At 48.8% G+C, this 57,671-nt stretch carries 50 protein-coding genes and 1 other RNA gene (2 of these 51 running past the window's edge); 8 read left to right on the top strand and 43 right to left on the bottom strand.

Going from position 1 to position 57,671, the window contains the following annotated elements; all coding sequences use genetic code 11:
* Positions 1-601: the 3' portion of a Tim44 domain-containing protein gene (locus BN3910_RS00840; RefSeq protein ID WP_066923296.1), read on the top strand. It extends 335 nt beyond the left edge of the window; 601 of the gene's 936 nt are visible here — the last part of the coding sequence; the start codon falls outside the window, past its left edge; it ends in the stop codon at positions 599-601.
* A gap of 10 nt (positions 602-611) precedes the next feature.
* Here BN3910_RS00840 and BN3910_RS00835 read toward each other — a convergent pair whose 3' ends face one another.
* The 5 genes from BN3910_RS00835 to rplM form a co-directional block, all read right to left on the bottom strand.
* On the bottom strand, positions 612-1,898 hold the full coding sequence (locus BN3910_RS00835) for an MFS transporter (RefSeq protein WP_066923293.1): 1,287 nt from the start codon (positions 1,896-1,898) through the stop codon (positions 612-614).
* A 24-nt stretch (positions 1,899-1,922) separates the two neighbouring features.
* Positions 1,923-2,762 (bottom strand): zinc dependent phospholipase C family protein, encoded by an 840-nt coding sequence (locus tag BN3910_RS00830; protein ID WP_066923290.1) that lies wholly within the window; start codon positions 2,760-2,762, stop codon positions 1,923-1,925.
* Positions 2,763-2,833: 71 nt separating this feature from the next.
* Positions 2,834-3,475: a hypothetical protein gene (locus tag BN3910_RS00825; protein WP_066923287.1), complete on the bottom strand. Its 642-nt coding sequence runs from the start codon at positions 3,473-3,475 to the stop codon at positions 2,834-2,836.
* A gap of 217 nt (positions 3,476-3,692) precedes the next feature.
* Positions 3,693-4,082: a 30S ribosomal protein S9 gene (gene rpsI / locus BN3910_RS00820; RefSeq protein WP_066923285.1), complete on the bottom strand. Its 390-nt coding sequence runs from the start codon at positions 4,080-4,082 to the stop codon at positions 3,693-3,695.
* A 13-nt stretch (positions 4,083-4,095) separates the two neighbouring features.
* Positions 4,096-4,524, bottom strand: a complete 429-nt coding sequence (rplM, locus tag BN3910_RS00815) for a 50S ribosomal protein L13 (RefSeq protein ID WP_066923282.1) — start codon at positions 4,522-4,524, stop codon at positions 4,096-4,098.
* Positions 4,525-4,811: 287 nt separating this feature from the next.
* Here rplM and BN3910_RS00810 point away from each other — a divergent pair, with 287 nt between their 5' ends.
* A complete protein-coding gene (locus BN3910_RS00810; RefSeq protein WP_082790237.1) occupies positions 4,812-5,207 on the top strand; it encodes a helix-turn-helix domain-containing protein in 396 nt (131 codons plus the stop codon).
* Positions 5,208-5,209: 2 nt separating this feature from the next.
* On the opposite strand, the gene BN3910_RS00805 is transcribed toward BN3910_RS00810, so the two are convergent.
* The 15 genes from BN3910_RS00805 to BN3910_RS00735 all read right to left on the bottom strand — a co-directional run bounded on the left by BN3910_RS00805 (position 5,210) and on the right by BN3910_RS00735 (position 19,792).
* On the bottom strand, positions 5,210-7,291 hold the full coding sequence (locus BN3910_RS00805) for a heavy metal translocating P-type ATPase (RefSeq protein ID WP_066923276.1): 2,082 nt from the start codon (positions 7,289-7,291) through the stop codon (positions 5,210-5,212).
* Between the two features lies 1 nt (position 7,292).
* The gene (locus tag BN3910_RS00800) at positions 7,293-7,619 is read right to left on the bottom strand and encodes a DUF6110 family protein (protein WP_075967942.1); all 327 of its coding nucleotides are present in this window, start codon (positions 7,617-7,619) and stop codon (positions 7,293-7,295) included.
* A gap of 255 nt (positions 7,620-7,874) precedes the next feature.
* Entirely contained in the window at positions 7,875-8,594 is a 720-nt protein-coding gene (locus BN3910_RS00795) for a DUF554 domain-containing protein (RefSeq protein ID WP_066923273.1), read from the bottom strand.
* A 103-nt stretch (positions 8,595-8,697) separates the two neighbouring features.
* Positions 8,698-9,025: RNase P RNA component class A (gene rnpB, locus BN3910_RS00790), an RNA gene on the bottom strand.
* 196 nt (positions 9,026-9,221) lie between these two features.
* Positions 9,222-9,944: a hypothetical protein gene (locus tag BN3910_RS00785; RefSeq protein ID WP_066923270.1), complete on the bottom strand. Its 723-nt coding sequence runs from the start codon at positions 9,942-9,944 to the stop codon at positions 9,222-9,224.
* Positions 9,945-10,223: 279 nt separating this feature from the next.
* The gene (locus BN3910_RS00780) at positions 10,224-12,293 is read right to left on the bottom strand and encodes a ribonucleoside triphosphate reductase (protein ID WP_075967941.1); all 2,070 of its coding nucleotides are present in this window, start codon (positions 12,291-12,293) and stop codon (positions 10,224-10,226) included.
* 191 nt (positions 12,294-12,484) lie between these two features.
* The gene (locus tag BN3910_RS00775; protein WP_066923267.1) at positions 12,485-13,417 is read right to left on the bottom strand and encodes a DUF4097 family beta strand repeat-containing protein; all 933 of its coding nucleotides are present in this window, start codon (positions 13,415-13,417) and stop codon (positions 12,485-12,487) included.
* Positions 13,410-14,000, bottom strand: coding sequence for a DUF1700 domain-containing protein (locus BN3910_RS00770; protein WP_066923264.1), 591 nt, complete (start codon positions 13,998-14,000; stop codon positions 13,410-13,412). The genes BN3910_RS00775 and BN3910_RS00770 overlap by 8 nt, the downstream gene beginning before the upstream one ends.
* A complete protein-coding gene (locus BN3910_RS00765) occupies positions 13,993-14,325 on the bottom strand; it encodes a PadR family transcriptional regulator (RefSeq protein WP_066923260.1) in 333 nt (110 codons plus the stop codon). The genes BN3910_RS00770 and BN3910_RS00765 overlap by 8 nt, the downstream gene beginning before the upstream one ends.
* A 227-nt stretch (positions 14,326-14,552) precedes the next feature.
* Complete coding sequence (locus tag BN3910_RS00760; RefSeq protein ID WP_066923257.1) at positions 14,553-15,239, bottom strand: anaerobic ribonucleoside-triphosphate reductase activating protein; 687 nt, start codon at positions 15,237-15,239, stop codon at positions 14,553-14,555.
* Between the two features lie 82 nt (positions 15,240-15,321).
* Complete coding sequence (locus BN3910_RS00755) at positions 15,322-15,981, bottom strand: hypothetical protein (protein ID WP_066923254.1); 660 nt, start codon at positions 15,979-15,981, stop codon at positions 15,322-15,324.
* Positions 15,959-16,384, bottom strand: a complete 426-nt coding sequence (locus tag BN3910_RS00750) for a PPC domain-containing DNA-binding protein (protein WP_066923251.1) — start codon at positions 16,382-16,384, stop codon at positions 15,959-15,961. Before BN3910_RS00750 ends, BN3910_RS00755 begins: the two co-directional genes overlap by 23 nt.
* A 49-nt stretch (positions 16,385-16,433) precedes the next feature.
* On the bottom strand, positions 16,434-17,609 hold the full coding sequence (locus tag BN3910_RS00745; protein WP_066923248.1) for an ABC transporter permease: 1,176 nt from the start codon (positions 17,607-17,609) through the stop codon (positions 16,434-16,436).
* Positions 17,596-18,855 (bottom strand): ABC transporter permease, encoded by a 1,260-nt coding sequence (locus BN3910_RS00740; protein ID WP_066923245.1) that lies wholly within the window; start codon positions 18,853-18,855, stop codon positions 17,596-17,598. The genes BN3910_RS00745 and BN3910_RS00740 overlap by 14 nt, the downstream gene beginning before the upstream one ends.
* Positions 18,848-19,792 carry an ABC transporter ATP-binding protein gene (locus BN3910_RS00735; RefSeq protein WP_066923242.1) on the bottom strand — a complete coding sequence of 315 codons (945 nt, stop codon included), beginning with the start codon at positions 19,790-19,792 and terminating at the stop codon, positions 18,848-18,850. The genes BN3910_RS00740 and BN3910_RS00735 overlap by 8 nt, the downstream gene beginning before the upstream one ends.
* A gap of 236 nt (positions 19,793-20,028) precedes the next feature.
* Between BN3910_RS00735 and BN3910_RS07655 the strand changes: the two genes are divergently transcribed.
* Together BN3910_RS07655 and BN3910_RS00725 are read left to right on the top strand one after the other, a co-directional pair.
* The gene (locus BN3910_RS07655; RefSeq protein WP_066923239.1) at positions 20,029-21,132 is read left to right on the top strand and encodes a sensor histidine kinase; all 1,104 of its coding nucleotides are present in this window, start codon (positions 20,029-20,031) and stop codon (positions 21,130-21,132) included.
* On the top strand, positions 21,129-21,776 hold the full coding sequence (locus BN3910_RS00725; protein ID WP_066923237.1) for a response regulator transcription factor: 648 nt from the start codon (positions 21,129-21,131) through the stop codon (positions 21,774-21,776). The genes BN3910_RS07655 and BN3910_RS00725 overlap by 4 nt, the downstream gene beginning before the upstream one ends.
* Positions 21,777-21,863: 87 nt before the next feature.
* On the opposite strand, the gene thyX is transcribed toward BN3910_RS00725, so the two are convergent.
* From thyX to BN3910_RS00710, 3 genes are all read right to left on the bottom strand, one after another.
* Positions 21,864-22,490: an FAD-dependent thymidylate synthase gene (thyX, locus tag BN3910_RS00720; RefSeq protein WP_066923234.1), complete on the bottom strand. Its 627-nt coding sequence runs from the start codon at positions 22,488-22,490 to the stop codon at positions 21,864-21,866.
* 41 nt (positions 22,491-22,531) lie between these two features.
* The gene (locus BN3910_RS00715; protein WP_066923231.1) at positions 22,532-22,816 is read right to left on the bottom strand and encodes an OadG family transporter subunit; all 285 of its coding nucleotides are present in this window, start codon (positions 22,814-22,816) and stop codon (positions 22,532-22,534) included.
* Positions 22,817-22,932: 116 nt separating this feature from the next.
* A complete protein-coding gene (locus BN3910_RS00710) occupies positions 22,933-24,492 on the bottom strand; it encodes a pyruvate carboxylase subunit B (RefSeq protein WP_075967940.1) in 1,560 nt (519 codons plus the stop codon).
* A 133-nt stretch (positions 24,493-24,625) separates the two neighbouring features.
* Between BN3910_RS00710 and BN3910_RS00705 the strand changes: the two genes are divergently transcribed.
* On the top strand, positions 24,626-26,269 hold the full coding sequence (locus BN3910_RS00705; RefSeq protein WP_066923228.1) for a M20/M25/M40 family metallo-hydrolase: 1,644 nt from the start codon (positions 24,626-24,628) through the stop codon (positions 26,267-26,269).
* Between the two features lie 75 nt (positions 26,270-26,344).
* Here BN3910_RS00705 and BN3910_RS00700 read toward each other — a convergent pair whose 3' ends face one another.
* Both BN3910_RS00700 and BN3910_RS00695 read right to left on the bottom strand, forming a co-directional pair.
* Positions 26,345-27,595: an ATP-binding protein gene (locus tag BN3910_RS00700; protein WP_066923225.1), complete on the bottom strand. Its 1,251-nt coding sequence runs from the start codon at positions 27,593-27,595 to the stop codon at positions 26,345-26,347.
* 157 nt (positions 27,596-27,752) lie between these two features.
* A complete protein-coding gene (locus tag BN3910_RS00695; protein ID WP_066923222.1) occupies positions 27,753-28,583 on the bottom strand; it encodes a purine-nucleoside phosphorylase in 831 nt (276 codons plus the stop codon).
* A 175-nt stretch (positions 28,584-28,758) separates the two neighbouring features.
* Here BN3910_RS00695 and BN3910_RS00690 point away from each other — a divergent pair, with 175 nt between their 5' ends.
* Together BN3910_RS00690 and BN3910_RS00685 are read left to right on the top strand one after the other, a co-directional pair.
* The gene (locus BN3910_RS00690) at positions 28,759-30,840 is read left to right on the top strand and encodes an efflux RND transporter permease subunit (RefSeq protein WP_066923219.1); all 2,082 of its coding nucleotides are present in this window, start codon (positions 28,759-28,761) and stop codon (positions 30,838-30,840) included.
* Positions 30,837-33,425 carry a hypothetical protein gene (locus BN3910_RS00685; RefSeq protein WP_066923217.1) on the top strand — a complete coding sequence of 863 codons (2,589 nt, stop codon included), beginning with the start codon at positions 30,837-30,839 and terminating at the stop codon, positions 33,423-33,425. Before BN3910_RS00690 ends, BN3910_RS00685 begins: the two co-directional genes overlap by 4 nt.
* A gap of 23 nt (positions 33,426-33,448) precedes the next feature.
* Here BN3910_RS00685 and BN3910_RS00680 read toward each other — a convergent pair whose 3' ends face one another.
* Together BN3910_RS00680 and BN3910_RS00675 are read right to left on the bottom strand one after the other, a co-directional pair.
* Positions 33,449-34,201, bottom strand: coding sequence for an RsmE family RNA methyltransferase (locus BN3910_RS00680; RefSeq protein ID WP_066923214.1), 753 nt, complete (start codon positions 34,199-34,201; stop codon positions 33,449-33,451).
* 8 nt (positions 34,202-34,209) lie between these two features.
* The gene (locus BN3910_RS00675) at positions 34,210-34,587 is read right to left on the bottom strand and encodes a metal-dependent transcriptional regulator (RefSeq protein ID WP_066923211.1); all 378 of its coding nucleotides are present in this window, start codon (positions 34,585-34,587) and stop codon (positions 34,210-34,212) included.
* Positions 34,588-34,831: 244 nt separating this feature from the next.
* Here BN3910_RS00675 and BN3910_RS00670 point away from each other — a divergent pair, with 244 nt between their 5' ends.
* A complete protein-coding gene (locus tag BN3910_RS00670) occupies positions 34,832-35,260 on the top strand; it encodes an Hsp20/alpha crystallin family protein (RefSeq protein ID WP_066923208.1) in 429 nt (142 codons plus the stop codon).
* A gap of 102 nt (positions 35,261-35,362) precedes the next feature.
* Here BN3910_RS00670 and BN3910_RS00665 read toward each other — a convergent pair whose 3' ends face one another.
* From BN3910_RS00665 to holA, 16 genes are all read right to left on the bottom strand, one after another.
* On the bottom strand, positions 35,363-35,971 hold the full coding sequence (locus tag BN3910_RS00665; protein ID WP_066923206.1) for an energy-coupled thiamine transporter ThiT: 609 nt from the start codon (positions 35,969-35,971) through the stop codon (positions 35,363-35,365).
* 279 nt (positions 35,972-36,250) lie between these two features.
* Complete coding sequence (locus BN3910_RS00660; RefSeq protein ID WP_231862174.1) at positions 36,251-37,294, bottom strand: PTS transporter subunit IIC; 1,044 nt, start codon at positions 37,292-37,294, stop codon at positions 36,251-36,253.
* Positions 37,291-38,691: a tRNA (N(6)-L-threonylcarbamoyladenosine(37)-C(2))-methylthiotransferase MtaB gene (mtaB, locus tag BN3910_RS00655; RefSeq protein WP_075967939.1), complete on the bottom strand. Its 1,401-nt coding sequence runs from the start codon at positions 38,689-38,691 to the stop codon at positions 37,291-37,293. Before mtaB ends, BN3910_RS00660 begins: the two co-directional genes overlap by 4 nt.
* Positions 38,688-39,734 carry a 50S ribosomal protein L11 methyltransferase gene (gene prmA, locus BN3910_RS00650; protein WP_066923204.1) on the bottom strand — a complete coding sequence of 349 codons (1,047 nt, stop codon included), beginning with the start codon at positions 39,732-39,734 and terminating at the stop codon, positions 38,688-38,690. The genes mtaB and prmA overlap by 4 nt, the downstream gene beginning before the upstream one ends.
* On the bottom strand, positions 39,734-40,855 hold the full coding sequence (gene dnaJ / locus BN3910_RS00645) for a molecular chaperone DnaJ (RefSeq protein WP_066923201.1): 1,122 nt from the start codon (positions 40,853-40,855) through the stop codon (positions 39,734-39,736). Before dnaJ ends, prmA begins: the two co-directional genes overlap by 1 nt.
* Before the next feature lie 99 nt (positions 40,856-40,954).
* Positions 40,955-42,808 (bottom strand): molecular chaperone DnaK, encoded by a 1,854-nt coding sequence (gene dnaK, locus BN3910_RS00640; RefSeq protein ID WP_066923198.1) that lies wholly within the window; start codon positions 42,806-42,808, stop codon positions 40,955-40,957.
* 26 nt (positions 42,809-42,834) lie between these two features.
* Positions 42,835-43,512 (bottom strand): nucleotide exchange factor GrpE, encoded by a 678-nt coding sequence (gene grpE / locus BN3910_RS00635; protein ID WP_066923195.1) that lies wholly within the window; start codon positions 43,510-43,512, stop codon positions 42,835-42,837.
* 48 nt (positions 43,513-43,560) lie between these two features.
* Entirely contained in the window at positions 43,561-44,583 is a 1,023-nt protein-coding gene (gene hrcA / locus BN3910_RS00630) for a heat-inducible transcriptional repressor HrcA (protein WP_066923192.1), read from the bottom strand.
* Positions 44,584-44,784: 201 nt separating this feature from the next.
* Positions 44,785-45,999, bottom strand: coding sequence for a radical SAM family heme chaperone HemW (gene hemW, locus BN3910_RS00625; protein WP_066923188.1), 1,215 nt, complete (start codon positions 45,997-45,999; stop codon positions 44,785-44,787).
* Complete coding sequence (gene lepA, locus BN3910_RS00620) at positions 45,986-47,797, bottom strand: translation elongation factor 4 (RefSeq protein ID WP_066923185.1); 1,812 nt, start codon at positions 47,795-47,797, stop codon at positions 45,986-45,988. Before lepA ends, hemW begins: the two co-directional genes overlap by 14 nt.
* Before the next feature lie 8 nt (positions 47,798-47,805).
* Positions 47,806-48,363: a signal peptidase I gene (lepB, locus tag BN3910_RS00615; RefSeq protein ID WP_066923182.1), complete on the bottom strand. Its 558-nt coding sequence runs from the start codon at positions 48,361-48,363 to the stop codon at positions 47,806-47,808.
* Positions 48,364-48,379: 16 nt separating this feature from the next.
* Entirely contained in the window at positions 48,380-49,837 is a 1,458-nt protein-coding gene (lepB, locus tag BN3910_RS07650) for a signal peptidase I (protein WP_066923179.1), read from the bottom strand.
* 113 nt (positions 49,838-49,950) lie between these two features.
* Positions 49,951-50,220 (bottom strand): 30S ribosomal protein S20, encoded by a 270-nt coding sequence (gene rpsT / locus BN3910_RS00605; RefSeq protein ID WP_066923176.1) that lies wholly within the window; start codon positions 50,218-50,220, stop codon positions 49,951-49,953.
* 284 nt (positions 50,221-50,504) lie between these two features.
* Positions 50,505-50,735, bottom strand: a complete 231-nt coding sequence (locus tag BN3910_RS07715) for a hypothetical protein (protein ID WP_148417305.1) — start codon at positions 50,733-50,735, stop codon at positions 50,505-50,507.
* Between the two features lie 768 nt (positions 50,736-51,503).
* Positions 51,504-56,819, bottom strand: coding sequence for a Cna B-type domain-containing protein (locus tag BN3910_RS07645; protein WP_066923173.1), 5,316 nt, complete (start codon positions 56,817-56,819; stop codon positions 51,504-51,506).
* Between the two features lie 795 nt (positions 56,820-57,614).
* Positions 57,615-57,671, bottom strand: the 3' end of a protein-coding gene (gene holA / locus BN3910_RS00590) for a DNA polymerase III subunit delta (RefSeq protein ID WP_066923167.1). Its footprint extends 1,005 nt past the window's final position; 57 of the gene's 1,062 nt are visible here — the last part of the coding sequence; its start codon lies beyond the right edge, outside the window — the gene reads right to left on this strand; the stop codon is at positions 57,615-57,617.

The following is a 57,671-nucleotide window of genomic DNA, read 5'->3' as shown; positions in this document are numbered from 1 at the left end:
TTCTTCGACATGGGTAAAGCCGAAAGAAGAAGTCAATCTGGATGCGCTTTTCGAACGCGATCCGAATTTTTCCAAGCCGGAATTTTTACTCCGCGCGTCGGATGTCTTTATTGCGCTCCAGCAAGCATGGACAGCCAAAGACTGGCGCGGTATTCGGGCCTTTGAATCCAATAGTCTCTATGATCAGCATGCGCGTCAATTGCAAGTCTACATCGACAAAGGACAGACAAATGTTGTCGAGGACATTTCGATTCTTAACACCGTCTTGGAATCCTATGAAGAAGATCGGGAGAATTCGTATCTGTCCGTTATCCTGGAGGCGCGCTATCGCGATTATGTCATCGAGGATGAGAGCGGTCGCGTCATCAAGGGCGATAAAAAGAGCCGCTACATCATGACCTATCGCATGCAATTCATGCGCAGTTTGGAAGCAAAGACGGAGAAAAGTTCCGACACCAAGGTAACGCAATGTCCAAATTGCGGCGCGTCACTTTCTATCAGCCAAAACGGTATCTGCGAATATTGCGGCGCGGAGGTCACCACGGGAGCAAATCAGTGGGTACTCACCGCTTTGCAGCCCTTGCAGCAACGTCGTTCCTAATTTTCCTTCGTTACGGCTGAAGCGTGTTTTCCCGTTGATCGGGAACGCGATCCGCCATCCACATGAAGATAAAGCCCAGAATAAAGAAGATCGCAAGCGTCGCCACCGCGATGTTGATCGTGCCGCCCGCGTATTTTACCAGTGCGATGGCGAAGGAGCCGAGAAACGATGCGCCTTTGGCAAAAATATCATAGATGCCGAAGTATTCTCCGGCATGCTGCGGCGGAATAATCTTCGAATAGTAGGAACGCGAAAGCGCCTGAATTGCGCCCTGGAACATTCCCACACCGAAGGCCATAATGCCAAATTGCCACAAGGAATGCAAGGTTAGCGCATAGAGCGAGACAGCAAGATATCCTGCGATACAGACCATGATGAGGGTGGCGGTGCGATAGGTGCGTGACAGACGCGCGAAAAGAAGCGAAAAAGCGAAAGCCACAACCTGGGTCGCCAGAAGCACAATAACCTGTCCTACCGTATCCAGTCCCAGATCCGTTCCGATATTGATGGCGTTATTGATAATGGTTCCCACGCCGTCAATGTACATGAAAAAGGCAATCAAAAACAGAAACACTTTGCGTTCCTTGTGCACAATATCCATGAGCGTTTGACCGACGCGGGAAAAACTGTCGATCAGTGGTGGCGCTTCATGCTGTACGTAATGCTTTTGTTCATATGTTTTTAACAAAGGGATGGTCACGGCGAACCACCAGACGGCGGTTACCACGCAACCGATAAGCCGCGCCACGCCAGGATCCAGAATGTGCAACATTTCATCCATAACATAAGCAATAAGAGCAATCAAAAAGGGAATACAGGAACCGATATAGCCCCACGCATAACCGTGAGAAGAGACTTCGTCCATGCGCTCCGGCGTCGTCACGTCTACCAGCATGGAGTCATAGAATGTTAGCGATGCCGAATAGGCAATTTTCACAAAAATAAATAAAATCAGAAACAATAGCCAGCTTGTCGTCACCCCGAAGAGAATGCAGCCGATCGTACCGATCGCCAGCGTAGTCGTGAAAAACGGCTTCTTATAGCGACGATAGTCGGCAATGTTGCCGAAAATTGGGCCTAATAACGCCACAATGACCGTGACAATGGAAACACTCAACGCCCAATGGCCGGTCGCTTCATCTGAAGTCAATCCGCCCGGTTCACCGGTGATCGCCAGCACCTTGAACCAGATCGGAATGAGGGTGGTGGCCAACATGGTAAAGGCCGAATTGGCCACGTCATAGAGCACCCAGGATAATTCTGCCGGCGTAAATTTCTTTTTCAACCCTTTCAGCATCGCATTCCTCTCTTCCCTCGGTTGTTATGCGTAGTGTAAATCCAATTCACCGGACTCCGTTCGTACCGCTTCAAAATGGCGGTCAAAAAAGTCGTTCAATTGACCATCGTCATGCAAAAACTCGAGAAAGCCGGGCAAAACTGTTTTTGCCCGCATCAACGCTTCTTCCTGCAAGGCATCCAGACGTACATTAGATGCTTGACAGCGCGGATCCTCCTCGTTTTCCAGGAACAGATCCTCGAAATCCCCTTTAATGTGAAACAAATGCACCAAACCGCGAATCAATCCGCGTTTCATGCCAGACGGAGAATAAAATAAATGCAGTGCACGTGCCTGACCGGTTAACACCTCTTCCATAACTTCCGTCGTGAGGCCGAAAAATGGAGCAATGCTTTCTGCAGCCTTTCTACCCGGCGAAAGCAAAGTGGATCGATCCACATCGGTCGGCCGCTTTCCCGCCCGACGCAACAAATGCGCATCGTATTCGGATTCAATTCTATTGTGGGAAACGCCCGCATTCAACACGTGTGCCTCCACAAAGGTGTGACACATCGCGTCGAGCAAAAAATGTGTATAGAAGCCTAAAATATAGGCTAAACGCGCCCGTCTTTCCGACGGATCCTGTGTGCCCCGAAGAATCGTCTTCGCCTTCGTAAAGAACACGCTTCCCGGTTGTCCATGCATGGCCACGCCCAATCGGCTGACTTCATTCGCTTTTAGCGGATGATAATAAAACAGCAGATCCGGTCCATGCACACCGAAGTTAAACACGTCACGGTTCTCATCCACACAAGCCTTCAGTTCCTCCGGAAGCGCATCGCGCACCGCTGCTCCGAAGGCATAATGCGTATAGGTGGTCGGCATGATCCCTTCCTTCCTTCCTTCCTTCCTTTTTACCTTCCTCATTGTCCCTTACCGGTAACCGGCAAGCGTTTTTACTTTATTCTTGCCCCGCCCCACTCGACAACCGTAAAACCATGACGTTTCATCGAGGAGAGCGTTTGTTCTTTGATATCTATGGGTTTGGCGGAAGGATACCAGGTCATAAAGGCCCTGATCATCGTGTCTTCTTTGGGATCAATGGTGAGTTTGGCATCGTCTGTATACGAACGATCTTGGAAGGTAATGATGTTGTACGGATTATCTTCCATTTGAGGGAGCCAGTAAACGATAAATTCATTTATTTCTTTGTGGTTTAATCCCAATATCTCCAATTTTTCTTCAAGAAATTTTTCCGTATCCGATCCCCTTACACAAAACCCTTCATCCATTCTGTATGTTTTGTCTTTCACGCCCTCCCAAAACAACCCATAATACTCGCGATTTTTGTACAGTATGGTACCGTCCGGTTTTGCCATCACCTGCCATGTTCCCTCCGCAGAAAACCGCGGATACACATGCGTAAATTGTCCATTATAGTCCAGAGAGACCGTTACACGTTGTTCTTGTTCCGGATAGAGGTAGATCATCGGTTTGAAGTCTTCTGTGTCGTTGATATCTTCCCGACACGCCATGAGAACGCCCAGCAATACTAAGACAAGGATAATCACTATTGTCGCTTTCTTCGGTTTTTTCATCGTTGTTCCACTCCTTTCTCTCTCCTTTATTCTAACAGGAATCACGCAGAGAAGGACATAAGATGATGCGTTTTCACGTTCGGAAGAAACAGAATAAAAAAAACGGCATAGCCGGTAATTGCTTACCAAACTATGCCGCTGTTTTTCGGAGATAATCAATCTCGAATGGACACCCGCTAAGGGGATTTCTTTTCTTATGACAAGCCGTTCGCAGCGATTAACGCTTCGAGAACTGCGGGCTCTTACGGGCTTTCTTAAAGCCGTATTTGTAGCGCTCTTTCTTGCGCGCATCGCGCGTAAGGAAACCGGCCTTCTTCAGGCTCGGACGCAGATTGGGGTCAAATTCAAGCAAGGCACGAGCCACACCTAAACGAATGGCGCCGGCCTGGCCGGTAAATCCGCCGCCCTTGACGGTAACGGCGACATTAAAGCCCTCACGCTGTCCCACCAGCTCCAACGGCTGTGTGCAGATGTCACGCAGGGTCTGATAATCAAAATACTCTTCCAGACTATAGCCATTGACAAGCACCTGACCATTTCCCGGAAGGAGTCGAACTCGTGCTACGGCCGATTTGCGACGACCGGTTCCGCGATATTGCTGATCCATCGTATCCTCCTACTTAAAACGTTAACTCTTCCGGCATCTGGGCAGCATGATTATGCTCCGGTCCCACGACAACCTTCAGCTTACGATACATTTGGCGTCCCAAGGTGTTGTGCGGAAGCATGCCACGAATGGCGTGTTCCAAAATACGCTCAGGATGTTTTTCCATCATGTCCATGTAGGGGATGTCACGACGTCCACCGACAAATCCGGTGTGATGCTTGTACATCTTCTTGTGTTCTTTGTCATTCGTCAAACGTACCTTTTCCGCGTTGATGACGATGACATAGTCACCCGTGTCGACGTTCGGGGTGAAAGTGGGCTTGTGTTTTCCGCGAAGCACGGCAGCGATGTTGGCAGCGAGGCGTCCGACCACCTGGTCTTTCGCATCGACGACATACCACTTGCGCTCCACCTCCAACGGTTTTGCTAAAGTTGTTTTCATCTTTTGCTCCTTTTCTTCCTGCTCTGTCCATTTTGACTCCGCCGATCAGAGAAGCGGGTTTTGTTGATTCGACAATTTTTGTTTCGCACATCGACGCTGCGAAGGAATTACCGAAGATCCGGGGCATAAAGATGCCCAAACAGATACCTGAATATTATATAAGGCCAATGAATGGATGTCAAATCCTGTAGGTTTGTCTACTTTCAAGCTGCGATAAATGGATAAAACAAGTTCTCCATCCTCTTATTTATGCTAAACTATGTTAGTTTTAACTAACATAGGAGGAAATGATGTGTCCATCGGATAATGTAATCATGGAAGACTTAGCCACGAGAAAGCCGTTTATTTCGGCACAGTTGGCTTGCTCCATTCATGCCGCAATACGATACATAGAAAACAACCTGGATAAGTCCCTTACTCTCGCTGAAATTGCGTCTCACGTCTATCTCAGCCGTACATATCTCAGCACCAGTTTTAAACAGATAACGGGACAAAACATAACAAAGTTTATCTATGAGAAACGAATGCAGAAGGCAAAACACCTTCTGCTTTCGACACAGGACCAAGTGCAAAATATCGCCGTAAAATGCGGTTATCCTTCTCCCGCCTATTTCTCCGCTTCCTTTCGACGCTATTATCAAAAAAGTCCACGAGAATTACGTCGGGAAGCGGAGAAAGAATAGTTTCAGGTAAGAGCGGGATATCGCTTCGTGTTCGCCAAAGCCGTCCCCACCGTTGAAGCATTGTGCAGGAAAGCGGAACCGGTATTGGAAAGGATGCCGCTAAGGCCCAAACCGATTAATAAACTGTTGAAGGTAAGGATAAAATGATAGTCCTGACGCGTCCTCTTCTGTAGCGCTCGTGCCAGGAGAATCAACTCGACTAATGCGGAAAGATCATCTTTTCCGATGGCGATATCCGCAATTTCTCTGGCTAAATCAGCACCTTTATGCATGGAAATGCCGACATCCGCTTGCGAAAGCGCAACCGAATCATTGATTCCGTCCCCCACCATTACCACGGTGGAGCCCTTCTCTTTCAACACCTTGATAAAGTCCGCTTTATCTTCCGGTAGCACTTGAGAACGATAACCGGTAAGATGCAGTTGCTTGGCAATATGCGCTGCCGCATTCTCTGCATCTCCCGTAAGCATATAAATGTTTTCTACGCCTACGGAACGCAAGTCCCGGATGGTTTGTATCGCATCCGGACGAATGGGATCCGTAATGCACAGAACACAGACCAATCGGCCATCTACCGCCATATACAGCAACGATGACGATTCCTTCAACGCATTGATCAGGTCACGATTATCTTCGCTCAGCTCGACCGCTTCATCTTCCAGAACAAAATGTTCGGATCCGATGATTGCCCGTTTTCCGTTAATGGTAGAGGCGATACCGTGCGCCACAATGTATTCCGGTTCGGAATGCATCTCTTCATGTCGCAAACCGCGATCCTTAGCCGCCTGCACCACCGCGGCCGCAATAGAATGAGGAAAATGCTCTTCAAGACATGCCGCAATGCGCAAACTTTCGTCCTCGGAATAAGGGCCGAAAGCGATGACCTTCTCCACCGTCGGTAAAGCCTGCGTTAAGGTGCCCGTCTTGTCAAAGACAATGGTATCTGCCTTGGCTAAATTTTCCAGATACTTTCCACCCTTTACCAATATGCCCTGCTCGCCTGCCTGACTCATCGCCTTCATGACCGCGATGGGGATGGTCAAACGCAAAGCGCAGGAATAATCCACCATAAAGAATGCTTTCGCTCGCCAGATACTTCTTGTCAAAACAAAAGTAGCCAACGCGCCGATAAAGGAATACTTGACCAGCGAATCCGCAAGCGCTTCGGCTTCTTTCTGTTTTTCCGACTTGTTCTTTTCGCTGTCTTCAATGCGCTCAATGATTTGTTGCAACCGAGATTCGGTGGAAATCGCAGATGTGCGGATGCGCAAGCTTCCCTCTTCCAGAATCGTTCCGGCAAAAACGCCGGAGCCGATCGCTTTTGCGACAGGTAGACTTTCCCCCGTAAAAGAAGCCTGATTCGCCATGCCTTGGCCTTCTACGACCACACCGTCCACCGGTATACGGCTTCCCATGCCGACGTCCACGATATCGCCCGGCACCACCTGGCTCAACGGCTTGGAAACCAGTTCCTCGCCTTCCACCACATACACGCGATCTACACCGACCGCCAGACTTCGGGTTAAGTCCGCTCTGGTTTTCTTTAACGTCCAATCTTCCAACTCTTCACCGAGATTCAGCAGGAACATGGTGGAAGAAGCCGCTTGAAAATCGCCGGTCAACAGCGATATGCTGATGGCGGAAGCGTCCAATACGGCAACATTCAATTTTCCTTGCCGTAACGCTCGCCAACCGTTAAGCAAGTAATCCTTGGCGCGATATAAGGTTAATGCAACGCGAATGGGCATGGGTACAAAAAACTTGTATAGAAGGCGCATCTGTACCGCATCGCGCAGCAGATGAAAAAAATCCCGCTCCGCTACGGGCTCAAAATACACATCGTCAATCGTCACAGCCGGTAAGCTCTCGCGATCCAACGTGAGAAATAATCGGGCAATATTCTTGATCGCGCTCTCCTCGTATTCCACAACGGCATTGCCGGTCAATGTGGAAATGGAACAACGCTTGACACCGTCCACGCCTTCCGTAAGGTATTTAATTGCATTCGCCTCTTCGTAGGTGAGCCCCTCCGCAAGATGAAAGCGGGCTCTTCCGGGAAGGCGATGAATGATTGAAACTTTCACCTTACTCCGCGCTTTCCTCATCACAATGTGCTTCACTGGTTTCATCCACGGTTTCGGCAATTTTTACGATGTCACTATTCGCTTCTTCGGCTTCTTTCTCTGCCTGCGCTTTGGCTTCCTCTTCCGCTTTCTTTACTTTTGCTTCGGCAACGATGTCGCCGGTTTCTTCCCGCACTTTTTCGATCGTCTTATCTAAGCTTTCTTTTGCTTTTAATCCGCCGGCAACAGCACTGACCGCAAAAGAACGCGCCTTTTTGGTTTTCCAAAGCTTATCCGACACCAAACCGAGCACCACGCCTACACCCGTATACAGTAATTTCTTTTTCATTTTCTCCTCTTTTCTAACCGATGCGCTTCGACAATAGCATTTTCCTTCGCCGACAATCGTGCATCATGATGTTTGAAGAAATAGTACCGTAGCTTTTTTCGGGGAACAAGGGAGAAACTATCAAATTCTTTCTAACTTACGATGAAACGGTTCGTGTTTCCGGGAATGTAAAAACTTGTGCACGACAATGCTATTCCTTCCGAAGAGGAATAGGCCATGATAGGAAAAAAAGATGTTCAAAAAAACGCATTCCGATCAAAACGGCAGATACGAAACCAGCACCGCGAACAGTAAAGCAGGTAACATATTCGCGACACGAAGCATTTTTCCCCAAACAAGGTTAATGCCGATACAAAAAATGAGGATGGCGCCCATGAGTGAAAGATTGATGAGTGCCGATTCCGTTAAAACCGGTGCAATCCAGGTCGCAAGAAGCGTTAGTGATCCCTCGAAGAGAAAGACAATGACGGCAGAAAAGATCGCTCCCGGACCAAGAGAGGCGGTCATGGCTAAAACAAGGAGAAAGTCCAATACAGACTTAACGACAAGTGTGGAAATATCGTGGTTCGCGCCATCCTGCAATGCACCGACTACGGCCATGGCGCCAATGCACACAGAGAGTGAGGTTGTCACGAAAGCCTCGACAAAACGTGAGTCCTTTTCGTTTCCGGAACGTTTCTTCAACCATTCGCCGAAGGAAATAAGTTGCTGTTCCAAATTCAGTATTTCGCCGACGACCGTCCCGATGGCCAGGACAATCACAACGAAGAGCGTTCGTCCGGCAAGAAGGTGACCGTTTTCAAGGCGTAACATCCCCTGCATGGCACTGGCCATGGCCATAAATAGAACGCTCACGCCGCAGCTTTTAATGACCGCTTCCTGTTGCTGTTGCTTAAATATACTTCTCGTAACCATTCCCACCAGACCACCGACAATGACGGCGGCCGTATTGATGAGCGTTCCCAATCCGACCATACATCCTCCTAAACAAATCGCGTGCAAAACTCCTTCTTACCAAGCACCGTTGCACGTCACACACAAAAATCGCGGGACCCGAAGGCCCCGCATCATTTTATTTCCGAAAAGCAAATCCATAAGCCGTGTTCTGTTTCTGAACATCATCTGTCTCGTCGTCCTGTTACCAGAACGCTCTAGCGATTCGTCGAGCCGCAGCGAGCAACTGCATCTCGGCTCTGATCTTGCACCGAATGGGGTTTACAGGGCCAACCTGTCTCCAGGTTGCCGGTGAGCTCTTACCTCGCCTTTCCATCCTTACCATTTCTGGCGGTTTCTTTCTGTTGCACTATCCTTAGAGTCGCCTCCACCGGACGTTATCCGGCATTCTGCTCTGTGGTGCACGGACTTTCCTCGAATACGATACTCTTCGCGATGTTCCGACTTACTTTTCAGGGCTTCATCTTACTTGAAATAGCGAAATCTTGCAAGAAGCCACGACCACTATGCAGAAGGGATCACTTGTTCAAATGTTTCACAAAATACAGCGTTCCAGCAATGAGAAAAACGATTTTAAGAAAGGAAAGGATCACGTTTAATACACCTAATTGCTCCATATTTTACTCCTTTTCTTGTAAAAAGAAGATCTCAGCTATCAAACTCAGTATACATATTGTCATTTCCGTTAACATATAGATGTAAGTAGCACGTTGTGCTCGCAGGAAGAACTCCACCACTTGTATTCAAAACAAAGCCCAATCTAGCATGATGAGAATTCACCTTAACTAAGGATATATCACTTACATTCCATCCAATTGATCTAATATATGGTTCATATACTGACTCAATTGTTGCACTTCTGCCTTGTGATCCTGAAGCATCAAAATAGAATGAGCAAACAACTACTCCCGAATTATAATATGCTTTTCCACCTGTCATGTTCCACCAGTTGGATCCACTTGTCCATTTTCCTCGTGTAACAGACTGTGGCGAGATTTGTGCGGCACCTTCAGATTCAATCATAAAACACGAAGACAAATTCACCGATCCATCAGCATACACACGACGAACATATTCATCTTCTACTTGAACATATTCTGGTTCTTTTCTTTCATCAATCGCATCAATCAATCCAGTGCTTTTATATTTTTGAACAAGATACTCTGCAACTTCACTGTTAATTCCCAATTCTATAAAATTTGAGTACAAGCTATTTTCATCTTCTTCTGTTAACCCTATTTTATTCTGTTGCGCTGTCGCGTTTTCACCATCTGCACAAACTTTTATTGGACAAGCAAAACAAACAGCACAGCAAAGCAGAACAATAACTAATGAACCTAAGCGCTTCCGTAAAATAAACAGCCTACTCATCACATCCGTCCTTTCTATCACCAACTTCTAATATACACACATCATCAAGTTACAATAGATAGACTTCTGCAGAAGAATGGCATCAAACCTTCTGTACATAAATTATATAACTCACTAAAAATAAAAGCAACGGTCCAGATAGCAAATTACGTGTATAGATATAAAATTTAGAAAAAACCCGCAAAAAAACGGGACCCGAAGGTCCCGCATATTTCTCTTTTCCAAAGCAAGTCCATAAGCTACGTTCTGCTTCTGAACACCCTCTGTTTTCTCATCCCACTACTCCTTCGGATGATACACCCGACGATCCTCATATTCCTGCTGTTTGCCATCGTTCCAGTTGCGTACCGGACGATAGTAGCCCGTAATGCGACTGTAGACTTCAGCTTCTTCGCCGCAGTGCGGACAGACGTGTTCTTCACCGGGCAAATAGCCGTGATTAGGACATACGGAATACGTCGGAGAAATGGTGTAATACGGCAAATGGAAGTTCTGCGCGATGGCGCGCACCAATGCCATGGCACTTTCCCAATCCGAGAGCTTTTCTCCTAAAAAGGTATGGAAAACCGTGCCGGAAGTATACAGCGTTTGCAATTCGTCTTGTGCTTTTAACGCCTCAAACACGTCATCGGTGGCGCCCACCGGAAGGTGTGAGGAGTTTGTATAATACGGCGTACCGTTTTCGTTCGCCGTCTTGATATCCGGAAAATCTTCCTTATCGTGCTTGGCGAAGCGATAGGTGGTCGATTCTGCCGGTGTGGCTTCCAGATTGTAGAGATCGCCGTATTCTTCCTGATAATCGCTCAATCGTTCGCGCATGTGCAACAGCACTTCCTTCGCAAATTGACGTGTTGCAGGATCGCGCATATCTTTGCCCAACCAGGTGGCGTTCAGGCCGACTTCGTTCATGCCGATCAAACCGATGGTCGAAAAATGATTGGTAAAGGTGCCCAAATAACGCTTCGTGTAAGGATACAGGCCGGCATCCAACAACTTGGTGATCACGTCGCGTTTGAGTTTCAGAGAACGTGCGGAAAGGTCCATCAGATAATCCAAACGCTTGTAAAAATCGGCTTCATCTTTCGCCAAATACGCGATACGAGGCAAGTTGATCGTGACCACACCAACCGATCCCGTGGATTCGCCGGAGCCGAAGAATCCGCCGGCTTTTTTCCGCAATTCACGCAGATCCAACCGCAGACGACAGCACATGCTGCGCACATCTGACGGATCCATGTCGGAGTTTACATAGTTGGAAAAATAGGGAGTTCCGTATTTCGCCGTCATTTCAAACAACAGCTTGTTGTTCGTCGTCGGTGACCAGTCAAAATCGCGCGTAATCGAGTACGTCGGAATCGGATACTGGAAGCCGCGACCGTTGGCATCGCCTTCGAGCATCACTTCGAGGAAGGCACGATTCACAAGATCGACTTCTTCCTGGCAATCGCCGTAGGTAAAGTCCATAGTTTTTCCACCCACAACCGCCGGCATATCTTTCAAATCCGCAGGAACGCGCCAGTCCAGCGTAATATTGGAAAACGGCGCCTGTGTTCCCCAGCGACTTGGCGTATTGACGCCATAGACAAAAGACTGTATGCACTGCTTCACTTCATCCAGATCCAAATGATCGACTTTTACGAAAGGAGCAAGATAGGTGTCAAACGAAGAAAAAGCCTGCGCGCCGGCCCATTCATTTTGCATAATGCCCAGAAAATTCACCATCTGGTTGCATAACGTCGAAAGGTGCTTTGCCGGCGCAGAAGTGATTTTTCCCGGTACGCCGCCGAGCCCTTCGTCGATGAGTTGCTTCAAACTCCATCCCGCACAATAGCCGGTGAGCATCGAGAGATCGTGAATGTGAATGGCCGCGGACTTATGCGCCTCTGCAATTTCTTTATCATATACTTCGGAGAGCCAATAATTAGCCGTGATCGCGCCGGAATTGGAAAGAATGAGTCCGCCTACTGAATAAGTGACCGTCGAATTTTCTTTGACACGCCAATCGTTGATTTTCAGATAATCATCCACTAACTTTTTATAATCCAAAAGCGTGTCGTTCACGCGACGCAATTTTTCGTGCTGCTGACGGTAAAGAATATAGGCTTTGGCGACATCGGGATAACCACAATTAGACAGTACGCGCTCAACGCTGTCTTGAATAACTTCCACCTCTAAAATGTCATCTTTGGCTTGTTTTCCGGCATCCGCCGTGGCACGCAGAGCTAAAAGCTCCAACACATCGTCCGAAACGGGCGTCTTGGTGGACAGGAACGCCTTTTCCATGGCATCCTGTATTTTTTTGATGCGATAGACAACATACGACCCATCGCGTTTCTTTACGGTGATCATGCCTTCCTCCTTTCCCTCGCGCCGATTGCGTTCGGGACAAAAAAACAGGGCATCTGCGGTTTTGTGACCTGCCCTCTCGACCGGATAAACTAAAAATAGTTTAGCATGATCCGCCGTATTGCACAATATATAGGGGCAAAAACTTTTTCACCCCTATATATGTGTAGTCTTTTCGTCGGGTTTCTTATCTCTTACTCTTCACGATTCGCTTGTGAACGCTCACTTTCCGAAGTCGATATGCCGTTCCCCTGCGAATTCTGCCTTTCTTCATTGATCCGTCTGGTTTCTTCCTCCAGATCAATTACCGCGAGATTTCCTGTATCCGAGCGCAGGAAAAGGGTTGCCTGCGCATCGTCCACTTCATGATGAAAGGTATTGCCGCTCTGCGTATCCCGTTGCCATCTCACGCGTCCCGTGCCCGTCTCCATGGTTACATTCGTTCGCTTCACGCCAAACGTATCCACTCCGATTGCACCGGTTTTTGTGCGCAAGTCAAACGTTCCGGAAGGCTTAATCGTGGCCGAAATGGACCCGGTTTCCGTTGAAATCGAGGAGGTGGATAATGCTGTATCCGCTATCCATATACTTCCGGTTTCGGATTGCGCATCTAAATGCTCTATGGGGCAATGGTTTATTTCCATCGACCCGATTTTGGTTCGTATGGTGGCATTTTCGATGTGTGCTTTATATAACGCAACGCTCCCAACAGAAAGGTCAATGGAAACATTCTCTAATTTTTGGCCTTTTGCGACATTCAAGACAACCTTCTGTTTATCCAGAACCGAAGGAAAGAAATTGGGCATGGCGATTTGTAATTTCGTTTTTTGTTTTGGTCCGGAAATGGTAAGCTTTCCGTCCTCCTGTTTCACTTGCAACCGTAAGGCAGGATCCGAATAAGCCGGATAATATAATACGGTTTTCGTTCCGCCTTCCCGAATTTCCACATTTTGCAACTCCAGCTGTATATCCACTGCACGTAACGTATCCAAGGGAATTTCTTTTACTTCGTTTTCCATTGAGGTCCCGCCGAGAGAAAAATCACGAAGCCCCATAAACCACGCTCCTCCGACGAGAAGCAGGCCACAAACCAAGGTGGCCAGACAGGCCTTGCCCAATTTACTCATGATACGCTCCTCTCTTGTTCCTTTGGCGTAACAACAATTGACGGATGCCACGGACGATACTGCGGAAAATGAGAATCACCAGTAAGATGGCAAACACGCCCAACGACACGAGGCCGAGGAGATACAACGCTCGTGGTAAGGAAAACGCCTTTAGTAAGACCTGTATGAGCTCTTTTCCCGCACCAATGATCACGCCCACACCACTGCCGGCGACGGAAAAAAATAAAGAAAGAAATCCCACAAACATTCCAAAGGAAACAAGCAAAATGGTGATGGCCAGGGGTAGTCCGACAGGAAGGGCCAATATGGCCAACACCATCGTGACGGCCAGCGATGCGCGTGGCTTCTTCATCGTTCCTATTTCTTCTCCTTCCCCCTCTTCCAAACGGTCCAGTTGGAGATCCCGCAGAATTTCAAAGCTTGCCTGACGGGGAGCCGGCATATCTTTAGGAACGGCGTCGTTCTCACCAATCCCGCGCTCTTCAAAAATTTCCTCATAGTAAGAGACCGCTTCCTCGCGTTCTTCATTTCCAATCCGTGCGAGGTGACGGTTTAATGCTTCCCGATATTCCTTCCTATTCATCTTCCTCTCCTTCCTCGCCCGTATCCTTCAGCAAGCGATCCAGCGACGCTTTCCACCTCTCCCATTCCTTTTCATCCTCTTTCAGTCGTTGTCGCCCGGCCGGCGTAATGCGATAGTATTTTCGGTTTCGACCCTGATACTGTCGGTCATACGTTTCCAGCAAGCCTTCCTTTTTCAGACGGCGCAAAACGGGATAAATTGTGGATTCCGAGATCGGCATGACTGTCTTCATTTTTTGCGTGAAGCTGTAGCCATACCGATCTTTGCTGCGCAGGAGGGAGAGCACACAGAGATCCAATATAGATGTCTGTAATGAAAAAGCCATAATGCCTCCTTTCCTCTCCTTCTTTTCAAATCATTTGCCAACTTTCGACTCCTCCGCTATCTTTTGACCCGAAAACATCCGTCTTTCCCCCTCTCTCGAATGCAGCGGCGTTCATTCCAATAATGAAATAAATATTGTTCTGTTAACTATATTATAATCTTTATAATATGAAATGCAATAGGCTATAGAGAAGAGAATTAAGTAGTTGTCAAAAAATGATTGTGCTATTAGCCTCGAATTTCAACCTGTCGAATCGTGTGACGCAAGATTGAAGCATAGTTTTCCAGCGTTTCCCGGCTCGGCGTGCCGAGCGTAACATCCGGCACAAAGTCCGACACGCGAAACGGCTGTAAAGCATAAAAATCGGCACCGGTAAGCCATTCCCCGATCACCTTAAAAGAATTAATGTCATGAAAACGCTTGGTCACCGTGGTACGAAATTCCGCACGGATATCCGCGCCCAATAAAAGATCTACACTGTCGGAAATTTGCCGCATAGCAATATGCGAAATCCCGACGGTTTCCGCATAACGTGCGGGCTCATTTTTAATATCCATCGCCACCATATCGAGCAGCCCCTCATCAAGAAGCGCCTTCAGGCGATCCGGATATAGCCCGTTGGTGTCCAATTTTACTGCAAAGCCCATTGCGCGCACGGTGCGAATCACCTCCGCCAAATCATCTCGCATCAGCGGTTCGCCGCCGGAAAAACATACGCCTTGCAAAAAGCCTGTGCGTGATCGTAAAAACGTATATAGTCCCTCTTCTTCCATGATACCTGGACGATTCACTTCCCAAATTTCGGCATTATGACAATACGGACAACGCATCGTGCAGCCGCCCAAGAATACAGTCGCAGCGGTGCGCCCGGGAAAATCCAGAAGAGATAATTTTTGCAAACCGTGTATGATCATGGGGTTCCTCCCCTAACAGGCATCTCCATGCCGTTGTCCGGCAAAACTGCACAGATCACTTGTGCCATCCGATAGAAAATATCTATGCCCGAAGCAGACAAAGCGCCGCGTAAGAACCTCGCCAGGTTCCCAAGGTGTCTACGTCCACATATTGGGGAACAACCGACCAATGCGTATTGAGGCACAGATAGACGCGCCGTTGATCGCCTTTGGTCCAAATTTCCGCACCATAAAAGGTCACGGTATGGCTACGATAAGGGGCAAAGGTAAAGCTGATCAGACCGGGACGGTGTGCCCGTAATTCGTCAAGGAAAAGGTCTTGCAAAGCGTCGCGCGGAGAGAGCACAAATGTGGTACATGCCTTTCCCGGATAGCCGAAATGGTGCCAGGACCGACGGGCGAGTTCCGCCATGCGCCAAGGATACGTGCCGAAAACAGGAGTATAAATCCAATGCGCACGCGCCAAATCATGCACAACGGAAAATACTTCCTGCGGATCCGCAGGAAGTCGGGTAAACCCCTGACGACGAAAACAGCAAAAGACCGATGTTAACGCCGTCAGGGAGCAATGATTGGTATGGGAAAATTGACGCATCTGCAGCAGGGGATACTCCGAAAGAAGAAAGTGTTCCTCTCGATGCCATCCGTCTCCTTCCTTTTGGAAAATATCTTCAGCCGGATCGGTGATTGGCAGCCGTGCCGTGCGCTTTCCTTTGCGCTCAGTCAAAAAAACGGAAGACATTTAATCCGATACGTTCATCTTTTTCGCGCTCCACCGCACCGTCCAGAACACGAATAAACAATTCGCCCGTCGCAAAAATTCGCGCTTCGTTCAGATGTCCGCCGAAGGCATGGCCTTCTTTATCTGCCGCCGTCAAATGAATATGCGCATAATACTTTCCGTCCATCGTCGTAATGTTGCCATACAGCATGGTAATTTCCGCCGGGAACGTAAAGTGGTTTTTATAATATTTCTGCTCATTCACATCGTAGCAGCCGACCGTAAAGTCGTCGATGGCACCGATGCCGCGCACCTCCGCCAAGGTCACGCTTTCTGCTGTGGCGACTTTCTCTAACTGTTCGTGAATTTCTTCTCCTCGTTGCAAACGACATACAATGGTGTCGCCAAAACGTCTGTATTCCATGGTTCCTCCTTATTCTTTCGTTACCTTCGTTCTGCTCCATTATACCCCACTACCTGGCTTTGTTCTGTTCACGGCGCAAAATGAGCGTTAACAGGAAAGTTGTTACCGCAACACCGACCAGAAGGAGAAGATTGCGATTCACCAACGCGTAATCAATTTGTGTCGCACTGACATGAACCAGATGGTCAATGGTGTTCATCAGCCAATACGAGGGAAAAATGCGCGACGCGCGAACGACAACGTCCGGAAGCAGAAAGCTCGGAACGAAAACGCCTGTCGAAAAGGCCACCAGTAAAGAATACGCGGTGCTGAAGAAAGCCGCTGCATTTTCGGATCGAAAGATCTGCATGATAAACAGAATCAACCCGTTTATGGCGAAGGCATGCACGGCGGAAGTAAGGACAGCCACTTGCGCCTGTCTCGTCTCGAGCACATCAAAGCCCACAACAGCGAGGCTGATGAGCATAAAAATCGCCCAGAGGAAAAACATAAACACAAACGAGGAAAGCGTAATTTGTCGCGTCCTTGTTGCCTCATCATAGCCGCTAATCAGCTCACGGTTCTTTATTTTCGGATCCTCTGTACGGGCAATGGTCATGCCCACGCACGTAAATCCGGCGCTTAACAGTACGTAAAGAATAACGCTCACCATTCCTAAAAAGAGCTCGATTTGCGCACTGTTTTCGTGTCCGTTTACAGCGATTTTCCCCTCCAGTTTTGTATCCATGATTTTTGTCATGTACGAGTCAAGAAGATCGCTTCGTTCTTTCCCCTGTACGGCAGATGGAATGTGCTGATCAAAGAGACGATAGCTTGTCGCATAAAGAGCGATTTGGCGATCCAACAGCTGTACCGGGGTATCATTTTTGCTGACGAAGGTCTGTACGTCGAGCCGAGCTCCCGTCTCGGGAAAGTGGAAGGTTTCGGGAATCACCAGGACGTAATCCACCTTATCCTGAAAAATCGCCGTATTCCATGCTTTCTCATCCGTTCCGGCGTCCACCATCCTATTCGTTTTCCTCAGATAGGCTTCGAGGTTCTTGGCGAACTCATCCTGACTGTGATTAATCAGCGCCAAACGCGGCTTTCGTTCCTCTACAAAAGTAACTTCCTCGGTCTGATTCCTCGCCATGAGCAAAAAGAGCCCCACAAAAATGCCAAAGGTAATCAGTAAAAAGCCTTTATTGTGTCGTGCAATTTTGAGAAACAGTTTATAGGCTCTCATAGCGTTCCCTCCTTAATGCGATGATGGTGATGCCGAGAAAAAGAACGAGCGTGATTGCCAGGTGAGCCATCGCCGTATGATAAATCTCGCCCACTCCCTGTGTATAGAGACCATACAAACCGTCGTTCACCATATTGACCGGATTGAGCGCGTCCAATAACGGCGCAGCATCCTGCACACTCGTCCGTACGCCGGAAACCATCATGCCCGACAAAAAGCCTAAGAAAAGGGGCAATAGGATACCGATGGCCTGGCGAACACCTTTTGCTTCCGGCAACAGGGCAGCCACCACAACACCGATCACGATGCCACAACACTGCCCCAAAAAAAGCAGAAGCAAAAGAGCCCAAATATTCGTCTTCGTCGCCGCTTCTGCACCAAGGAGGCGAAGCAGCAGGTAGAGAACCAGGGTAAAGCCGATATAGATGACCAGATAGGCGCCAAAGTGAAGCACAAAGCTTTTCCGACGCTCCAATGGGGATATCTGCTCTCGCAAGCCAAGTGGGCCTTGGTTCGCATGCAAGTTATCCAGAAGATGATTGCCCATGGAAAACGCGTAAAAAGTAATGTATGCGATACAGGCAAACTGATAGCTAAGCATTTGGTCAACGCCACCTGTACGCAGATCCGAATTCACCGCCAATGCTTCCACTTTTTGTTCTTTCGACGTCATATTTCCCGACGCATCTACTGTTTCCTGTGCGGGCGGAGCGGATGCAGCATCTTCTTTTTGTGTTGACATCTCTGCCGATGGAGGAGTCGTCGGTATAGCGGATTGGGCAATTTCCTCCATGTTGGTCTTCGTCTGATACGAGTGCAACACTTGCTGTACAATCATCAACACATAGGAGCGCGCCCTACGCGTTTCATATTTTCCGGCCTTTGCATCCAATACGATGACGTCGATTGCGCCGGCATTCATCGCAGCCCGTGCCTCTTCAACAGTGGAAAAACTCCCATATACGAGAGGAAGTTCAGCGTCTTTCTCCGGTGTCTCTTCCGTCCATTGTTGATTTTCCCAAACACCTTTTTTGGCGTCCAGATCTGCAAGAAAATTCGGAAAATCCGCTTCTTGCCCTTGAATGAGACCAATACGACTAATCGGCAGAGTGGTGTCTTCCTTCGCGGTAGGACGAAAAACCATGCTGAAAATCAACAGGAGCACAATCGGCAAGGAAAAGCCCCAGATCAACGACTCCCGCTGGCGGATGATCTGTTTCAGGTGATAACCGAAAAGTTTACGCATGATCACGCAGCTCCTTTCCGGTGATTTCCAGAAAAACATCATTTAAGGTGGGCCGTTCGGTTTCAATGGATAAAAGAGAAATGCCTTGTTCTTCTAATCGATGAATGAGATCAATCGCACTCATGGCGGAAGTGCGAAGCTGCAGTTGCAGATACTTGCCGTCATAAGATGGAGACACGAACGCTGGCTCCTGCATTATCCACGCCCGTTGCGCTTCGGACAATTGAGCAACTCCCGCTTTTACCGTTTCCCTGAGCGATGTTTGCGCCAGAATTTCACGGCTGGTTCCTTCCACTAACGACTTCCCGTGATCCAAAATGACCAAGCGATCGCACAGCAGTTCAATTTCTTCCATGTAGTGTGACGTATAGATGACCGTAGCTCCCTCGTCCCGCAGCTTACGAATGCCTTCCAGAATGCGATTTCGAGATTGCGGATCCACCGCAACGGTCGGTTCATCCAAGATCAGAAGCCGAGGTTTATGTGCGATGCCGCAGGCTAAATTTAGGCGTCGCAATAATCCGCCGGAAAGTTTGGACGGATGAAAATGACGAAAGTCTTCCAGTTCTACAAAGTGAATGGCTTCTTCGACCAATGCTTTGCGTTTCTTTTCGTCCTGCACATAGAGGCCGCAGAAATAATCAATATTTTCCTGGACGGTCAGTTCTTCATAAACCGCCACATTCTGTGGAACCAGACCGATCTGTTTCTTGATGGACGCATTCATCGAGGACATCGGTGTGCCAAAAATTTCAATCTCTCCGTGGTCAAATTTGAGTAACGCTAAAATGCAGTTAATCAGGGTTGTTTTACCTGAACCGTTCGGTCCCAACAAACCGAAAATCTCGCCTTTTCCCACGGTCAAGCTGAGATGGTCAATGGCTACCAGCTCTTTGTAGCGTTTGACCAAATCGTTGACCTTTACCACATGTTCCATACTGCCTCCTTATTTTGGACGTTCAACGGCATGATATCGACCTGCTGTCTCTTTCGTTACGCTTCTTTGATCCTTCTTCTTTATTCTCAGTGTAAACAGTGCAAGAGAAGAAAACGAGAGTCTTCTGTCATGATCTTGCATGACAAATGTCATTTTCACTATCGTTTTGTTCCCGGTCTTGCCTTTGCTATAATAAATGTGTCGGAAAAGTAGCGGAATCGCCTAAGGAGGCAATCGTGAAGCGATTTTATTTATGGGGCGGCATCGTTCTCCTCTCCATTCTTTCCACCTTCTTTTTGTCGACTTCGCTCCTGTCCGTGAGTGTGTATCTTCATATTCTCTTCATTCTCAGTGGCAATGCTCTGTGCTATCTGTTGTCGCTTTTCGCACCGGAAAAAGCATCCGAAAAACGTGTCACGTTGTTTTTTCTTTTTTCCGCATCATTGCTGAGCCTCTTCAGCGGATCGCATCCCTATCTTGTGGCTTTGCTTCCCGGACTCTTTTTCCTTCTTCCGGATTCTTTTCCTGTTCGCCTGACGGGTGTGTTGCTTTTTCTTGTCGTCTTTCTTTGCTGTGGCGTTTCCCCGTATACGCTGATGCTCTGTGTCCTCGCCTTTTACGCGAATTATTTGGCCGGCACATGGCGCAAAGAGAGCCATCGCCTGGAAACAACACTGTACTCACTGGATGAAGAAACACAGAGATCAAATGTCCTCAATCGACGCTATCTCGCCTTGGAAGAATCTCAAGCGCTTTTGCAAGACATTGCTGTCCTACAGGAACGTCAGCGCATTGCGCGGGATATTCATGATCACGTCGGACATGAACTGACCTCTGCGATACTTCAGCTGAAAGCATTGGAATTTCGGATCAAAGATCCGGCTCTGCTTCTTCCTGTTCGCCACTTACTGGAAGAAAGCATGACGGAAATACGCAACAGTGTACACAATCTGCATGATCAATCATTGAATTTAACCGAAGAAATTCAACTCCTCTTGGATCGTTACACCTACTGCCCTGTTTATAAAGAGATCCATCTGCAGACCGAGCCGCCTGGTGCTGTCCACTTTGCTCTTCTGGCTGCCATCAAAGAGGCCTTGAAAAATACCGCTACACATTCCAACGCAACAAAAGCGGAAATTCTTCTCCGTGAGACGCCAACGTTATATCGCTTATTGATCGTGGATAATGGTACGACGGCCGTCAAACATCCTGAGGCCGGCAATGGCCTCGGCCTGCTTTCCCTACAGCAGCGCGTAGACGCCTTGAACGGTTCCATGAACATCTCCGTGGAAAACGGCTTTCGTCTGTTTATCACATTGCCAAAGGAGGAAGTATGAATTTAGTCATCGTAGATGATGATCCCATTGTCGTTGAAAGTCTTCGTCTCATCATTGAAGGCGGCTCAAAAAGCTATCCCGAGGCCATTACAGTGGTCGGAACGGGAAACAGCGGTGAGAAAGCCATTACACTGTATGCAAAATATCATCCGGATATTCTCCTTTTGGATATTCGTATGGAGGGCATGAACGGTCTGGTTGCTGCACAGGAAATTCTGCATCGGGATCCCCATGCGCACATTCTATTCTTAACGACGTTTCTGGATGAAGACTATATCGTCGAAGCGCTTCGTCTCGGTGCGAGAGGCTATTTGCGCAAGTCCGGTGTGGAGTCTCTTCTTCCCTCTCTCTATGCCGTCCAAAACGGTCATCACGTCTATGGCGATGAAATTGTAGAAAAATTGCCCAAGCTGCTCGAACGTCCTCACCATACGGCAAATGATCCGTTTTCGGCCTTAAAGGAGGATGAATGGAATATCGTGCGTTTGGTCTCCGAAGGAAAAAGCAATAAAGAAATTGCGGATGCCCTTCACTTCTCGGAAGGAACCATCCGCAATTATCTCAGTATAATTATGGAAAAATGTCAGGTGCAAGGGCGAACGCAATTAGCTATCGCCTTTTATAAAGCCGGCCACATTCGTTAACCTTATTTTTGGCCTATCAAGACGCTGCACAGCTTCCGTTTCGCCGCGCAGGCATACCACCAAGTGGTACCTTCTCATCGACGCGGCTCAATCGATCGCAATGTCCTCAAAAAGATCCGGCAAAAGGGCTTGGAATTTCGGCAACAGAAGACGAACGATCTCACGAATTTGCGGATGCGCCGCTTTGGAGCCACGCAGACGCAGGAAATGACGCCATTCACGCATATCCATCGTTACCACAATTTCCGTTTTTAAGCTGTTCGGCAGAATGCTTCGCGCCTCTTCCGGTGTTGCACCGGCTTCGATAAGAGCAAAATAGCCTTTTTCGATGGAAGCCATCTGCTCCTTCCAAAGCGTGTAGCAGGCGTCTCCCTCATCCCAGAACAGCGGTTTAATGAAGGTAAGTTCGTTTCCGAACTTATCTTTCGTGTAGTTGCAGTACCGCGTACTTTCTTGGCTGTAGCTGGCGATGCGATGACGCACGATTTCATGCGTAACGCCGCGGTCACAGATGATCTTCACCGTCAGTTTCTCATGTTCAATCACGCTCTCATGTCCACTTTGAACCAAACGGCGCAGAAACGGTCCCGCCGTATTTTCTTTGATATTGGCTTCGCTTTTGTAGCAAACGCGCCCTGCCGCTTCCATATTGCTCAGCATCTGACGGGAATCCGGATTGCCCAGGATCTCTACGGACGGGGGAATAATCTGCATCGCTTTCTCCTTCTCTGAATCAGTTCGCTCTACTCAGTCTCTTACAGTTCACGGCAGGAGAGTACGCGGACATCACCTTTCGCTCTCTCTTGCGCAACACAGGAGGCGGTGAGCATGGCGACCATACGAGCGTCCAACGCCGGTTTCGCGGCGGCTTTCGCTGCAGCCGGTGCCTTCTTGGCCGGCTTTGTCGGCGCTTCTTCCTTGCCGCCCGGGATGTATTTCAGCGCACTGATAATTGCCGTAAGCAAAATCAGAATGAGAAACACGATAAGCATTGAAAATACGCTGACGAAAAGGGCATCGCCCAAACCGAATGGATTCATAATACGTCCTTCCTTTGTCTTTTGCGCTGTTTCCGGTTAATGTACCGTTCTTCGCGCATGGCTACCAAACCGACGATTCACCGGTGCATCCGGTGAGGTGACTTTGTCATTTTATCCTATCTCCCCTCGGGAAGAAACATTTCAAAGCATTCCGCTCCACCGCCGGAAGCGAGATGCGCCGCCACCGCCATGACAGCAACTTTTTCCAATGTTTCGGATCCGACACTTGGCGAAGTTGCGGCCTGTGTTGCCGCAGCCGATGCAGCGGCTTTTTCCTGTTTGGCTTGCTCTTCCGCTTCCGCTTTTGCTTTGGCTGCGGCTTCCTCCTCTTTCCATGCACCCGTCAGGAAAGATTCCACTTGTTGCGGGAAGAGAATGTATGCGATCACTTCTTCTTCACTTGCTTCGCGACCAAGCGCTTTTTCCAGTTTTTTCTTCTCGTCTTCATAAATGTAGGGCAGATCATCCGGATCCGTCGGCGTCTTCGGCTCTACACCTTTCAAAATCTTGGCGACCACTTCCGGATTTTTCTCTGCCGGAGAACGACCGTAAAAGCCCTGGACATAATCTTTAATTTCTTTCGGCACCATTTTATATGGTTCGCCGAAAAGAACATTCATGACGGCTTGTGTACCAACCATCTGCGAAAGCGGCGTTACCAGAGGAGGATAGCCCATGTCTTTGCGTACATTCGGTACTTCCTTAAGCACGTCATTAAAGCGATCGCCTTTCTTCTGTCCTTCCAGTTGGCTTAAAAGATTGGACAGCATTCCGCCGGGAACCTGATAGGTCAGAATTTTGGGGTTTGGCACCAGGGAGCGTGCGCGCATATCACCGGAGGCAATATATTTCGAGGCCAGACGATCGGCAATTTCATAAGCTTCACTGAGCGCTTCACGATCAATGTTTACCTCGCGTCCTGCAAGTTTCGCGACTTCGAGAAGCGTCTCATCCGCCAGATGCGACGTTCCGCCGGAGAAGGGGGAAATGCAACCGTCCACAATGTCTACGCCTGCCTTCATCGCTTCGAGCATAACGAGCGCCGTCGCGTTGCCGGTGGTATGGGTGTGCAAATCAATAGGCACATCCACTGCTTCTTTCAGTGCGGAAACCAGTTCGTAGGCGTTTTGCGGTGTGCAGATACCCGCCATATCCTTAATGCAAATGGAGTCGGCACCCATATCGACGAACTCTTTGGCCAGCTTGACATAATATTCATTGTTGTGCACCGGGCTGACCGTATAGGCAATGGCACCCTGCAGATGGCCGTTGTGTTTTTTCACAAACTTAAACGCGTTTTTGAGATTGTTGGTGTCGTTCAGCGCATCAAAACAACGAATGATATCAATGCCGTTTTCGAGCGTCAAACGAATGAAGCGATCCAGCGTATCGTTATCATAGTGACGATAACCGACGATATTTTGTCCGCGCAGCAGCATGGAAAGTTTCGTATTCTTTGCCGCCTGGCGAATTTCCCGCAGATTCTCCCATGCACTTTGATGCAAGAAGCGAAACGCGGAATCAAAGGTTGCGCCGCCCCAAACTTCCAGCGAATGGAAGCCCACTTTGTCCAGCGCTTCCGCCAACGTGATGATGTCTTCACGCTGCATACGTGTGGCAAGAAGCGACTGATTGCCGTCCCGAACCGTTAAATCCTGAATAAACACTTCGCTCATTTTTTGTCCTCTCTGTCCATCGATAGCGACCCACTGTTTCTATTATAGTGGAAATAGAAGAAAAGGGAAAATGTTTGTGTCTCTTTTCGTGCTACGAATGTTATGATTAGAAAAAAGGCGAGAGGAGCTTTTTATGCGTTCCAAACGGATTGAATCGCTGTTAAAGGAATTTATGGCCTTGCCTACCATAACCGGCACGCCCGACGAAAATTTAGCCTTATCGTTTTATCGCACGTTTTTTTCGTCGCTTCCCTATTTTCAGGAAAACACGAGACAATGGGGAACTTTTCCTTGTCCAGATGATCGTCTTCATCGCGAAATTGCCTGGGGTTTGGTGCGAGGGAAAACTACGCGTACTGTCGTGCTCATCCATCACATGGATGTGGTGGATGTGGACGCATTTGGTGATGCGCAGGCTCTTGCCTATCGTCCGGACGGTGTAAAGCCTCTTATTCGGAAGGGAGCAATTCCCGTCGATGACGACGTACGAGCCGATTTACAGGGAGATACCTGGATTTTCGGCCGCGGTACCTGCGATATGAAGGGCGGGGCGGCCATCCAACTGACGCTGCTGGAAGAAATGGCGCAAAAGATGAGTACCGGAGAAACGCCGGAAGGCAGTCTTCTCGTCATCGGCGTTCCGGATGAAGAAACGGGCTCCGCCGGTATGCGCGCAGCTTCGTCCCTATTTGCGGAGCTGGAAGGGCAGTTCGGCTTGCAATACATTCTGATGATCGATGCCGAACCGCATCATCGTCCTTCTCCGGATACAAGGGTGATTCATGACGGCAGCATCGGAAAGATGATGCCCGTTGTGCTGACGCGGGGAAAAAGCGTCCATTTAGGCGACGTCTATGCCGGGCTCAATCCGATTCATCTGATGAGCGCGCTGGTTCGGCAAACGGAGCTTTGGCCGGCCATGGTGGAGCATCGCGGCAATGCCACCACGCCGGGCGCCACCTGGCTTGGGCTCAGTGACCGGCGAAAAGCCTATAACGTCTCCCTTCCGGAATTTGCCGGCGGCTACCTGAATGTGCTTACGCTGGAACACACGCCGCAGGAAATCCTGGCTGCACTCTGTCGGGAAGCGGCCATCGCCGGTGCAAAAGTGTTGGCCGATCGCAAAGGAAGCTATCTGGCCTATCGGCAGGAAACTCCCTTTGTTCCGGATGAGCCCGCTCCCCTTTCGGTACAGGTGTTAACGGTAGAGGCGTTGAAAACAACGTTGCAAGAACAGAAGGTTGACCTCGCAACGCTGGAAGCGCCGATTGCGGAGAAAGTTAAAAACGGCGATCTCGATTTTCGGGAAGGTGCGTTGCAGCTGATGGAGACCTATCTTCACCATTGGCAAAGCGAAGATCCCTGCTTTTTGATCGGCTTGGCCGCGCCCTACTATCCCCCGGTGAATAATGCCGATCTGACAAGTCGAAAAGCTACGGACGCTCTTGTTGCCGAACTGTCCCGCTTTGTTTCGACGCACTTCGATCAAACTCTCTACGTCGATAACTATTTCCGCGGGATTTGCGATTTGTCCTATGCGATGTTTACGGCCGATCCGGCGACAATTTCTTTCGTGGAACAGAATGTCCTGTTCTGGAATCAGGGATATTGCATTCCGCTGGATGCGATCCGTCGTTATACCATGCCGGTTTTAAATATCGGCCCCTGGGGAAAAGATCTGCACAATGTCACCGAGCGAGTGCATCGGAAAGATTTAACCATAAAAACGCCTGCTCTGATGGAGGAAGCCATCGAGCAGGCGTGGAAAATACTATAACATGGAAAACAAACGAGGAATGCCATATTCCTCGTTTGTTTTCTTTCGATTTTCAATATGTTGCAGCAGCGTCTTTTATAGAAAATATACTGTTGCCCGACCTGCTCCTGAGCGTTTGACATAGCCCATGTCTCGTAATCGATTTAACAGGCGTAGCGCTTTTTCTTTCTTGAATCCACATGCCTCAGCGATTTCTCGACTTGCCATACGACCGCCATGAGACAGACAGGATAAAATGATTTTTTCCTCTGTGTTGACGTGATAATCTTCCGAAAGCACCGGCAATGTCACTGTGACGCTATTCGGCGTAAGAGAAAATGCAGGTTTCCGGACTGCGCCTCGATATGCTTCGAAAATGCGCGGAATACCCGTCCCAAACATTTCGATGTAATGCAAGCGAAAAAATACATTGCCGACAATGGGATTCCGAAGATTGGAGATGCGACCGCGAAGATATTCTTCCGCTGTAATGCCTCTTGGCAAACCGCCCGGTGAAGTCAATTCAATTCGATCTGGAAACATGGCGATTCGAATATGTGAGTTAATATCCCACATTCTATGTACCAAGGCATTCGCAACCGCTTCACGAAATGCCGTCTCCGGTATCTTCTCTTTTTTTACTCGTTCTGTTCCGGTAATCTCTTCATATCGGTAATGTCGGCTGAACATGGCCAACGCACGATCATACTGTTCCAGTACCGAAAGCCCGGATACCGTATCACGATCAAAAATAATATTGATCGACTCGCCAAATCGCACGATATCGGTACCAGAAAACGTGTTTTTATCCGCAAAAAGAGCCGCTGCATGGTTCCATTTCCGTTCATCCGTATAAAAGCCAAACGTACGAAGAATATCCGTGGTCAATTTTTTTATTCCTAATTTTTGTTTTACTTTCTGCTCAAAATATTCGAATGTCAGTTGTTTTGCTTCACAGGGCAGCTCCTCATAATATAAATTATCGCCTTCAAGGGTTAAACGCTTTAATTCCAGTTGATCCACTTCAACGGAAGACGTGTCTTGTCTGCGATAGGCCTTTCCCTTGTATAAATATGGTTTATATCGTCCTTCAAAAACCGTTAACGTAATCGTACCGTTTTTGGTATCCGTGTTCACTGCAAAATCCGGTTTCGGCACAATGCTGTCATTGATTTTATTTTCAATCACCAGGCGCGCATCTTCCATTTCATCAAGCCCCACCGTTTTTCCATCATCATCGATTCCAAAAATGATTTTTCCCGTCCCAAAGTTAGAAAACGCGCTCACGGTTTTTAAGAAAGTGTTGCTAATTTCCTTTTTGAATTCCAAGTCTCTAGATTCTTGCATTGCGTCTTCCTCCTCCGTATCGAATTCGCTTTTATCGTAACAAATTCAAGAAGATAATGCAACGATTTCATTATCGTTGCATTATCTTTGTCATGATTTTATTTTTATCGTTGTATTTTTATAACGATTCTCCTTTGAATACAAGATCATTGGTTTGTTATGATAAATGGTACTCCTCCACAAAGTTGCGAATCATCGCCTGAAAGCGTGTAGCCGCTTTTTTTCCTTCTTCAATGACTTCCTCTTCGCTGAGCTTTTCGGTGCCGACTCCGGCGGCAAGGTTGGTGGCCAACGAAACGCCCACCAGGCGTACACCCATGTGACGAGCGGCAATGGCTTCGATGACTGTCGACATCCCGACCATGTCGGCGCCCAGCGTGGCCGCCATCCGTATTTCCGCCGGCGTCTCATAGGCCGGCCCTGTAAATTGTACATATACACCGTCATGAAGCGTGCAGCCGGATTTCTCGCCTGCTCGGCGCATCCGTTCACGCAACTCGCGATCGTAAACTTCGCTCATGTCCGGAAAGCGTACGCCCCAATCGCGGACATTTTCGCCGAGAAGCGGCGAAGGAACAAAAGAAGAAATATGATCCTTTAACAGGCAAAAATCGCCTACATGATAGGTTTTGTTGACTGCACCTGCAGCATTGGTCAAAATCAGCGTATCGATTCCCAGTGATGCCATCAGACGGATGGGCAACACGCAATCCGAGACGGGATAGCCTTCATAAAGGTGAATGCGTCCCTGCATCATCACCGTAGGAACGCCTTCAAAACGGCCAAAAACGAAACGTCCGACATGCCCCGGGGCCGTTGACGTCGGGAAGCCATCAATTTCCGCATAAGGAATATAGACCGGTTCATCCATCGCTTCCGCCAGATCACCCAAACCGGATCCAAGCACTATGCCTATGCGCGGCATCTCCTTCAGACGTGCACGAACCTGCTGTGTACAATGTTCGACTTTTTGTTGTATCGCGTTCAATTCCTTCCTCCTTTTCTCTCTTTTCGGTACTTTCATGATGGGATCATCACATTTTTCTCAACTCTTTTCGGCAAAATCACGTATCATAAGTATAAGAGAAAAAATCCACGATCACCAGGCGAAGAAAGCCTGTTTCGCTTTCGCTCCGCGCGAGAAATCAGGGTAAGGAGTACTTATGAAACGAAGCGCTGCATTTGTTTTACGTCATCGTATTGCCGTCCTTGTGCTGTTTGTCATCCTTACGGCACTGTCCGCCGTTGCGGCAACAAAGGTTCCCGTAAACTACGATATGGCAGATTATCTTCCCGCCCATGCGCCGTCTTCCGAGGCGTTGCAGACACTAAAAAAAGAGTTTTCCTTTGTCATGCCGAATGCCCGTGTCTCCTATCCGGTGAATTCGGTGCGCGATGCGCTCGAAATTAAGGCCAAACTGGAAGCGACCGACTGCATCGATCAGGTGCTTTGGCTGGATGACATTGCGGACATTCACACGCCGACGGAACAACTGGATCCGCACACCGTGAAAACCTACCTGAAGGAGGGACGAGCTCTGTTTCAGGTTTCCGCGGATACCGTTAACGCACGCGATTCGGTACAGTTTTTGCGTTCGGTCAATGAGGATTGCTGGATTTCCGGTCAGCTGATGGAATTGGCCAGTGCACAAAATGCCGTAAATTCCGAAATCCGTTCCATCACCCTGTTCATTGTTCCTATCGTCTTTGCCATTCTGCTCATCAGCACCTCTTCCTGGCTGCAACCGTTGCTGTTCTTGTTGACCATTGGAGTGAGCGTATTACTCAACCTCGGCACGAACCTGCTCTTGGGCAGCGTCTCCTTCATCACGCAGGCCGTCGCCGGTGTCCTGCAACTGGCCGTCTCCATGGATTATGCGATCTTCCTGCTCAATCGCTACAACATGAACCGTGCCGCCGGGATGGATAATGAGGAAGCCATGGCGGCCGCCATGGTGCGCTCCTCCATTGCAATTGCTTCTTCCGCTGCCACCACCTTTTTCGGTTTTCTGGCGTTACTCTTCATGCAATTTCGTATTGGCGCCGACCTGGGCATCGTAATGGCAAAAGGTATCGTCTTCTCCTTTTTAACCGTGCTTCTCTTCCTTCCGGCGCTCATTCTCGTCCTACAACGTCCGCTGGATCGTTTGGCCCATCGTCCACTGCTGCCGGATTTTCAACGCGTAGGCAAAATGATCTATCGCCGACGCTATCGCTTTGTCGTGCTAGTGGCCATTATTCTTGTGCCGGCGTTTTTAGCGGCACAGAACAATTCCTTCGTCTATGGCATGGGAAACTTTCCGAAAGGAAGTGCCGCCGAACATGATGTTCAGGCCATTGATGCGCACTTTGGTCAGCAACAGCAAATCTCTCTTTTAGTGCCGCGAGGTGATTTACAGAAAGAACAACAGCTGCAAGAAAGACTCGAAAAAATTGGGTCGGTCGATACGGTCATGTCCTATGTATCCATGGCCGATGCTGCCATCCCTCAGGAAGTAATTTCAAGGAAAGGCCTGGATCTTCTTGTGTCTCCGAACTACAGTCATTTCATCCTGAATGCAACCATGGCGCGTGAAGGAGATGTCGCCTTCGCTACGGTGGCGGAAATCCGCGATATCGCAAAAGAGCTGTATGGCGATACAATACAAATGACGGGTTATCCGGTGGTGACGGACGATATGCGCGCAACGGTACGCTCCGATAATCTCATCGTTAACGGCCTTGCGGTATTGACCATCGCCTTGACCATTGCGGTCGCCTTCCGCTCACTCTTTTTGCCCATTCTTCTGGTCATGACCATTGAAATTGCCATCTGGCTCAACCTTTCCGTTCCCTATTTCACGGGGTCGCCGTTAAGTTATATTGGCTTTCTCATCATTTCCACCGTACAGCTTGGTTCCACTGTGGATTATGCCATCCTGTATACGGAACATTATTGTGATCATCGTACGCGGCTCAATCGCCGTGAAACGCTCGGCTTAGCAGCGCGGGAGACGATCCCCTCGCTGCTTCCTCCCGCAATGATTTTGACCTGCTCCGGACTGGTTCTCTATCTGACGTCTTCACTGACGATCGTCAGTGAGCTCGGTGAAGTTCTGGCTCGTGGAGCGTCGCTTTCCCTGCTCATGGTCATCTTCGTTTTGCCGGGATTGCTCTTTGTCTTTGATCGTCTTGTTGAACGCACGTCATACGGCCGCCAATTTGTGGCGGATCATCCGAACGCCCTTTCGAAGGAGGGACTATGAAACATTCCACACGCACACCAAAACGCATTACCAGCCTTCTTCTTGCGGCAGCGTTGCTCGCGATGCCTCTCTCTATCCCGGTTTCTGCGGAGTCCGGGTCAGCGTTTACCGCAGAGGTTTTAGCCGGAAAGCATAAGTCGGAAGTCGTATACGCTTCCCTGCAAAGCAACGGTGCCGTAAAAAACATCTACGTCGTGAACCGTTTTGAGCCCAACGGTGAGCCGATGAAAGATTTCGGCGCGTACAAGTCGGTAAAGGAAATTTCCGTCGAGGGCGACCTGAATTCTGCACAAGCCAACGAAAATGCGGTGAAAACGGGAAAAACCGCCTTTTTCTATCAAGGAGAGTTGTCCGGTCGAACACTTCCTTGGACCATCGCTCTGCGTTATACGCTGGATGGCCAACCGGTTTCTGCTGAGCAATTGGCCGGAAAATCCGGAACTTTCAGCTTGGAATTGACGATTACGCCGGTAAAACATTCATCGAACGGAAACGATGCAAAAGCGGAGGAAAGCGCCTCCTGGGCCGGACAGCTCATGCTGCAGACATCCATCACGCTTCCGCAGGATGTGGCGGAAAATATTACGGCAGAAGGCGGGACGCTGGTTCAAGTGGGCGGCGATCGACAGGTCAACTTCGTCGCGCTTCCCGGAAGCGGAGCCAAAACGTTTACGCTCCATGCCGAGGTGACGAACTTCCACCTTCCCGCCATCACCATTGCCGGCGTCCCCTTCTCCATGGACATGGATAACCTGACGCTTCCCGACTTCTCCCAAGATCCGGATCTACAAAAGCTGCAGGACGGCACAAAAGCGCTGAATGACGCTGGCGCACAGTTATCTTCCGGCCTTTCCACGGCCAATAACGGATATGGCGAATTGGCGCTTGGCTTTGGACGTCTCTCTTCCGCCTTCAGCACATTAAAAGATTCTTCCGGGGCACTGGCACAAGGCAGTGAGCAATTTTTCGGCGGGCTGCAGGCACTGAACGAAAACGGAAACGCCTTGCGTGAAGGTCTTACGGTGAGCATCGACGGTACGGATGCATTACAGGATGCCATAACCAAGGTAAATGAAGGCTGGCGCAGTTATGTGGACGGCGTCGGACGCTACGTTGAAGGGACAAAACAAAGCATCGGCGCAGCCACGCCGCTTTCGAACGGAGCAAACGAGTTGTTGGAAGGAGCCACGAAAACACGTGATGCCTTGACGACCCTCAGTGAAGAAGGCCAAACGCTTTACGGCTATTCCGGACAAATCGAAGAGGCGCTTAAACAATTGAGTGCCGCACTTTCTCAGGGGAACACAAATCCGGCGGATGCACTGCAACTTCCCACCATTGCGGAATTGGAACAGGCAAAAACGCGTGTCGCCGGATCCGCCCAACAGCTGGCGGAAGCAAAGGAGGCCGTGGATACGGTCTATGCCGCCTTTGGTGAGCAAATCGCCGCGCTGGAAAATATGCCACAACCCACGGCGGAACAGATCGTACAGGAAGCAGGCTTATCGGCTGAAGCCTTGGCCAATCCCGATGTACAAAAGTTGCTCGCCTATCAGGGCGAAAAGGCTGCGCAACAGTTGGCCGTCCAGCGCGAAGCGCTTCATGCACTCTATGATACGGCCGGTCCCGCAGGACAGGCGCCTTTGCTGCAACTGAAGATAGCGATGACCGAAACCGCAAATCAGGCAAACGAAATGGAAGCCGGCATGACCGGAGCCATTGAAAACCTGCAAAAACTTGTGGGCGCCATGGATGCGATTCAAGAAGGTCAAATGCCGCTCGTCGAGGGTGTACAAAAACTGAATGCGCAATACGACGCGTTTCACAGAGGCTTGGAACAGTACACGAAAGGCGTGCAGACGCTAAGTCAAGGGTTCGGTAAAAAGAAAGAAGACGAAAAGAAAAAACCGGAAGAGGATAAACCGCAAGATCCGAAAAAAGCAACCTTCTATGATGGTGTTCAGGGCCTTGCCAACGGCCTCACACAATGGAAAGAAGGCAGCTCCGCTCTCCTCATCGGCGTTGACCGCTTAGTGGCTCCCGAAACAACCAACGCTCTGTTGAACGGACAGGAACAGGTCGCCTCGGGTGTTACACGGATTACGGGAGGACTTGGTGAGCTGTTGGGCGGCATGAAGGCGTATACGAACGGCGTCGATCAATTGGCGCAAAACGGCGGCGCCTTGAAGAACGGCCTTTCCAACTATCTGGCCGGGGTGGGTAAAGCCTCGGATGGCATGGTGCAATGGCAGGAGGGCTTTTCTCGATTCGGAGACGGCTTGGCCTCCGCCGCAGATGGCGCACGACAGCTGGCGGATGGAACGGCACAATTCGCCGCGCAAACCGGCAATATGAATGAAAAGATCGATGAAAAAGTTCAATCGCTTATGGACGAAGTGAAGCCGAAGAAGGAGGATATGACTTCCTTTGCCGATGCACGAAACGGAAAGATTGCTCAGGTGCAATTCGTCCTCATGACCGAAGAAATTCGCCTACCGGAAGAGACAAAAAAAGAAGCTCCGGTTGAAGAAAAGACGAGCTTCTTTGATCGTTTGCGTAACCTGTTTGCCCCGAAAAAAGACTAAAATGGACAACGGGAACTTTTCCGCTACATGCGGTCTCTCCCGTTTGTCTCCAACCATTGTGCGGTCATACCGGCACTGAGTATGGCTGCCGTCTCTGCACGGAGAATGCGCGGTCCCAGACTGGCAAAGGGCAATCCCGAATCGGCAAAACGGGCAAATTCATCGGGAGAAAATCCCCCTTCGGGTCCCACCACCAACACAATCGTTCGTCCCGGCGCCACCTGCTTAAGCACCTCGCTTAACGATGGCGCTTTTTCTTCCTGCCGTTCCGCAAGCACGATGCCGTACTGATCTGGTGATTCACGCAAGAGCGTCAGCAAAGCGTCCAGCGTAAGCGTTTCCTGTAACAACGGAATCCGATGACGTTCGCACTGTTCCGCCGCTTCCTGTAAAATGCGACGCCAACGAATAACGCGATTCGGCGTGGGCTCCGCTTCGTTCACGCGATCCGTTACCAGCGGCTGAATCGCTGTAACGCCAAGTTCGGTTGCCTTTTGAAGCAACCATTCCCACTTCTCTTTCTTTATCCGTGCCGGAGCAAGAATTAGGGGACTGTCCAGTTCGCGTTTTTCCTTCAGGACGACAACACACTCCGCGCCGACGGATTTCCTACTGACTGTGAGATGCGCAAGAAACGCCTTGCCTTCCGTGTCTACAAGACGCACCGACTCACCGCCACGTACACGCAACACCTGACGAAGCTGCCTTTCGGTTTCGGCAGGAAAAGTCACTTTCTGCCCGACAGCGAGTCGTTCGGAAAGAAAAAACTGCTGCATTCTGTTGCCTACTCTCGAATGTTCTTATCAAAATAAGCCCGAAGACAAGCAAATGTCTCGGAGGAAATAGCGTGCTCCACCTTGCAGGCGTCATTCTCCGCGACTTCCGGAGAAACCCCCACATGTAAAAACCAATCCTTAAGCGTGCGGTGTCGCAAATCAATCTCTTCCCCGATCGCTCTTCCGGAGGAAGACAGCAGGAGTGAGCCGTCTTCTTCCATGGTCACGCGGCCTTCCTGTTCCAATTTTTTGATGGCATTGCTGACCGATGCGCGGCTCAACTCAAGATGATTAGCGACATCGATGGAACGCACGACGCCAAGGTCTCGTTCAAGCACAACAATAGCTTCGAGATAATTTTCTTCTGAATCGTGAATATTATGCATAGTCCCTCCTGAAAACGAAAGGGCGCAAACCTTTCGTGTGTTTTCTTTTCCTAATTTACCCCAACCCGGCCATTCCTCACGAAAATTCATTTTTCACTATATCTGTCGCTTGTTATTATCACTCTTTCTTAATGAGTGATAATTTTTCTTGACATTAAGGTCAGAGATGGTATAATAAAGTCAAGTTGAGAATCATTCAACGAACAAGTGTATATCGCTCCCCCGTGGGAGGAAAGGAGACCATATGAAAATCGTACCGTATAGAAGAACATTAGCCCCGAGCTTTGCCGTCATGAACGACATGATTGATGATTTTTTCAAGAGTGGCCTGGATAACGCCATTTACGATTCGTTCAAGGTGGATGTGGAAAAAGACGCGGACAAATACGTGGTTACCGCCGATCTTCCCGGCATAACCAAAGAAAACGTGGATGTCGAAGTGGAAGAAGGCGTTCTGACTATTTCCGTTCATCAGGAAGAAGAAAACGAGGAAAGCGATAAGGAGAAAAATTATCTGCATCGCGAACGTCGCATGACCAACAGCTCACGTCGTATCCGTCTTGGCGATATCAACGAAGAGGCGATTCACGCCGGCCTGGAAAATGGCGTACTGCGCGTGGAACTGCCTTTCGCACAGGAAGTGACCAAAAAGAAGTCCATCACGATACAATAAAAATTTCGCTTTTCCGGATGAAGGAAAGAGAATCGAAAGAAAAAAGGAAGTCCGAAATATTTCGGACTTCCTTTTTTCTTTCGATACTTTAACGTCACGCCTTCAGACGCGATGCATGCGCTTGCGCAACGGTTGCCAGGCCAGGGCAAGCACCACCAGACAAATGAGAAAATCCACACCCAGGAAGGCAGCATTGTACTGCAGGCTATACATAAACCCGGCGCCCATATTGGTTAGCGTAAACGCCTCGCCCAGCGAGGCACCGGCTTTGGTAAAGTCGATGGTGGAATAAAAGACACATCCGGATAGTACGTGCATAGCCAAGCGCAACGCTACAGCGAGAATCAGCGACGGTAAATGCGAAAAGAAGCCGTCCCCGTCTGAAGCACGCTGCAGGCCGGCAAAGCCCAACATCATATAAGCCAGCGGATAATCCAACAATACCTGTAACGGGTGTACGGTATAGCCACCTAAAAGGTAATCCACCAAGCCATAGACAAGGCCGACCAAAAGTCCTTTTTGCCATCCCCAACGAATCGCGAAAAACAGGACCGGCGCCATCGAGGCCAGGGTCACGCTGCCGCCCATCGGCATCTCGAACAGCTTAATAAAAGACAAACTCTTCGCCAAAGCAATCATAACGCCTGCTTCTGCCACCATGCGTGTGGAGAAGCCGTTTTTGCTCGGCATGTTCAACGTTTGTTCCGACATATTTCCTCCTTCGGTTCTTCGGTTGTGGACGCTTTTCACCGGTTTGATAAAAAGGCGCGGAAACCGAATGCAGCCATTCAATATCGGGAAAAGAAAAACGCCGCAGAGCGGCGTTACGGAATTCCTGTTGAATTCTCTCGAACTTCCCTCCGCTATCATTACATAGATCAGGTTCAGGGTTGGTTTGCACCTCTCAGCCGTAGCACCCCCAGTCGATATTGAATTGTTTCTATTCTATCGGTGTTTTGTCGATTCTGCAAGTCGACGAGATTGCTGCGATTATTTTCCCTTCTTGCCGAACGCAAGCTGAAGATCTCCCGAGGAAATCCATCCCCAGCTACATAGGATACGATAAACCGCATATGAAAGCACAGCCGGCGCTAAAAAGTGCATCACGCCCATCTGCAATAGAACGGACGGGGAGTGTCCCATGACGTCCAGCATTGCAAACTGTCCGACCAGTCCGCTTGTGCCCATCCCTGCACCGGATGCGTTGGAGGTCATCCCCAACACCGCAGTGGAAATAGGCCCGAGAATAGCCGAGGAAACGATGGCCGGAAGCCAAACTACCGGCTTTTTGATGATGTTGGGCATTTGCAGCATAGATGTGCCGATTCCCTGCGCCAGACTGCCGCCAAAACCGTTATCGCGATACGAAATGACCGCAAAGCCGATCATATTACAACAGCATCCCACCGTTGCCGCACCGGCAGCAAGGCCAGAAAGGCCGAGGGAAATGGATAATGCCGCACTGGAAATGGGCAAGGTCAGAATCATCCCCATAAGTACGCTGAGGACAATTCCCATCGGGATGGGCTGCAATTGTGTGGCGCGGTTGATAAGATCTCCCAAGCCGTTCATCATGTCCGAAATATATGGAGCTAAAAAGAAACCGGCAAGCCCCCCGGTCACAATGGTCACAAACGGGACGAGCACAATATCAACCGGTGTTTTTCCCGCCACGCGACGGCCGACCTCCACGCCGGCAAGCGCAGCAACGAAAGCCCCTACAGGTTCCCCGATGCCGATGGTGGCTACACCCGCCGCATCAATAGCAATACTGCCGGCGCCGAGCGCACCCAATACCACCGCAGAAAGAACGACCAGAGCCGGCGCATCAAGTACAGCCGCGATGCCGACGCCGATCGCCGGTCCCATGAGTTTCTGGGCAACCGACCCCATCGTGATCAACAGGGAAATATGGGTCAGCGAGCCGATCTGTTTGATAATTAAACCGATGAGCAGCGAGGAAAACAACCCCCATGCCATGCCGTTTAATACCGTTGTCCAATAGTCACGAATGGGATGCGCTGTATTTTTCACGCGTTCTTCTCCTCTCCGGTCGTTATACCGACCAATTCTTCTCCATCGCGTTTCAGCACACGAACAGAGTAAATATGATTTACCTCCGGTGACAGAACGTCAACTCCTCCGGTATGAAGGTCAACTCCCTCTTCTCTTCTGGTCTGCACTTCTGTCGACGCCGGAAGAGCCACCCGCAAGTAATTGCCGGAGTAGCCGCTGATTCGTCCCTTCTCGTCCCGCTTTTCTTCCGTAAGAACCGATAAGGTTTTTCCGATCATTCGGTCCATGAAAGCATGCCGCATGGTTACTTCCTGTTCCGCCAGACGCGCAGCGCGCTCCTTCTTGATTGCTGCATCCACCTGTCCGGAAAACAAGGCAGCCGGCGTTCCCTGTCGCGGAGAATAGGGGAAAATATGCATACGCGAAAAACCGATTTGACGAGTAAAGGCCAACGTATCCTGAAATTCTTTTTCGCCTTCTTCCGGAAAACCGACAATGACATCCGTCGTTAACCCGGCATTCGGAAAGACGCGGCGAATAGCATCCACCTTTTCCGCATACACCGCAGTCGTATAATGGCGATTCATTTTTTCCAAAATGCGGTCGGAACCGCTTTGCAACGAAAGATGAAAATGCGGGCACAACTTGCCCGTGGCTGCCAAGCGCTCCAGTTTCTCCGGGGTTACCCAGCGCGGTTCGATGCTCGACAGACGGATACGACGGATTTCCGGAATCGCTGCCACGGCTTCAATGACATCCGTAAGCTCCATGCCCGATGTTTCTGTACGGAAGCGGGCATCTTTTCCGTAACTTGCCACGTGGATGCCGGTAAGCACCAGTTCCTGAAAGCCACGCGCTGCAAGCGCTTCGGCCTCTTTTACGATCGAAGAAAGCGGCCTGGAGGCGATGTGCCCGCGTGCATAGGGAATGATGCAGTAGGAGCAGAACATATCGCAGCCTTCCTGAATCTTTACCGTTGCTCGCGTCGTAGATTGTTCCGTCTCAATGGTCAATGCATCAAAATCGGTTACCGCATCGAGATCTTCTACCGCAATTTGCTGTTTTCCCGTTCGCCATACCTCATCCACAAGCGCCGGCAGGCGTTGTCTGCCCTTCGTTCCGAGCACGATGTCCACTTCCGGAAGCGCGGAAAGCGTCTCCGCCGCAACCTGGGCATAACAGCCGACCACAGCAATCACCGCATTTGGATTTTCGCGCTTCATTTTCCGCACCTGCTGGCGACTTTTAGCATCCGATGTATGGGTCACCGTGCACGTGTTGATCACGACCACGTCAGCGGCTTGGTTTTCGTCGGCAAGGCAATACCCTTCACGAAGAAAGAGTTCCTCCATGGCTTCGGTTTCGTATTGATTGACTTTACAGCCCAAGGTATGAAAGGCAACGCGTTTCTTCATTGTTTCGTTTCCTTTGAGGATGCGCTTTTCGCGCGCGATGTCGATGAATTTCCCATCTCCATACCGGATTTTTCCGTCGTCGGCCATACCGCTTCCATTCCGGCCCATTCACCCATTACACTTTGGTTGGTGACCGTAAAGCCGAGATGGATAAGCGCCGATCGAATCGTCTCCTGTTGGGTCGCCAAAAGGCCCGAGAGCACGACATGCGCACCGGGATACAAAACAGACGGCAAATCGGGAAGAAGACGCAAAAGCGGTGCGGCCAATATGTTGGACACCAGAACGTTAAACCGTCCTTCGACATTTTTCAGCAGGTCACTCTCGCAGAAGGCAATATCCACGTGATTCCGTTTCGCATTCTCCCGCGCAGAACGTAAAGCGTCTTCACTGATATCGGTGGCTAAAACGTCATTCATGCCACTCTTTTTCATGTAGATGGCAAGAATTCCCGAGCCCGTTCCCAGATCGAGACCTCTCTTTCCTTCTAAAGACAGCTGTTCCAAGGCTTCCAGACACAGCGTCGTCGTTTCATGGGTTCCGGTGCCGAATGCCATGCCGGGTTCAATAAAAATGGGAAGGCGTGTCGCATCCGTCGGCTCCATCCAAGACGGTACAATTTCGATGGTTTTTCCAAGGGAAAGCGGTCGATAGGTCTTTTTCCACTCTTCCTCCCAATGGGAGTTATCTACACGCTTTTCGTGCAGAATACGAATCTCACCGCCGTACTGCTCATAACATTTACGTTCCAGGCGTTCTATTGCCTGCTGTCCCGTGGCGTCGTCAGAGAAGAAAACCAGTTGAATGACATCGTCCTCGCCCGGCGCTTCGTCCGCCACCTTCTCGGCTTCTCTGTGCAGCGCTGTACGCAAGGCGTCGCCGTCCGCCAGCTCCCAATCAGGATGATGGGTCTCATATTGTGCAATGGTTGCCGGATCAAGGGCTTGCGTTCCCAGCGTACCGCTGTCGGCAAGAAGGGCATCTACCGCATCCTCCCATTCGCGCCCATACATCATGGCCACTTGTAAAAACGTCGTTTCCATCAATCAAACAGTTCCTTTACCTTATCCCAGAAGTTTTTCTGTTTCTCTTCGACCTCGTCGCCCATAGCTTTGGCGTAGGCGCGTAGCGCTTCCGCCTGCTCTTCATTTAAGTGCGTCGGGGTTTGAATATCCACAACAAAATGCAGGTCACCACGACGCTTGGTACGCACATCCGGAACGCCCTTGCCCTCCAGGGTAAAACGCGTACCCGTCTGTGTCCCTTGTGGAATACGGAACGTCTCTTTTCCTTCCATTGTCGGAACATCCACTTCATCACCCAAAGTGGCCTGCACAAAGGAGATGGGCAATTCAAAATAGAGATCGTTCCCGTGGCGTTCATAGATTTCGGACGGGGTAACGCGGACGACAACGTACACATCGCCGGCCGGTCCGCCATTTGCACCGCCATGGCCCTGTCCGCGCATGGGAAGTATGTTACCATCCGCTACACCGGCAGGGATTTTTACCGACAGCGTGCGATTTTCGATTTCTCGCCCTTGACCGTGACAGTGCGGACAGGCTTCCTCAATAATTTCGCCGCGTCCGTTGCACGTGGTACAGGTCATCTGCTGAACCATGCGACCGAACGGCGTATGCACTTCCCGATTGATCACTCCGCTGCCATGGCAGGTCGGGCAGGTCTTTTTTGCTGTCGCATCCTTTGCGCCCGTTCCTTGACAATGACTGCATTCGCTTTCTCGCCGTATGGTGATGGTCTTTTCCACACCGAAATACGCTTCGCGAAAACTGAGCTGAATTTCTTTACGAATATCCGCGCCACGCCGCGCGCGATTGGTGTTTTGTGCACCCGCAGATCGACGACCGAACAGATCACCGAATAAGTCGCCGAAAATATCATTCATATCAAAGCCGAAGCCGCCGGCGCCGGCGTTCATGCCGTTTTCAAAGGCCGCCTCGCCATAGGTATCATAAAGCCGGCGTTTTTCCGGATCCTGCAGAATGCCATACGCCTCGCTTAAATCATTGAATTTTTTTGCTGCTTTTTCATCTCCCGGATTGAGATCGGGATGGTACTGTTTTGCTTTTCGGCGGTACGCTCTTTTGATTTCGCCTATTGCGGCATCACGCTTCACGCCGAGCACTTCATACGGATCTTGCAAAGCCGGCTCCTTTCTTACACTAAAGAGTCATTGTAATCGAAACGGCACATAAAGAAAAGGGCACCGAAGCGCCCTTTCCTTTATGTGCTTGCCATTGCTTTACTTGTCCTTGGATTCTTCGTCATCGACGACTTCATAATCGGCATCGACAACGTCATCTCCCTGCGAGCCTTGACCGGCAGCACCGGCTCCCGCATTCGGTTCGCCCGCCTGTTGGCCGGCCTGTGCATACAGTTTCTGCGAAAGGGTATTGAGTTCGCCCGTTAACGCTTCGGTACGTTTCTTGATGTCATCGAGATTTTCACCGCCCACAACATCCTTTAAGGCCGTAATCTTCTCTTCCACTTTCTTCTTTTCATCTTCCGAGACTTTATCGCCCAATTCTTTCAGCGTATTTTCCGTCTGATAGATCAGCGATTCCGCCTGGTTCTTGACTTCAATGAGTTCCTTTTTCTTCTTGTCTTCTTCCGCAAACTGCTCCGCCTCTTTCACGCGGCGATCAATTTCCTCATCCGAAAGATGCGTGGAAGACGTAATGGTAATCTTCTGCTCTTTGCCCGTGCCCATGTCTTTGGCGCTGACATTGACGATACCGTTGGCATCAATATCGAAGGTGACTTCGATTTGCGGAATGCCGCGACGTGCCGCCGGAATGCCCGAAAGCTGGAAGCGACCGAGTGTCGTGTTGTCTGCCGCCATTTCACGCTCGCCCTGCAGTACGTGAATATCTACAGACGTCTGGTTGTCGGCAGCCGTCGTAAACGTCTGGCTCTTTTTCGTCGGAATGGTGGTGTTGCGCGGAATCAGTACCGTAGTGACGCCACCGAGCGTTTCGAGACCCAAGGACAGCGGCGTGACGTCCAGAAGCAACAGATCCTTTACTTCCCCGGTCAACACACCACCCTGAATGGCGGCACCGAGCGCAACGCATTCATCCGGGTTAATGTCCTTCTGCGGATCCTTACCGGTAAGTTTCTTAACCAGCTCCTGTACCATCGGTACACGGGTCGATCCACCCACCAGCAACACCTTATTCAGATCAGAAGCGGTCAAATTTGCATCTTTCAACGCATTCAATACCGGTTCTTCCGTTTTCTTTACGATCGGTGCGATGAGTTCCTCAAACTTCGCACGGGATACCGACATGTTCAGATGCACCGGCTGGCCGTTGACCGCCGTGATAAACGGCAGGTTGATGGTCGAGGTCATTGCGCTGGAAAGTTCTTTCTTCGCTTTTTCCGCCGCATCCTTCAAGCGCTGATCGCTGGTCGGATCCAGGCGTAGGTCAACGCCGTTTTCTTTCTTGAAGTCTTCCGCAATGTAGTCCATTAGAGCGTTATCGAAGTCATCGCCGCCCAAACGGTTGTTGCCGCGGGTGGAAAGCACTTCAAACACCCCGTCGCCCACTTCCAAAATAGACACGTCGAAGGTGCCGCCGCCCAGGTCAAAGACCATGATCTTGGACGATTCTTCCTCTTTGTCGGCGCCATAGGCTAATGCCGCCGCCGTCGGCTCGTTAATGATACGTTTGACATCCAAGCCGGCAATTTTTCCCGCGTCCTTGGTCGCCTGACGCTGAGCATCCGTAAAGTACGCCGGCACCGTGATAACCGCTTCGGAAACGGTCTGGCCGAGATAGCTTTCCGCATCTGCTTTCAACTTCTGCAAGGTCATCGCGGAAATTTCCTGCGGCGTATACGCCTTGCCATCAATGGTCACCTTTCGGTCTGTTCCCATGTCGCGTTTAATCGATGCAATCGTACGATCCGGGTTCATGATAGCCTGACGTTTGGCGGTTTCGCCAACCAGGCGCTCGCCGTCCTTCGTAAACGCGACAACGGACGGTGTGGTTCGATTTCCTTCCGCATTTGCGATAATCGTTGCCTGGCCGCCTTCCATGATGGCTACTGCCGAGTTCGTCGTTCCTAAGTCAATACCGATAATTTTTCCCATATTCTTTTCCTCCTTGTCGCTCAGCCTTATTTCGCCACTTTGACCATGGCCGGCCGAATCAATTTTCCGTTCAACTTATATCCTGTCTGCAGGGTTTCAATGACGTGTCCTTCATCGACTTCTGCACTCTCTTCGGTGAGTACCGCATGGTGCAGATTGGGATCAAAGGCTTCGCCATCCGCTAAAATTGCTTCCACTCCGTTCTTTTCCAATATCTCGCGTAACTGGGAATGAATCATTTCCATGCCCAGGAAAAAATTGTCGTGTTCCTTTTCGGTCGCCAATGCGCGTTCAAAATTATCCACCACGTCCAGAAGCTGAAGAATCAGGCGCTCATTCGCATAGCGCACCGTATTTTTCTGTTCCTCTTCGCTACGGCGCTTGTAGTTTTGAAAATCCGCCTGTAAACGCAAATACCGGACGGTGATCTCCTCATTTTCCGACGCATCGATGGATGCATCCTTGTTGTCATCCTCGGATGTTTCATCCGCTTTTTCATTCGCGGATGTTTCGTCGACATCGTTCGCTTTCGTTTCCGTCTCGCCGTCCGCTTCTTCGTGAGGTGTCTCCGTCTTTCTGTGATCAGAGGCGTCATCGCGATCCTTCATTTTCGCATCGGTCTCTTTCTCATCCGTTTTCTGCGTCGTCTCTTCTTCCCGGTTCAGTCGTTCTTCCACGGTCATGGTTTTCTTTTTGTTCTTCATGTTTCCTCCTTTCCGCGGTATGACCTGCGCTACCGCCGGAATTTTTCGTTAAACTCGACTCGTGATGGAATCGAGGTATTTTCCCATTCTACGGACGTGATCGATCACATTGCGATAGTGCAAACGCAAGGGGCCGATGATGCCGAGCGCTCCATAAACCTCGCCATGCACACGAAACGGCGTAGCAATGAGAGAGGCCTTGTTAAGCAGAGGCAATTCATTTTCCGAGCCGATGCGCACGATCATGCCCTGTTGAGGCGAGATTTCCTCGAGAAGGCCGAGAAATTCCGGTGTATGGCGCAATTCTTCAAGAAACTGCAGCGCATCCGGCAAATCGCTTCCCTCAACAAAGTGCAGCCATTTGGCCATACCCTGGAACACCACGCGTTCGCCGTGCTTTGCATGGAGACGTTCCAGCAATGTCGGGATCAATTCGCTCATCAAATTGCCGTGTACCACCGTACCGCTGAAATAATCCGACTGCAAAAAAGCGGATACATCACGAAGACGATGGCCTTCAAACAGCTCCTGGAAAATTTCACCCAGACGCTCGAGCCGCTCCTTGCTGTAATCGGCACCGAGGCGTATCAGTTCGGTATCTACGAAACGGGTGTTAAACACGGTAACCATGAGCAATTCATGTGCCGAGAGCGGCAAAAAGCGAATCTTTTCAATGATATCTTCCGTGCGCGCCGGCAGAAGAGCGAACGCAACACTGTCGGTTAAATCAGAAAGAATCGTGAGTGCCTGATCCAGCAGATTTTCCGGATCATACGATTGTTTCAGCAGGCTTCGACTGCTCAATGCCGATACCGGCGCAGGTTCTTCCCCGCGGCGCAACAGTTCATCCACATACCAGCGATAGGCTTTTTCAACGGGAATGCGTCCGGAAGAGGTGTGTGCCTTTTCCAAATAGCCCATATGTTCCAAATCGCTCATCTCATTGCGAATGGTCGCCGCGGAGATATTCATCTCGTAGTCGCGGCGCAAGGTACGCGAACCGATGGGCTGACCTTCATTGATATAGGACTGCAAAATGGCGCCAAGAATAAAAATTTTTCGTTCGTCCATATTGCCTCCTTCCCTTGATAAAGCCCATTGATGAGGCTCGCCATTCCTTCGCCCGGTCACATTGATCTTGCGAAAAGTAATCCTCGCTATTCCGGTTCTTTTTCCTGTTATCACTCTATCTCTTTGAGTGCTAACATTATGATACAAGGCTTCGCACCCTTTGTCAATCGAAAGCAATGAAAATTGACGCTTTTTTCGCCGTCAACCTTCCCATTCCCAAAGGATGTCGGATAAGACATCATTTTGTACATTGAGTCCCGAACGTGTGAACGCAAGATGTGATGCGGTCACGCGCATCAAGCCGTTATTTTCAGCTTTGCGGATGCTTTTCGGTGCCATGGCGAGCACATCCATGCCGTTTTGTGCAAAGAATGCCTGTCGATTGATGCCCTCTATTTTACGCAGCCCCATCATGACCTGCTCAAAACGGTCTTCCTGTTGCGACCGTACCAAATGTTGCTGTGGAAGTCGGCCTTCTTTTACTTCATTCAGATAGGCATGGATGCCCGAAGGGTTTTGATAGCGCTCGCTCTGTAAATAGCTTGCCGCACCGACACCGATGCCAAGATAATCCTGCGCCGTCCAGTATTTCAGATTGTGCCGCGAAGCGTAGGAAGGAAGGGCAAAATTAGAGATTTCATAGCGTTCATAACCAAGAGCCGACAAAGTTTCCAGCACCTCATCTTCCTCCTGCAGGAGCACAGTCTCTTCCGGCAAGGGCAAGTCGCCATGCTGCGCCTGCCAGGAAAAATAAGTTTTCTCTTCTAAAATTAATGAATACCAGGAGATGTGCTGCGGGCGCCATTCCGCCACATAACAAAGATCACGACGAATATCGGGAAGCGTCTGATTCGGCAAGCCGAGAAGGAGGTCCACATTCACATTTTTTGCGCCGGCTTCTTGGAACAAAGCGATATCTCTTGCCACATCCTGTGCGGTGTGCGTGCGGCCAAGTCGTTGAAGCAAGCTGTCAGACATCGTCTGCACGCCGAGAGAAAAGCGATTGACTCCGGCGGAGAGAAGAAGCGCAAGAGCGTCTTTATCCAGCGTTCCGGGGTTCACTTCCATGGTAATTTCCACTTCATCGGCAAACAAAAAGTTTGCGCGCAGAGCATTCAACACAGAAGCCAGTGTCTCCTGCGGCATAAGCGAAGGCGTTCCTCCGCCAAAATAAACGGAATCGACAAGATAATGCGTTGACGGCAAGAACGGATTTTTCTGTTGCGCTTTCGCCTGACCCAACAGCGCAATTTCTTTTTTCAGCGCCGAAATATACGGGGCGTGAAGCCCCTCAGCATGGGGAAACGTCAAAAAATCGCAATAGAAACAGCGCTCCCGGCAGAAAGGATAATGAATATACAGTCCGAGCGGACGAAAAGCAGGCGCCGAACCGGATGTGGTCTCAGTTTTCCTCATCGTACTTTAGAACATTCAAAAAGGCGCTCTGCGGAATGCTGACGTTTCCGATCTGGCTCATGCGCTTCTTGCCTTCCTTTTGCTTCTCCAGCAGTTTCTTTTTGCGCGAAATATCGCCGCCGTAGCACTTGGAAAGCACGTCTTTGCGCAGAGCGGAAACCGTCTCGCGGGCAATGATTTTTGCCCCGATCGCTGCCTGAATGGGCACGGCGAATTGATGACGCGGAATTTCCTTCTTCATCCGTTCGCAGATCAAACGTCCGCGCTCATACGCTTTATCACGATGAACGATGAGCGAAAGGGCATCCACTGGCTCGCTGTTGACCAGAATATCCAGTTTCACCAAATCGGACGGCTGATAACCCTGCAGCTCATAATCTAAGCTTGCATAGCCGCGCGTCTTGGACTTTAACGCATCAAAGAAATCATAGATGACCTCGTTCAGCGGCATATCATAGTGCATGGAAACACGGCGCTCGTCCATGTATTCCATGTTTTTATACACGCCGCGTCGATCCTGACAGAGCTCCATAATTGTACCGATGTACTCTTTCGGCGTCATAATATCCGCGCGCACAATCGGCTCCTCCACCCGTTCCAGATCGGTCGGATCGGGAAAATCGGTCGGGTTTTGAATGCTGAACTGTTGCCCGTTATGCAACGTGATGTGATAAATAACGCTCGGTGCGGTGGCCAAAATGTCGAGATTAAATTCGCGCGCCAAGCGTTCCTCAATGACCTCCATATGGAGCATGCCCAGAAAGCCGCAACGGAAGCCGAAGCCCAGTGCAGCCGAATTTTCTTTTTCAAACACCAAAGCGGCATCGTTGACCTGCAGCTTCTCCAGCGCATCGCGCACGCTGTTGACATCTTCGTTCGTGCTGGGGTAGATGCCTGCATAGACCATGGGCACAACTTTTTTGTAACCGGGAAGCGGCTCCTTCGTCGGATTGTCCGCCGCCGTGATGGTATCGCCGACTTGTGCATCTCCTACCGTCTTAATGGAGCAGACCACATAACCGACATCTCCAGTAGAAAGTTCATCGGTGCGTACATGACCGCGTGCATCGTAGCCGACCTCGTCGACCTCATATTCCTTTCCCGTGGCCATGAGACGAATGCGCATGCCCGGTGTAATCTTGCCGTCTTTCACGCGCACAAACATCACCACACCGAGATAGGGATCATAATAAGAATCGAAAATAAGCGCTTGAAGCGGTGCCTTCGGATCGCCAGAAGGTGCAGGAATGTTTTTCACGATATCTTCCAGAACCGCCTTGATATTCGTTCCCGCCTTCGCTGAAATCAGCGGAATTCCTTCCGTATCAAAGCCTAAGACGTTTTCAATTTCCTCTTTGGCCATGGGAATATTGGCTCCGGGCAAGTCAATCTTATTGATGACCGGCAAAATTTCGAGATCTTCTTCCAATGCCAAATATGTATTGGCCAGCGTCTGCGCCTCCACCCCCTGAGAAGCATCCACAATGAGCACAGCCCCCTCGCAGGCGGCAAGGGAACGCGAAACCTCGTAGTTAAAGTCCACATGACCCGGCGTGTCAATGAGATTGAGCGTATACACGATGCCGTCATCCGCTTCATAAAATAAACGCACCGCTTTCAATTTAATGGTAATCCCGCGTTCACGTTCCAAATCCATGGAGTCCAGAAGTTGTTCCTTCATCTCCCGAAGCGTTACGGCCCCGGTCATTTCGATCAGTCGGTCTGCCAATGTGGATTTTCCATGGTCAATGTGCGCAATAATACAAAAATTACGTATATTTTCTTGCCGATCGCCCATAAAACCTCCTAAAATCCACCAAATGCATTAAACGGAAAATAGCGAAATACCGCACATCCCACGACAGAGCGCAGAGGAATCGTGCCGAAATAACGACTGTCCCGACTTGCGCCTTCTTCGCGATTATCACCCAAAACAAAGAGTTCATCTTTGCCCACCAGCCATTCCACCTTATCTCGAGTATGCGTATAACTGGTGTTGATGTAGGGTTCTTCCAGGCGTTTTCCATTGATATAGACCATGCCGTCTTCAATCTGTACATATTCATCCGGAAGAGCCACCACACGCTTAATGTAGTCCCGATTCTCGTCCGGAGCATGGAAAACCACGACATCGCCGCGTTTCAATCCTTCCGCAGTGATTCCTTGCTTAAAGACAAACAAGCGGTCGCCGTTATGCAGGGTGTCTTCCATGGAAGACCCCTCCACAACGGTGCTCGCCACAATAAAATGCGTAATCAAAAAAGCGATTGCGATGGCTACGACAATAATACGAATCGCTTCCAACGCCTTGACTTCACGTTCCGCACGCCATTTCGGCGTGTGATGAGGGGTGGGGGTTCTCATACTTTCCTCGTTATCATTAATACATGAGCATCATCTTGGTGATCGGCCAAATACGTAAACGCGAAACTGCCTTGATATGCTCCGCCAAAACAGGACCGAAAAGACGACTGTCGTTGCTGGCGCCGGTCCCGCGATTATCGCCCAATACGAAATACTCATTATTGCCCAATGTCCACTTGGCATTGGCATAGGAAACAGTCTCCTGATCCGTGTAAAATTCTTTCATCCATTTTCCATCGATGAATACTTTACCGTCCTGAATTTCTACCGTCTCCCCCGGCAAGCCGATCAGGCGCTTGACATAAAACTCGTTCAGATCGGGAGAATCGATGATCAGAACATCACCGCGCTTGTAGTTTTTGAAGTACGTTGGAATTTTACTAACCAACAAAAAGTCGCCATTGTGTAAGGTCGGCTCCATCGAGGTGCCGCTGACGGTGGTCGCCCCACCGACAAAAAAGCGAATGACAATGGCCAACAGCAAGGCTACGGAAATCGGCAAAATCCAGTTGAAAAAGACTCCACGAAAGCCTTTAGCTTCCGTTTTTTTGTCTTCCGCTTCCTCATCGGCATAAGCCGGCGTCGGATTTGCCGTATGCGGTTGCTCTTCATCTAATGGCCAATTTTTTTGCTGTCTCGCGGTATCCTGGGCGTCGATCGGGGAGGTGTTGTTGAAGGTCACGGCTTCCGTGATTTCTTCATCGCTTTCATCCTTCAATATCTCTTCCGGATGAACAGCAGAAAAAACCTGCGTACGATCCGCATCGAACGTCTCTTCCTCCACACGCGGAAGAACAATGGTCAGATCTTCTGTATCGTCTTCGTAAGGATTATCTTTTCTCTCGTTGGAATGTGCTTTCTCCATCGATTCGGAAACAACTTCCTCTTCTGTCGGTGCCAGTTCCGGTTCCTCTTTCGGCACGGTGATAACCGAAGAGGCCGGCGTCGCTTCCCACGGTTTCTCTGTCGGTTTCGGTTCCATTATTGTCTCATCGGGATCCGAAGAATCCGAATACAGAACATCCGGAATCGGTGCTTCGCGATTCAGCATTTCCGCCTCGCGCGCACTTCGCTCAGCGCGTTGCTCCTGCTCCAGTTTTTCTTTTGTTTCCTCGGAGAGATGATCATCCAGATAGCGCCGAAGATCGCGAATACCGCGCTTCGCGCTTTTCGGCGGTTCATTCGGTTGTCCAACGGAAGTTGGAGGAATGACGGGCCCTAAATCCGGTTCTTCAACAGGTCCCGGCGCTGTTATATCCTCTTTGTCCTCCTCGGAAGAAGACGAGTCGACAGAGACGAAATCCGCTTCTTCCGGCGGTTCCGATTCACTTGTTGACTCTATGGCTATCTCCGCCGCCGATTCGACGGCTTCGAGCGAAGGATTTGTTATCTGATCCGATTCTTTTTCCGGTTCTTCTTCCATAAATATGGCATCCAGCGAAAGCAAGCGCCGGTTGTTCTGTTCTTTCGTCATCGCACACTGCCTCTCCATTCATCAATCGTCGCAATCAGTATAGCACAGCGCGCGACGAAAAAAGTGCATAAAAAAAGAGCGGTTGTGAAGAAACCGCTCCTTTCTATTCGATCTTATTGCGCAGAAACGACGTTCAGACGCTTCTGCAAACGGCTGACGGTACGGCTTGCCGCGTTCTTTGAATATGCACTCTGCAACGAAGCGCGCTTCAGCTTGCGATCAATCACTTTTAACAGCTCTTGCGCTTCCTGAGGTGAGTTCGCCTCTAACGCCGCATCAAACTTTTTGATGTAGGTTTTAATCTCGGAACGCTTGCTGCGGTTGCGCAGACGATTGCGTTTAGCAATGTCAATTCTCTTTTTCGCCGACTTAATATTGGCCAATTCGCTCACCTCCTTTGGTAGCATGAGATCTTTTTTTCGATACCTGAAAAGTCTACCACAATCTTGTGATCTATGCAAATCAAAATGTAAATTGTAGCTTCTAATGCTGTAGAGATACAATTGATGTGAGACCAAGAAGAAAAAAATATAGAGAGAAATCCTGTACAATGAAAGCGTCAAACAAAACAAAGAAAGGATTCTCTCTATGTCAACCAGTATAGCAAAAACGCAGCGGTATCTGCTACGACCTTTGAAAACTGGATTTCATGCCTTATGATGGCGGGTTAACCCGCCATCATAAGGGTAGCATACAGAAGACTCTCGCCCACTTTACGGCGGCTTTCCACATTTTTGCGTTTTACAGCCGTAATGCTGCCACTGGATTTACGGCGGATTTTCACACTTTTGCATTTTACCGCCGTAAATATCTCGCCCACTTTACGGCGGCTCTCCACACTTTTGCGTTTTACCGCCGTAAATATCTCGCCATCAATGGAGCTTGTTTTTAATCTCACATCATTTACAAATATACAAAATGTAAATTGTAGCTTCTAATGCAACAAATCATAACAGCAAGCGGCAAAATGTATGGAAGCTTATTGAAAGCCGATCTCCTGCCGTGATTTTTCAACAGTTGAAGTCTACTTATACTGAATACGGTATAGGATAATACCACAAGAACGTAATCTTTCAATTAAAAAATCTTTTACGGATTCAGCTGAATCTCTTGATCGAACGCATTACCGTTCAAACCATGAGCAATTAATTCAACTCCCTTTTCCCTCTCGACGCGATCGCTCCCTCCATGGCTTCTTCTTCTGTGTATTTGTTGGTATTAACATTCTAACAGATTAGCCATGGATCTTTTTATTTGTTGCATTTCATTTTACAATTCGCCAGGAAGGTTACTGCTTCTATAGTGGTGGTTTCCCGTATTCGACAAAGCCAACACTATTGCGGGTAGAAAACTAAGCTTCCGTCGTCGGCTCATCCCCGTAAGAGTAAACAGGTTGTCCATACTTCAAGAAGGTCCTTTCTTTCAATTCCAAACCATGTTGACCTTGTCTGTGCTCGAAGACCTAAGAAAAAGCTGGGTCTACATTGTCCATCCCTGGATTTGATCTCTATAATAAAAAAGCTGAGCAGACTACCTGCTCAGCTTTTTTATTTTCACTCGGCTGATCTTTCCTTCTCAACGAGGACCGATAGCCCGTCTATTTGCATGTAATACCCAGACCATCTCACTTTGCAAGCAACCGTTTGATGACAGATCCTATTCCGTGTTACTTCTTTTGTCTTCCCTTACGAAGCAGTAGACAGGCCCCGGCAAAAGATACAAGGAGAAGTACCACATACCTCCCTAATTGGGTGGGGTCACTCGTATTAGGGGCAGGATTTATTGACCCCCGCGGCTTCTTTTCATCCTCTGGCTTAGCCGGTTTGTCGGGTTTGTCTGGTTTGTCCGGCTTCTCAGGTTTATCCGGCTGAATCGGCTTGCTCGGTTTATCCGGTTTGTCCGGCTTATCCGGCTTCTCAGGTTTGTCCGGTTTGTCTGGCTTGTCCGGTTCGTTCGGCTTGTCCGGTTTATCCGGTTCGTTCGGCTTGTCCGGTTTATCCGGTTTTCCCTGTTTAAGAATATTGGTTATCACAAAGCCTTTCATCATATCTCCGGACACAAGCGCTTGATATTGACTGACCTCCTCTTCCTTCACACTATAGGCGATTTTCTTTCCTGCCTTGTATTCATCGAGATCCTTGAAACCTCCGGTCCATTGATTCTCTTCTGTAAGCTCCAAAACCTTGTCCGTCTCCACTCCATCGGCAAGGAGCTTAATCGAAATATGCTTGGGACGGATTCGATCCTTATCTTCTTTATCCTCCCAAACCTTTTTAACCTCGATATTTATTGTTCTGGGCTTTAATGTATTGGTGATGGTAAAGCCCTTCTCCATGTTTCCTTTTATTGTGGATTGATATCCGTTTCCAACTTCCTCTTCCTGCACACTATAGGAAATTTTCTTTCCATCCTTAAATTCATTCAGCTCCTTGAACTCGCCGGTCCACTTGTTCTCTTCGTTTAAGCAGAGACTTTCTCCGGTCTCTTCCCCATTGGCAAGAAGCTTCACTATTACCTCGCCAGGACGCTTTCCATCCTGGTTGTTGCCATCCTCCCATACCTTAGAAACGGTTAAACTGGTCTTTTCTGGTGAATAGGTGTTCTTTACATCAAATCCCTCTACCGCTGAAAGATAATTCGCAACACTATCTTCCGTAATTGTGTAGAGCATCTTTGCCCCTTCCTCATCATAGGCAGGTAGATCAGAGAATGTCCATTTCCACTTTCCCTCTTGATCAGCTTGGACAGCCTTTATCTCTTTGTCTTTCCCATTGGCCTTCAGCCGTATGGTGATGGTTTCCGGTCTCCATAAACTTTCATCGTTTATCCAGGTTTTCTCGCCTTCTATCTCCAAAAGGAGGGTGTTGACAATGGTAAAGCCTTCTTTCGCACTCCCCAGGTAGCGGGTCATATATCCATCAACCGAATCCATTTCCTTAACACGGTAAAGGATTTCTTTCCCATCCTTCATAACATCCAGGTTTTCAAAGGATCCCTTCCAATTGTTGCGCTCCGAAAGAAGAAGTTTCTTCTGGGTGTCAACCCCATTGGCGAGGAGGTGGATTTCAACCTGGTCTGTCCGCTTTTTCTCCTTGTTGTCGAAGTCAAGCCAGGTCTTCTCTACGGAAATGGATCTCTTCTCGGACTCATTTATAACCGAGATCTCTTTTTCCATTTTTCCCTGGACAAGGACCTGTCTTTCCTTATCCCCCTTTACTTCAAAGGGAATAGCTTCCTTCAACAGCGCATACCCGTCAGGAGCCTTGGTTTCCTTAAGAAAATACATTCCAGGGGCCAGGCAGATCTCTGTCACCTGGTCTTTGAGACTGGTAAATTTGCAGTCCTTCCCCTTGCTATCCTTTGCGATAGGCCCTTCAGGACTTCCGACATAGATCGAAAATTGCGCCCCTTCCAATTTGAAGCCTTGGCTATCGACCTTGGAGAAAGATACCTTGGTGTAGGGCTTATTGAAGAAGTTGATTTTGGAGCCACTGGGTCCCTTGAAAACGTCTTTTGGACTTACTTCCGCAGGATACTCCACATTTAAAGGACTTGTTCCATAAAGGGCAAAATAGTAAGGTTTATCATTTAATAGATAGCCGTCCGGTGCTTTCTTCTCTTCCAGTTTATATAAAGTGTTATATAATACTTCAATTGGCTTTCCCTTATTATTGGAAGCCTCCTTGCCCAACGATGTAATGCTGTCATCAATTATTTCCCAAGTCTTCTTTTCTCGATCATATGCAGAGAGCGAGAATCTGGCTCCCCCTAAAAGCGAGGCGCTTTCATCTTTTTTTAACAGCCAAACCATTGGCACCGTCGTTGCCTGTCCCTGCGCTTTCAAAATGGTAATTTCCTGGCTCACTTTAGCATTTGGGCCCTTCAGGTTTTCTTTCCCTTTGAAGTAGGCCTGATTCTCAACAAGAACTCTTTCTCCAATATCCCCTTTTACCTGGGCTGTATAGATAATCTTTACAAATTTCTTGTCCGGCACCGTAATGGTATATTGATTCTTTTCCTCCAAAGTCGCATCCACAGAAAATTGTACAGGCTGATTCGTTCGGCCATCAAGGACTTGAATGGACTCCGTATTTACAGTAAGGTTTTCGTTTCCTACATCTACGATATCAAGAGTATCTCCCGCCGAGTTGACATCCAAAGCGTTCTTATTTACTTCAACGGTAAAACGGGCATAGGGAGCCGTTGCTTCGTCATAGTCCATCTGTTTTTTCAGGGCAGAGTTTTTCACGATTGCCTCGGCCTGGGTGGAGTCCTCCATGCCGAACCGATTAATAGTGGTTACCTTGTTTACGTAGGTAAAGTCCGTAGAAGAGGCGTCGCATAAAAAGGCATCATCTGTAGCCTTGGCCTCTACGAAAATGGTTGCTGAATAATCATTCGAGTTAAATCCATGATTTTCATCAACAAATGTCAATCCGTAAACCTTAATAGTGACGGTCGTCGTACCGTCCGAATTCTTAACCGGCTGTGAGCTCTGGCAGCGATACCACCTCCAACGATCAGACCAAGCGGAAACGAATTCTGTTCCCTTTGGTAGGGTTTCTTTTATAATTACTGTACCATCCCTATGACAATCCCGGTGTTCCTTATTCACTCTTATCGTCCAAATCAGTCTGGCCTTGTTATTATAATCTTCATATTGTTCTTTCTCGATTTGCGGGTAGTCCTCTCGAAATATAGATTTCCAACAAGTCTTAGTGACGGAACCCAAGGTTAATGTCCCGTAATTATAGTAATAGAGCCTCTTCTTCTTCGATGGGTTCACCATCGTCGTCTTATATCTAATATATAGATGATAGTTGTATCCCGGATAGAGGGTTTTTCCTTCCTTGATCACAGAAATATCACCCAGAAATTTAATTTTGAAGGATTTGAATTTGTCTGGTTCAAATTCATCCTCCGGTAAAACCTCATAAAGGGCTTTGTCGACTTCCACGCCAGAAATATTCAGTGAAATCCCCTCGAGATTCTCTTTGGTAAAATACATGGTATGGTTATCAGGTTCTCCCAAATTGCAAGTATCAACATAGACATCGCCTTTATGTAAGCGGTTAGGTATAACGGTTTCCCATTCCGCCCAATCCTGGTCCTGTTCTATATATATCTTATAAATGTCCCTAATCTCATTGGATACGGATCTATCATTCGAAACGTAAACATCACCTTCATAAAATGTATTGGAGTATTTTGCTGTTTTCGTCGGATCCTTCACCTTCGTTTTATAGCGGATTTCATAGCTGCATTTGCCATATTCCTTAGGGATCACATATTCAAAAGCGTTCTTCAATGGATCGAGATCGAAATACTCTCTTTTGATTTCAACCATTTCATTATTTCTTAACCCACTGAATATGATTTCGGCTTGACCCATAAATTCAAGGCCTTCCCCTATCGTGTCTTTAACCTTTTCTCCTCCTACATCAGAAATATGTCCATCCTTCGGGTATTGATTTCCTCGAATTATCCAAGGTATGGTTCCTTCGGATTCATCAAACTGCCTTGAAAATTTATTCAAATACTCTTGTTCTAAGTCGGTTGGCTCATAGTCAGAATTAAAAGGTAGGTCATTTGCAAGGTAGCCATTGGCATCCGTACCCTCCCCTGTTTCAAAAAAATTATAGCGATCCTTTCCAATATAGAGTTTGCTGGTACCGTCGAAGTATCTCCCATTCTCCTTGCTCCAAAAGGCTGGATTCAATTGTAGGTAGCTTGTGATCTCAACCTTATCCCCTGGTTTAATGACCGGAAGCGTGGCTTTCCAGGAGACTTTATTGGGTCTGGTAAAATTGTCCCATTCAAGCTTCTCCTTAGTTCCATTCCAGTGAGTAACCCAAATCGATTCAATGCCGGACTCACGATATAGGTCTACGTTTATGTCTGCTTGCTTAGAAAAACTTTTCTGTAGATGATCGTAGATGGGCACGTTGTACATGGTGTAGCTATTGTATTCATGTGGTGCAGTAATAATAATCTTGAAATACCTTCTGAAGGTCGATTGATCATATTGCATACTATCTTTATCAATATCTAGGAAATTCTTAACCGAGACAGCATGCTCTGTTTTTACAGGATCCTTCATTTTGTCAGCAATCGCAGAAGCAGTGTTCCTAAGGGTTCTCGCTTCCAGAGCGTCGCTCGATGGGTCGTTGTCTTTTTCTGTCTTCACCGCTTCAGTGATCCCTTTTTTATTTATTCTAACCTTGAAGGATAAGCTTGCTTTTGCACCAGGAGGTAATTCACCGATATTCCACCCCACCCCATTTTCTTCTTGGAAAAGGGTCGGTCGAACTTGTTCGGTGATATTTTGACTCTCTCTTCCCACGATTTTTTTAAAGGCAGAGTTAAGCCGGATATCCTTCACATCGATTTTCTTTAGGCTATCTTCATCAAACCAATCTTTTACGATTACATTCGTAAGCTCTTGGTTATTTCTGTCCCCTGCCTTAATCTCAATATTATAAAAGATATATCCGTTCTCTACTTTGGCTGTACCGTCCAAGGGTTTGTACGATCCCCCATCTTTAGTACTTGCACTTGGGGAAAAATTAAACATATACGCATACTTCTTGATAGTAAGCTCACGAATTGCCTGGAATGCCTTGAATTTTGTTTGTAAGGTAGCATTTCCAAAAGATAGGGCCTCTTCAAAACTCTCGTCCGGACTATTTCGAAAATCAAAGTGCCCCGAAAACTTCAACTCTGAAACTATGATACGTCCGTTTTTTTCATCGATATATCCATCATCGTAGCTGATCACAAGCTTGTTATTTTCAATGGCATAGTTCCCTACCCCGTCATGCCCCCTATCCCATACCGCTTCGGTATCATGAATACGGCCCTTGGAAATGGTACTTTCCTTCAAAATCGCAGGGACATCGCAGGTTACCGTATCTCCCTTTACAAGGGGATAGGAGTCTTCTTTATTTGCTAAGTCCTTGATATCAAATTTTATATTTACCACATAACTTGCATCCCTTGAAAGGCCATCGGGATAATCAATTTTTGCATCCTTCTCTTCTCCACTTTTTAAAGTGTATGTTTTCGTGACGCCATCACTAGTTAGCTGGATTTCTAAAAAAGAGATGGCTCCATTGGCATTAAACTCTTTTTTCTGACGATACTCCTCGTTCGTGTTCCCGGCCTCCCGAAGTACTCTGGCCTCCCCTTCCCCCCCTCACTCGCAAGAACCCCACGAAAAGTTGAAAAGATCGCCAAGCAGATAGCAAGTGTAAGTAAAGAGAAAATGATTCTTAAAAGCCTATTGTGTCCTTTCATCCGCTTCCTCCTTTTAAAAAAAACCTTTTCACAAGAATACATACCACTCCCAATTGAAAATGATCTTTTTACTAAAATTTCTCAAATATTCTTTAATAATCACTTTCTCATGGGAGTCTCAATGTTTTGTTCATTATAATTTAATTTTTTGCACATGTAAATACTTTTAAAATTCTATATTCTTGAATGTAAATTGAAACTTCTAATGCAATAAATCATGACACATCTTTCGAGTCCTTTTCTTCCCTCATGGGGGGAGAAATAAATAAACAACAATGCCTATCTTCTCAATCTCCCATAGTTGTAGAGGGCCCTGGTACAAATTTTAGTGGTGAAAGAAAGCCCTTCATTTTCAATTTTCATGATTACTACATCCGGTGAATACTATTTCTCGAGTCGTGGTACAATAGACGTAATCCATGGCTTCTCCTTCTGTGTTTTTGTTGGTATTAACACTCTAACAGGTTAGCCATGGATTTTTTTATTTGTTGCATTTCATTTTACAAGCCCCTTTTTCGCGCTCCATAGACAGCGCAAA

Origin of the sequence: Murdochiella massiliensis, from assembly GCF_900059565.1 — a bacterium.
GTDB classification, from domain to species: Bacteria; Bacillota; Clostridia; order Tissierellales; family Peptoniphilaceae; genus Murdochiella; species Murdochiella massiliensis.
This window is presented reverse-complemented; position numbering and strand designations above follow the sequence as displayed.

Coding starts and splice junctions, on each gene's coding strand:
- hemW (WP_066923188.1), bottom strand. CDS start 45,999: ATGAGGAAAACTGAGACCACATCCGGTTCGGCGCCTGCTTTTCGTCCG.
- BN3910_RS00770 (WP_066923264.1), bottom strand. CDS start 14,000: ATGAATAGGAAGGAATATCGGGAAGCATTAAACCGTCACCTCGCACGG.
- BN3910_RS00765 (WP_066923260.1), bottom strand. CDS start 14,325: ATGGCTTTTTCATTACAGACATCTATATTGGATCTCTGTGTGCTCTCC.
- BN3910_RS00755 (WP_066923254.1), bottom strand. CDS start 15,981: ATGTCTTCCGTTTTTTTGACTGAGCGCAAAGGAAAGCGCACGGCACGG.
- mtaB (WP_075967939.1), bottom strand. CDS start 38,691: ATGAAGAAACGCGTTGCCTTTCATACCTTGGGCTGTAAAGTCAATCAA.
- BN3910_RS00780 (WP_075967941.1), bottom strand. CDS start 12,293: ATGATCACCGTAAAGAAACGCGATGGGTCGTATGTTGTCTATCGCATC.
- BN3910_RS00830 (WP_066923290.1), bottom strand. CDS start 2,762: ATGCCGACCACCTATACGCATTATGCCTTCGGAGCAGCGGTGCGCGAT.
- BN3910_RS00690 (WP_066923219.1), top strand. CDS start 28,759: ATGAAACGAAGCGCTGCATTTGTTTTACGTCATCGTATTGCCGTCCTT.
- BN3910_RS00700 (WP_066923225.1), bottom strand. CDS start 27,595: ATGCAAGAATCTAGAGACTTGGAATTCAAAAAGGAAATTAGCAACACT.
- BN3910_RS00685 (WP_066923217.1), top strand. CDS start 30,837: ATGAAACATTCCACACGCACACCAAAACGCATTACCAGCCTTCTTCTT.
- grpE (WP_066923195.1), bottom strand. CDS start 43,512: ATGAAGAACAAAAAGAAAACCATGACCGTGGAAGAACGACTGAACCGG.
- rplM (WP_066923282.1), bottom strand. CDS start 4,524: ATGAAAACAACTTTAGCAAAACCGTTGGAGGTGGAGCGCAAGTGGTAT.
- hrcA (WP_066923192.1), bottom strand. CDS start 44,583: ATGGACGAACGAAAAATTTTTATTCTTGGCGCCATTTTGCAGTCCTAT.
- rpsI (WP_066923285.1), bottom strand. CDS start 4,082: ATGGATCAGCAATATCGCGGAACCGGTCGTCGCAAATCGGCCGTAGCA.
- BN3910_RS00775 (WP_066923267.1), bottom strand. CDS start 13,417: ATGAGTAAATTGGGCAAGGCCTGTCTGGCCACCTTGGTTTGTGGCCTG.
- lepB (WP_066923182.1), bottom strand. CDS start 48,363: ATGAGAACCCCCACCCCTCATCACACGCCGAAATGGCGTGCGGAACGT.
- BN3910_RS00800 (WP_075967942.1), bottom strand. CDS start 7,619: ATGAAAAAGAAATTACTGTATACGGGTGTAGGCGTGGTGCTCGGTTTG.
- BN3910_RS00825 (WP_066923287.1), bottom strand. CDS start 3,475: ATGAAAAAACCGAAGAAAGCGACAATAGTGATTATCCTTGTCTTAGTA.
- BN3910_RS00785 (WP_066923270.1), bottom strand. CDS start 9,944: ATGAGTAGGCTGTTTATTTTACGGAAGCGCTTAGGTTCATTAGTTATT.
- prmA (WP_066923204.1), bottom strand. CDS start 39,734: ATGGAAACGACGTTTTTACAAGTGGCCATGATGTATGGGCGCGAATGG.
- BN3910_RS00735 (WP_066923242.1), bottom strand. CDS start 19,792: ATGGAACATGTGGTAAAGGTCAACGATTTGGTCAAACGCTACAAAGAG.
- BN3910_RS00795 (WP_066923273.1), bottom strand. CDS start 8,594: ATGGTCGGATTGGGAACGCTCATCAATACGGCCGCCGTCATTGTCGGT.
- BN3910_RS00835 (WP_066923293.1), bottom strand. CDS start 1,898: ATGCTGAAAGGGTTGAAAAAGAAATTTACGCCGGCAGAATTATCCTGG.
- BN3910_RS00665 (WP_066923206.1), bottom strand. CDS start 35,971: ATGTCGGAACAAACGTTGAACATGCCGAGCAAAAACGGCTTCTCCACA.
- thyX (WP_066923234.1), bottom strand. CDS start 22,490: ATGCAGATTATTCCCCCGTCCGTAGAGATCCTGGGCAATCCGGATTCC.
- BN3910_RS00705 (WP_066923228.1), top strand. CDS start 24,626: ATGCGTTCCAAACGGATTGAATCGCTGTTAAAGGAATTTATGGCCTTG.
- BN3910_RS00750 (WP_066923251.1), bottom strand. CDS start 16,384: ATGGAATACAGACGTTTTGGCGACACCATTGTATGTCGTTTGCAACGA.
- lepB (WP_066923179.1), bottom strand. CDS start 49,837: ATGACGAAAGAACAGAACAACCGGCGCTTGCTTTCGCTGGATGCCATA.
- BN3910_RS00680 (WP_066923214.1), bottom strand. CDS start 34,201: ATGCAGCAGTTTTTTCTTTCCGAACGACTCGCTGTCGGGCAGAAAGTG.
- BN3910_RS00710 (WP_075967940.1), bottom strand. CDS start 24,492: ATGAGCGAAGTGTTTATTCAGGATTTAACGGTTCGGGACGGCAATCAG.
- BN3910_RS00760 (WP_066923257.1), bottom strand. CDS start 15,239: ATGATCATACACGGTTTGCAAAAATTATCTCTTCTGGATTTTCCCGGG.
- dnaK (WP_066923198.1), bottom strand. CDS start 42,808: ATGGGAAAAATTATCGGTATTGACTTAGGAACGACGAACTCGGCAGTA.
- BN3910_RS00675 (WP_066923211.1), bottom strand. CDS start 34,587: ATGCATAATATTCACGATTCAGAAGAAAATTATCTCGAAGCTATTGTT.
- BN3910_RS00740 (WP_066923245.1), bottom strand. CDS start 18,855: ATGCGTAAACTTTTCGGTTATCACCTGAAACAGATCATCCGCCAGCGG.
- BN3910_RS00725 (WP_066923237.1), top strand. CDS start 21,129: ATGAATTTAGTCATCGTAGATGATGATCCCATTGTCGTTGAAAGTCTT.
- BN3910_RS00810 (WP_082790237.1), top strand. CDS start 4,812: ATGATGTGTCCATCGGATAATGTAATCATGGAAGACTTAGCCACGAGA.
- BN3910_RS00745 (WP_066923248.1), bottom strand. CDS start 17,609: ATGAGAGCCTATAAACTGTTTCTCAAAATTGCACGACACAATAAAGGC.
- BN3910_RS00715 (WP_066923231.1), bottom strand. CDS start 22,816: ATGAATCCATTCGGTTTGGGCGATGCCCTTTTCGTCAGCGTATTTTCA.
- BN3910_RS00670 (WP_066923208.1), top strand. CDS start 34,832: ATGAAAATCGTACCGTATAGAAGAACATTAGCCCCGAGCTTTGCCGTC.
- lepA (WP_066923185.1), bottom strand. CDS start 47,797: ATGGGCGATCGGCAAGAAAATATACGTAATTTTTGTATTATTGCGCAC.